Annotated in this window: 54 protein-coding genes (1 of these 54 cut by a window edge); 20 read left to right on the top strand and 34 right to left on the bottom strand. The window is 64.9% G+C overall.

Annotated elements, in window-relative coordinates; genetic code table 11:
• Positions 1-409: the start of an alpha/beta hydrolase gene (locus tag L632_RS0117240; RefSeq protein WP_028717243.1), read on the bottom strand. The gene continues 527 nt to the left of window position 1, outside the view; the window shows 409 of its 936 coding nt (coding positions 1-409); its start codon is at positions 407-409; its stop codon lies off the left edge, out of view.
• Positions 410-519: 110 nt separating this feature from the next.
• On the opposite strand from L632_RS0117240, the gene L632_RS0117235 reads away from it, so the two are divergent.
• Positions 520-1434, top strand: coding sequence for a LysR family transcriptional regulator (locus L632_RS0117235; RefSeq protein WP_028717242.1), 915 nt, complete (start codon positions 520-522; stop codon positions 1432-1434).
• Here the strand turns inward: L632_RS0117235 and L632_RS0117230 are convergent.
• Positions 1422-2429, bottom strand: coding sequence for a LysR family transcriptional regulator (locus tag L632_RS0117230; RefSeq protein WP_028717241.1), 1008 nt, complete (start codon positions 2427-2429; stop codon positions 1422-1424). The two genes, L632_RS0117235 and L632_RS0117230, sit on opposite strands and share 13 nt — an antisense overlap.
• A 290-nt stretch (positions 2430-2719) precedes the next feature.
• Between L632_RS0117230 and L632_RS0117225 the strand changes: the two genes are divergently transcribed.
• Positions 2720-3790, top strand: coding sequence for a zinc-binding dehydrogenase (locus tag L632_RS0117225; protein WP_028717240.1), 1071 nt, complete (start codon positions 2720-2722; stop codon positions 3788-3790).
• 63 nt (positions 3791-3853) lie between these two features.
• Here the strand turns inward: L632_RS0117225 and L632_RS0117220 are convergent, their stop codons facing one another.
• The 3 genes from L632_RS0117220 to L632_RS0117210 all read right to left on the bottom strand — a co-directional run bounded on the left by L632_RS0117220 (position 3854) and on the right by L632_RS0117210 (position 6584).
• Positions 3854-4696, bottom strand: a complete 843-nt coding sequence (locus L632_RS0117220; protein ID WP_156933686.1) for a thioesterase family protein — start codon at positions 4694-4696, stop codon at positions 3854-3856.
• Between the two features lie 74 nt (positions 4697-4770).
• Positions 4771-6054, bottom strand: coding sequence for a TRAP transporter large permease (locus L632_RS0117215; RefSeq protein WP_028717238.1), 1284 nt, complete (start codon positions 6052-6054; stop codon positions 4771-4773).
• Positions 6051-6584: a TRAP transporter small permease gene (locus L632_RS0117210; RefSeq protein WP_028717237.1), complete on the bottom strand. Its 534-nt coding sequence runs from the start codon at positions 6582-6584 to the stop codon at positions 6051-6053. The genes L632_RS0117215 and L632_RS0117210 overlap by 4 nt, the downstream gene beginning before the upstream one ends.
• Positions 6585-7039: 455 nt before the next feature.
• Between L632_RS0117210 and L632_RS0117205 the strand changes: the two genes are divergently transcribed.
• From L632_RS0117205 to dctP (L632_RS0117180), 6 genes are all read left to right on the top strand, one after another.
• On the top strand, positions 7040-8206 hold the full coding sequence (locus tag L632_RS0117205; protein ID WP_028717236.1) for an acyl-CoA dehydrogenase family protein: 1167 nt from the start codon (positions 7040-7042) through the stop codon (positions 8204-8206).
• A gap of 9 nt (positions 8207-8215) precedes the next feature.
• A complete protein-coding gene (locus L632_RS0117200; protein WP_028717235.1) occupies positions 8216-9091 on the top strand; it encodes a CoA ester lyase in 876 nt (291 codons plus the stop codon).
• Between the two features lie 25 nt (positions 9092-9116).
• Positions 9117-10355, top strand: coding sequence for a CaiB/BaiF CoA-transferase family protein (locus L632_RS0117195; protein ID WP_028717234.1), 1239 nt, complete (start codon positions 9117-9119; stop codon positions 10353-10355).
• A 23-nt stretch (positions 10356-10378) separates the two neighbouring features.
• Positions 10379-10858, top strand: a complete 480-nt coding sequence (locus tag L632_RS0117190; protein WP_028717233.1) for a MaoC family dehydratase — start codon at positions 10379-10381, stop codon at positions 10856-10858.
• An 88-nt stretch (positions 10859-10946) separates the two neighbouring features.
• Positions 10947-11585 (top strand): TetR/AcrR family transcriptional regulator, encoded by a 639-nt coding sequence (locus L632_RS0117185; RefSeq protein ID WP_028717232.1) that lies wholly within the window; start codon positions 10947-10949, stop codon positions 11583-11585.
• A gap of 93 nt (positions 11586-11678) precedes the next feature.
• Positions 11679-12677 carry a TRAP transporter substrate-binding protein DctP gene (gene dctP, locus L632_RS0117180; RefSeq protein ID WP_028717231.1) on the top strand — a complete coding sequence of 333 codons (999 nt, stop codon included), beginning with the start codon at positions 11679-11681 and terminating at the stop codon, positions 12675-12677.
• A 70-nt stretch (positions 12678-12747) separates the two neighbouring features.
• On the opposite strand, the gene L632_RS0117175 is transcribed toward dctP (L632_RS0117180), so the two are convergent.
• The 20 genes from L632_RS0117175 to L632_RS0117080 form a co-directional block, all read right to left on the bottom strand.
• The gene (locus tag L632_RS0117175; protein WP_028717230.1) at positions 12748-13923 is read right to left on the bottom strand and encodes a CaiB/BaiF CoA-transferase family protein; all 1176 of its coding nucleotides are present in this window, start codon (positions 13921-13923) and stop codon (positions 12748-12750) included.
• 20 nt (positions 13924-13943) lie between these two features.
• Positions 13944-15143 (bottom strand): MFS transporter, encoded by a 1200-nt coding sequence (locus L632_RS0117170; protein WP_028717229.1) that lies wholly within the window; start codon positions 15141-15143, stop codon positions 13944-13946.
• A gap of 16 nt (positions 15144-15159) precedes the next feature.
• Positions 15160-16356: an acetyl-CoA C-acetyltransferase gene (locus tag L632_RS0117165; protein WP_028717228.1), complete on the bottom strand. Its 1197-nt coding sequence runs from the start codon at positions 16354-16356 to the stop codon at positions 15160-15162.
• A gap of 97 nt (positions 16357-16453) precedes the next feature.
• Entirely contained in the window at positions 16454-17368 is a 915-nt protein-coding gene (locus L632_RS0117160) for an SDR family NAD(P)-dependent oxidoreductase (RefSeq protein WP_028717227.1), read from the bottom strand.
• A gap of 16 nt (positions 17369-17384) precedes the next feature.
• Positions 17385-18548, bottom strand: coding sequence for an acyl-CoA dehydrogenase family protein (locus tag L632_RS0117155; protein WP_028717226.1), 1164 nt, complete (start codon positions 18546-18548; stop codon positions 17385-17387).
• Positions 18549-18551: 3 nt separating this feature from the next.
• Positions 18552-19595 (bottom strand): acyl-CoA dehydrogenase family protein, encoded by a 1044-nt coding sequence (locus tag L632_RS0117150; RefSeq protein ID WP_028717225.1) that lies wholly within the window; start codon positions 19593-19595, stop codon positions 18552-18554.
• A 10-nt stretch (positions 19596-19605) separates the two neighbouring features.
• On the bottom strand, positions 19606-20457 hold the full coding sequence (locus L632_RS0117145; protein WP_028717224.1) for a MaoC/PaaZ C-terminal domain-containing protein: 852 nt from the start codon (positions 20455-20457) through the stop codon (positions 19606-19608).
• Positions 20454-21281, bottom strand: coding sequence for a MaoC family dehydratase N-terminal domain-containing protein (locus L632_RS0117140; RefSeq protein WP_036698700.1), 828 nt, complete (start codon positions 21279-21281; stop codon positions 20454-20456). Before L632_RS0117140 ends, L632_RS0117145 begins: the two co-directional genes overlap by 4 nt.
• On the bottom strand, positions 21278-22144 hold the full coding sequence (locus L632_RS0117135; protein WP_036698697.1) for a CoA ester lyase: 867 nt from the start codon (positions 22142-22144) through the stop codon (positions 21278-21280). Before L632_RS0117135 ends, L632_RS0117140 begins: the two co-directional genes overlap by 4 nt.
• 155 nt (positions 22145-22299) lie before the next feature.
• On the bottom strand, positions 22300-22971 hold the full coding sequence (locus tag L632_RS0117130) for a nitroreductase (RefSeq protein WP_028717221.1): 672 nt from the start codon (positions 22969-22971) through the stop codon (positions 22300-22302).
• Positions 22968-23351, bottom strand: a complete 384-nt coding sequence (locus L632_RS22995; RefSeq protein WP_051476480.1) for a cupin domain-containing protein — start codon at positions 23349-23351, stop codon at positions 22968-22970. The genes L632_RS0117130 and L632_RS22995 overlap by 4 nt, the downstream gene beginning before the upstream one ends.
• Positions 23352-23361: 10 nt before the next feature.
• Positions 23362-24753, bottom strand: coding sequence for an MmgE/PrpD family protein (locus tag L632_RS0117120; RefSeq protein ID WP_028717220.1), 1392 nt, complete (start codon positions 24751-24753; stop codon positions 23362-23364).
• A gap of 3 nt (positions 24754-24756) precedes the next feature.
• Positions 24757-25560, bottom strand: coding sequence for an enoyl-CoA hydratase/isomerase family protein (locus L632_RS0117115; RefSeq protein WP_232220998.1), 804 nt, complete (start codon positions 25558-25560; stop codon positions 24757-24759).
• A 7-nt stretch (positions 25561-25567) separates the two neighbouring features.
• Entirely contained in the window at positions 25568-27493 is a 1926-nt protein-coding gene (locus tag L632_RS0117110; RefSeq protein ID WP_036698691.1) for an AMP-binding protein, read from the bottom strand.
• Positions 27494-27700: 207 nt separating this feature from the next.
• The gene (locus tag L632_RS0117105; protein WP_028717217.1) at positions 27701-29347 is read right to left on the bottom strand and encodes an electron transfer flavoprotein-ubiquinone oxidoreductase; all 1647 of its coding nucleotides are present in this window, start codon (positions 29345-29347) and stop codon (positions 27701-27703) included.
• An 87-nt stretch (positions 29348-29434) separates the two neighbouring features.
• Positions 29435-30361, bottom strand: a complete 927-nt coding sequence (locus L632_RS0117100; RefSeq protein WP_028717216.1) for an electron transfer flavoprotein subunit alpha/FixB family protein — start codon at positions 30359-30361, stop codon at positions 29435-29437.
• Positions 30361-31119 carry an electron transfer flavoprotein subunit beta/FixA family protein gene (locus tag L632_RS0117095; protein ID WP_028717215.1) on the bottom strand — a complete coding sequence of 253 codons (759 nt, stop codon included), beginning with the start codon at positions 31117-31119 and terminating at the stop codon, positions 30361-30363. The genes L632_RS0117100 and L632_RS0117095 overlap by 1 nt, the downstream gene beginning before the upstream one ends.
• A 21-nt stretch (positions 31120-31140) precedes the next feature.
• The gene (locus L632_RS0117090) at positions 31141-32259 is read right to left on the bottom strand and encodes a CaiB/BaiF CoA-transferase family protein (protein ID WP_028717214.1); all 1119 of its coding nucleotides are present in this window, start codon (positions 32257-32259) and stop codon (positions 31141-31143) included.
• Positions 32259-33425, bottom strand: coding sequence for an acyl-CoA dehydrogenase family protein (locus L632_RS0117085; protein WP_028717213.1), 1167 nt, complete (start codon positions 33423-33425; stop codon positions 32259-32261). Before L632_RS0117085 ends, L632_RS0117090 begins: the two co-directional genes overlap by 1 nt.
• Positions 33426-33455: 30 nt before the next feature.
• Entirely contained in the window at positions 33456-34157 is a 702-nt protein-coding gene (locus L632_RS0117080) for a nitroreductase (RefSeq protein ID WP_051476479.1), read from the bottom strand.
• Positions 34158-34392: 235 nt separating this feature from the next.
• Here L632_RS0117080 and dctP (L632_RS0117075) point away from each other — a divergent pair, with 235 nt between their 5' ends.
• From dctP (L632_RS0117075) to L632_RS24450, 9 genes are all read left to right on the top strand, one after another.
• Complete coding sequence (gene dctP, locus L632_RS0117075) at positions 34393-35418, top strand: TRAP transporter substrate-binding protein DctP (RefSeq protein WP_232220997.1); 1026 nt, start codon at positions 34393-34395, stop codon at positions 35416-35418.
• 141 nt (positions 35419-35559) lie between these two features.
• Positions 35560-36681 carry an NADH-dependent flavin oxidoreductase gene (locus L632_RS0117070; RefSeq protein WP_028717210.1) on the top strand — a complete coding sequence of 374 codons (1122 nt, stop codon included), beginning with the start codon at positions 35560-35562 and terminating at the stop codon, positions 36679-36681.
• Positions 36682-36700: 19 nt separating this feature from the next.
• Positions 36701-37474, top strand: a complete 774-nt coding sequence (locus L632_RS0117065) for an SDR family NAD(P)-dependent oxidoreductase (RefSeq protein WP_028717209.1) — start codon at positions 36701-36703, stop codon at positions 37472-37474.
• 11 nt (positions 37475-37485) lie between these two features.
• Positions 37486-38115, top strand: coding sequence for an SDR family oxidoreductase (locus L632_RS0117060; protein ID WP_028717208.1), 630 nt, complete (start codon positions 37486-37488; stop codon positions 38113-38115).
• Between the two features lie 196 nt (positions 38116-38311).
• Positions 38312-39343: a TRAP transporter substrate-binding protein DctP gene (dctP, locus tag L632_RS0117055; protein WP_198021843.1), complete on the top strand. Its 1032-nt coding sequence runs from the start codon at positions 38312-38314 to the stop codon at positions 39341-39343.
• The gene (locus tag L632_RS0117050) at positions 39340-39675 is read left to right on the top strand and encodes a carboxymuconolactone decarboxylase family protein (RefSeq protein ID WP_028717206.1); all 336 of its coding nucleotides are present in this window, start codon (positions 39340-39342) and stop codon (positions 39673-39675) included. Before dctP (L632_RS0117055) ends, L632_RS0117050 begins: the two co-directional genes overlap by 4 nt.
• Positions 39672-40433: an enoyl-CoA hydratase/isomerase family protein gene (locus tag L632_RS0117045; RefSeq protein ID WP_028717205.1), complete on the top strand. Its 762-nt coding sequence runs from the start codon at positions 39672-39674 to the stop codon at positions 40431-40433. The genes L632_RS0117050 and L632_RS0117045 overlap by 4 nt, the downstream gene beginning before the upstream one ends.
• Positions 40430-41857, top strand: a complete 1428-nt coding sequence (locus L632_RS0117040; RefSeq protein ID WP_028717204.1) for an MmgE/PrpD family protein — start codon at positions 40430-40432, stop codon at positions 41855-41857. Before L632_RS0117045 ends, L632_RS0117040 begins: the two co-directional genes overlap by 4 nt.
• A 165-nt stretch (positions 41858-42022) precedes the next feature.
• Positions 42023-42208 carry a hypothetical protein gene (locus tag L632_RS24450; protein ID WP_156933685.1) on the top strand — a complete coding sequence of 62 codons (186 nt, stop codon included), beginning with the start codon at positions 42023-42025 and terminating at the stop codon, positions 42206-42208.
• Positions 42209-42487: 279 nt separating this feature from the next.
• Here the strand turns inward: L632_RS24450 and L632_RS0117030 are convergent, their stop codons facing one another.
• The 4 genes from L632_RS0117030 to L632_RS22985 are packed head-to-tail and all read right to left on the bottom strand — an operon-like array spanning position 42488 to position 47926.
• Entirely contained in the window at positions 42488-43369 is an 882-nt protein-coding gene (locus L632_RS0117030; protein ID WP_028717202.1) for a transporter, read from the bottom strand.
• A gap of 26 nt (positions 43370-43395) precedes the next feature.
• Positions 43396-44898 carry a sugar ABC transporter ATP-binding protein gene (locus L632_RS0117025; RefSeq protein WP_028717201.1) on the bottom strand — a complete coding sequence of 501 codons (1503 nt, stop codon included), beginning with the start codon at positions 44896-44898 and terminating at the stop codon, positions 43396-43398.
• Entirely contained in the window at positions 44895-45941 is a 1047-nt protein-coding gene (locus L632_RS0117020) for a hypothetical protein (protein WP_028717200.1), read from the bottom strand. Before L632_RS0117020 ends, L632_RS0117025 begins: the two co-directional genes overlap by 4 nt.
• The gene (locus L632_RS22985) at positions 45938-47926 is read right to left on the bottom strand and encodes an SMP-30/gluconolactonase/LRE family protein (RefSeq protein ID WP_198021842.1); all 1989 of its coding nucleotides are present in this window, start codon (positions 47924-47926) and stop codon (positions 45938-45940) included. The genes L632_RS0117020 and L632_RS22985 overlap by 4 nt, the downstream gene beginning before the upstream one ends.
• Before the next feature lie 96 nt (positions 47927-48022).
• On the opposite strand from L632_RS22985, the gene L632_RS0117010 reads away from it, so the two are divergent.
• On the top strand, positions 48023-49051 hold the full coding sequence (locus L632_RS0117010) for an IS110 family transposase (RefSeq protein WP_028717199.1): 1029 nt from the start codon (positions 48023-48025) through the stop codon (positions 49049-49051).
• A 303-nt stretch (positions 49052-49354) separates the two neighbouring features.
• Here L632_RS0117010 and L632_RS0117000 read toward each other — a convergent pair whose 3' ends face one another.
• From L632_RS0117000 to L632_RS0116985, 4 genes are all read right to left on the bottom strand, one after another.
• Entirely contained in the window at positions 49355-50287 is a 933-nt protein-coding gene (locus L632_RS0117000; protein ID WP_028710025.1) for an IS5-like element ISPko1 family transposase, read from the bottom strand.
• A 314-nt stretch (positions 50288-50601) separates the two neighbouring features.
• Positions 50602-51630, bottom strand: a complete 1029-nt coding sequence (locus tag L632_RS0116995; RefSeq protein WP_028710856.1) for an IS110 family transposase — start codon at positions 51628-51630, stop codon at positions 50602-50604.
• Between the two features lie 63 nt (positions 51631-51693).
• Positions 51694-52017 carry a hypothetical protein gene (locus L632_RS0116990; protein WP_028717197.1) on the bottom strand — a complete coding sequence of 108 codons (324 nt, stop codon included), beginning with the start codon at positions 52015-52017 and terminating at the stop codon, positions 51694-51696.
• 25 nt (positions 52018-52042) lie between these two features.
• Positions 52043-53044: an ABC transporter permease gene (locus L632_RS0116985; protein ID WP_028717196.1), complete on the bottom strand. Its 1002-nt coding sequence runs from the start codon at positions 53042-53044 to the stop codon at positions 52043-52045.
• A gap of 241 nt (positions 53045-53285) precedes the next feature.
• Here L632_RS0116985 and L632_RS0116980 point away from each other — a divergent pair, with 241 nt between their 5' ends.
• Both L632_RS0116980 and L632_RS0116975 read left to right on the top strand, forming a co-directional pair.
• Positions 53286-54116, top strand: a complete 831-nt coding sequence (locus L632_RS0116980; protein ID WP_028717195.1) for an oxidoreductase — start codon at positions 53286-53288, stop codon at positions 54114-54116.
• Positions 54077-55540, top strand: coding sequence for an MmgE/PrpD family protein (locus L632_RS0116975; RefSeq protein ID WP_198021841.1), 1464 nt, complete (start codon positions 54077-54079; stop codon positions 55538-55540). The genes L632_RS0116980 and L632_RS0116975 overlap by 40 nt, the downstream gene beginning before the upstream one ends.
• A 221-nt stretch (positions 55541-55761) precedes the next feature.
• Here L632_RS0116975 and L632_RS22980 read toward each other — a convergent pair.
• A partial coding sequence (locus L632_RS22980) for an IS3 family transposase (RefSeq protein WP_036698686.1) occupies positions 55762-56488 on the bottom strand: 727 nt, incomplete at its 5' end.

Below are 56488 nucleotides of genomic sequence, written 5' to 3'. Positions count from 1 at the left end.
TGACCGTGCCAAGCGCCTTGATGCGCGGATCGTTGATCGCGGCATTGGCGCTGTAGCCTGCGCCGGCGCAGATCCCCATGGCGCCGATGCGGTCGGCATCGACATAGGGCAGGGTGGTCAGGTGGTCGATGACGGCGCTGACGTCTTCGGTGCGGATATGGGGGTTTTCAAGCTGGCGCGGCTGGCCGCCCGACTCGCCCTGATAGCTGGCGTCATAGGCGATGGCGACAAAGCCCCGCTCGGCCAACTTGCGGGCATAGGTGCCGGCGGTCTGTTCCTTGACACCCCCGCCGGGATGCGACACCACCACCGCCGGATATTTGCGGCTTTCGTCAAAGCCTTCGGGAAAGCTGATGACGGCCGACATGTCGAGGCCGCTGTTCGAATTCTTGAAGCTGATCTTGCCCATGGTTTTCTCCATCTTTTGGGGGCCAGCATCCTGACCTGAAGAAAAGATAGCGCGGCCCTACTTATTGAACTATGGCTGATAATTGCATGGACCTATCATCAGGATAATGAATGAAGCGTGAGGATCTGGCCGACCTGGCCGCTTTCGTCACCGTCGCGCGCGAGCGCAACTTCACCAGGGCGGCCAACCGCCTCGGCATGTCGCAATCGGCGCTGAGCCAGATCGTCAGGCGCCTGGAAGAGCGGTTGGGCCTGCGCCTACTTGCGCGCACCACGCGTAGCGTTGCCCCCACCGAGGTCGGCGAGCATCTGCTGGCGAGCCTTGGCCCGATGCTGGATCAGATGGACAGCGAGGTCGCGGCCCTGAGTCAGCTTCGCGACCGGCCTGCGGGCACGATTCGGGTGACAACGGTCGAACATGCGGCCAAGACTTTCCTGACTCCCGCAATTGCGTCGTTGCTGTCGCAATATCCCGACATCAGGGTCGAGATGACCATCGACTATGGTCTGACGGATATCGTTGCCGATCGCTATGACGCGGGGGTGCGGCTGGGCGAGCATGTCGCACGGGACATGATCGCGGTGCGAATCTCGCCCGACATTCCCATGGCCATCGTCGCCGCGCCCGCCTACTTGGCCCGCCATCCCGCGCCTGCGGCGCCGCGCGATCTGGTCGATCATCGCTGCATCAACCTGCGGCTGCCGACCTCGGGTCTGCTGAACAATTGGCGGTTCATGGAAGATGGCCAGGAAACCAGGGTGCAGGTCGAAGGCCCGCTGATCCTGAACACGATTGACCTGATCCTGGATGCCGCGCTGGCCGGGGTAGGATTGGCCTATCTGCCTCTGGACCAAGTCCAGCCCAAGGTCGAGGCGGGGCAGTTGATGTCGGTCCTTTCGGACAAGCTGCCGCCGCTGCCGGGCTATCATTTGTACTATGCGAACCGCCGCAACGCCTCACCCGCGTTCCGGTTGTTTGTCGAGGCGGTTCGCTATCGCTCGCGCGGTGGCCGTCAGGCCGACTGAAGGATCTGGCTGCCCTTGGGGTCGCCCAGATAGCGGGCATGCAGGTCATAGCGCTCGACCATCTCCTGCAAAACCTGGGTCAGCGTACGTTCGACCGTCAGGCTGACCATCGAGACCGGCCGGCTGCGCTTGCGTGTCAGATAGGCGGTACGCTGGAAACCGGGATTGCGGATCTTGACCAGTGCCAGCCGGCCGGTTGCGACCGCATCGGTGACAGGAGCATGCGGCAGGATCGTATAGGCGCTGGCGCGACCGACCATCTCGATGATCTGCGACAGCGAATCGATCTCGACGATGACGTTCAGGTTGATGCCATTGGCGCGGGCAAAGCGTTCGATGGCCAGGCGCGCGCTGTGCGGCAGGCCGGGCATGACCAGCGGCAGCTCGCCCAGCTGCGCTGCGTCGATGGCGTAGCTGCCATCGGGCTGGGGCAGGGCGGGCACGTCGTCGGCCGCTGCGATCAGGAAGATTTCCTCCTCCAGCACCGGTTCGCTCTGGAAGCTGGCACTGGGCGGCGCGCTGTAGACAAAGCCCAGATCAACCTGCTCGGCGTCGATCCATTCCAGGATATGGCCGGTCAAGCCCTCGGACAGGTGCAGCTTGATGCCCGGGGCCTCGACGCGCAGCGTCTCGGCCAGCGGGATACCGACCAGCATGCTGAGCGACGGCGGCAGCGCCACCGAAACGGTGCCTTGCAGGTCCTGCCCCAGCTCACGGACGCTTTCTGTCAGCGCCTTGGCAACCTCGATCAGTTTGTGACCTTCGCGGGTCAGCAGCCGCCCGGCCTCGGTCAGGGTGACGCCGCGCGGGCCGCGGATCGCCAGCTTGGTGTTCAGCCGCGTTTCCAGCCGCGCGATATGTTCGGACAGCGAGGGCTGGGCCAACCCAAGCGCGTGGGCTGCCTTCGAGATTGAGCCGTGCTTGGCCAGCATCAGGAAATAATCGACATGCTTGATGTCGATATCGGCGACAGTGGTGCGAAGAGACTTCGACATGACCGGACCCCCTCCCCAGGGTCGAGATGAGTCAAAGGGCATGGCTATGAGCATAGGCGCTTTTCTTTCTCACTACAATACTAACGTGTGTTAGGTAGAATATTTCCTGCATGCGATTTAGCCGGCCGGCGAAGTGCCCTCATAGGGAAAGCCGATAAGAGCACGAGGCAAGCGCGTCTGGTGGCGTCTGCAATGCCCGTTAGAATTGCGGCCATCGCGTGGCGCCGAGGCTGCCAGTGCGGGGGGATCAGGCGCGCCGGCAGGCAGCCGAACACAGGGAGAAAGCAGCAATGCGCGGCATGGTTTTTCAGGGCAACGATGTGGTCGAGGTGCTGAACTTCGACGATCCGAAACCCGGTCCGGGACAGGTGCTTGTCGAGATGAAGGCGTCCGGCATGTGCGGCAGCGACCTGCATTTCTATCGCCACGGCATGGTCGAGGTCATCAAGCAGCTCGGCTTCAAGGATCTGGCCTCGCGCGGGATCGACCCGAATGCGCCGATCATCGGCGGGCACGAGCCCTGCGGAGTCATCGCCGAGGTGGGGGCCGGTGTAGACCCGAAGCTCTTCAAGGTCGGCGACAGGGTGATGGTCTTTCACTACGAGGGCTGCACCTGCTGCGATCATTGCCGCACCGGCTGGACCCAGCTTTGCGACGAGGGCGCCTTAATTCATGGCGTCATCAAGCATGGGGCTCACGCCGATTACATGGTCGTTCCGATGAGCTGCCTTGTCCACCTGCCCGATGAGCTGAGCTTCAAGGGCGGGGCGGCCGTGACCTGTGGGACGGGCACGGCCTATGGCGCGTTGACGCGCCTTGACATCAGCGCCCGCGATTCTCTGGCGGTATTCGGTCTGGGGCCGGTGGGCCTGTCGGCGGTGCAGCTGGCCGCCGCGATGGGGGTCGAGGTGATTGGCGTGGACATCAACCCCGAACGCGTGGCCAGGGCGAAGGAATTCGGCGCTGCTCATGTCATCGACGGCAGCAAGGCCGATCCGATCGAGGAAATCCGCAAGCTGACCGGCGGGCGCGGCGCCTCTTGCGCGATGGATTGCGCGGGCGGCGAGGTGCCCAAGCAGCAGGCGGTGCGCAGCACCCGGATCTGGGGCAAGATTGCCCTGGTCGCGGTGGGCGGCAACCTGAACGTGGACGGCATGAAGGATCTGATCGGCAAACAGCGCACGGTCATCGGCTCCTATACCTTCTCCGAAGTCGGGATGAAGGACTGCGCCCATTTCATTGCCGATCATGGCGTGGAAGTGGATCGCCTGTTCACCGACGAGTGGCGGCTGGAGCAGGCGTCGGAAGCCTATGCAGATTTCAACAAGCAGGCGGGCGGCAAGGGCGTGTTTCTGCTGTAAGCCGGAGGCATCGCATGGAACCGGCCGGCGCATCCTGCCCCGGCCGGTTTTTTCATGCCTGCGTCAGAACGCGGCCTTGCGCAGGAAGTCCGGCAGGTCCACGGCGCGCCTGCTGTTCAGGTCGACCGTGATCAGGTTGTGGTCGACCAGCGCCACGGCTTGACCGGCATGGCTCTCGACCAGATGCGAGACGGTAAAGGATTTCTGCCCCAGCTGCGAAACCCGCGCCCAGACCCGCAGCGGTGTGCCGACCGGACAGTCGCCCAGCCGGCAGAACCTGCTCTCGACGGCCATGCGGCTGATTCCGGTCTCTTTCAGCAGCGTTTCGTCCAGTCCCAGCGCGGCGACATGGCCATGGGTGGCATAGGCGGTGCGGCGGATGATCTCGTCCATCGGAATGCGGCCCTCGTGGTCCAGATCCGCCTGCCGCAGCGGGCCGGTTTCGCAGGTGCTTACGTTCCCGGAATCCTGCCATGGCGGGCAGGGTCCGGAAAGGCCGCGCGGCAAGGCCAGCGCCAATTCCTGCGCAGCAAGCTGCGGCAGGCCCTCGATCGGACCAGGCCGGATGTCGAGGCAGGTCGCGGACAGCCGCCCGCCGCTGCACAGAAGATGCGCCACACTGCCCATGTGCGGCCCATCCGCGACAAGGGCCGAGCGCAACTCGATCGCGGCACCCACGAACAGTTCGCGGTGAAAGCGGATATGGCGTGTCCGGGGATGATAGCCCGGCGCCGCCACGCCGGGCAAAAAGGGAATGGTGTCGCCGCCAAGCTGGAAGCTGCGCGCATAGAAGCGGGCGTTCCAGTGGCCGTTGAAATCGCATTCCCAGCTTTCGACGCGGCCATGCAGCGTCGGCACACCCGGTGCCGCCAGCCCAGCGGATGTCCTTGCCGCTCTGTCTCGCATTCTCCGCATCCTTTCGTTGCAAAGGCGCCCCGGCCGAGACCGGGGCGCCTGAATACCGTCCTTCAGGGCATGGCTCACATCTGGCTGGGTAGCCAAAGCGACAGTGCCGGGAAAGCCACCATGATGGCGATGGCGATCAGATGCGCGATGCAATGCGGCAGCACGCCCCAGAATACCTCGCCCGAAGGCACCTTGGCATATTTCGCCACCACGAAGCAGTTGAGGCCGAGTGGTGGGTGTACCAGCCCGATCTCGGCGGTGACGATCATTATGACCCCGAACCAGACCAGATCGAAATCCAGCGAGGTCAGCAAGGGCGCAAGAATCGGCACCGTCAGCACCAGGATCGCCATCTGGTCCAGGAAAAAGCCCAGAAGCAGGATGACGATGACCAACACCACCAGGACCACCCAGCGGTTCACCGGCAGGGCACCCACCCAGTCGATGATCACCTGCGTCGTTTGCGTCAGGGCAAAGAAGGTCGTAAAGATATGCGCACCCAGGATGATGATGGCCAGCATGCAAGCCGTCCGGGTCGCGCGGCTGAAGACCTGCGCCATCTCGCGCCAACGGAAACCCTGGCGGGAAATATACAACACGCCGGCGAAGAAAGCGCCGACCGCCGATGCCTCGGTGGGTGTGGCGACGCCGGTATAGATCACCCCCGTCACCGCGCCCATCAGCAGGATCATCGGCAGGATCGGCCGCAGCGAGGCGAATTTCTGGCCCAGCGTCACAGGCTCGGTCAGGGGCGCATGCTCGGGGTTGCGGATTGCAAGATACCAGACGGTCAGGGCGATGGTGAAGGTAACGATGATGCCTGGAATCACCCCTGCGATCAGCATTTTGGCAACACTGACATCAGCCAGAAGGGCATAGATCACCATGGCGATGCTGGGTGGAATCAGCATGGACAGGGTGCCTGAGATGGCGACGACGCCCGAGGCCATACGCATGTCATAGCCGTATTTCAGCATCGCGGGCAGCGAGGTCGAGGAGAGCGTCGCCGCAGCGGCGGTGGACGAGCCACAAATGGCGCCGAAGCCGGCGCCCGCCAGCGCGGTGGCGATACCAAGGCCGCCCCTGACCCTTCCGAACCAGGCGGCGGCCGCCTGGAACAGGTCGTCCGCGATGCCCGAGCGCAGCACGAATTCCGCCATCAGCAGAAACATCGGAATCGCAAGGAACTCGTAGGAGGCGGCGTTGTCCTTCGGCATGCTGGACAGGATGCCCAGCAGCGCAGCGGGGCCCCCTATCCAGAAGATGCCCAAGGCTCCGGCGGCGATCAGCGAGAAGCCGACCGGCATCCCCATCGCCAGCAGCAGAAACATCGACAGAACAATGATGGTGGCGATCATTCGTGATGCTCCTCCAACTCGGATTTCGTGGAATGTTCGGCGACATCCCGGTCGCGGCCGTACAGGATCATCGACACGGCGAATACCACCAGGCGCACGGCCAGCAGCAGAAAACCCGCCACGATAGGCAGGTAGGACAGCCAGGCTGGCCAGGTGATATAGCCGGGCAGGAATTCGTTGCGTTCCAGCGCACCGGCCATTTCCTCCCATGCGCCATAGGCGATGACGCCGAATATGACCGCCGCAAGCAGCGACCAGATCACATCCGAGGCGGCACGAATGCCCGGGGACATGTAGTTCCGAAACAGGTCGATGGCGATGTGGTCGCCTTCGCGAAATGTGGCCGAAACCCCCAGATAGGCTGCGCCGATCATGAGGTAATAGGTGATGAGCTCGAAGGCCCAGGGCAACGGCGCGTGCAGCGCATAGCGCGACACCGCGTCATAGGACACGATGAACATGATCAGCGCGACGCAGATCACGGCCAGCCAAAGCCCCAGGTCCTCGAGCAGGGTGATAGTTCTTCGCATGTCCTCCTCCCGGACTGGTTCCGACGGACCCTCTTCCGGGAGCCGCGGTGCGTGTGGCAATAAACTGTCGGACGTTTGATAGAAAAACTGTTGGCCTTCCGTCCCGACAGCCGGTGCTGGCGCCGATCCTATCCGCCGCAGGGCGTTGGGGCAAAGACTGGCTCGTCTTGCAAGGGCGTGACTTTCGCGGCCATAGGTTGCACCTCTGGCAGCGCACTCCCGGCCATGCTGGCTGCCCGGTAGGTGTCCATAGGGCGGTCCTATGCGGGGGGCCGGCTTTACCGTTTGCTGGCAGTCATCCTGTCGTTATTTCAAGATATTACAAATGGATAATCCGACACACCAGGCCCGCTACGCGATTGTCGAGATGCTTGACTGACCTCTCGCAACGCAGTCTAATGGTTGTTAGAAAAAGATCGGACTTCCTGATCGCGCCATGACTGAGGAGTGAGGGTGTGGGCTATCTACTGACCGAGGATCAGCAGGCCATCGTCGATGCCGCCGAAAAGATCTGCGAGAACTTCCCGCTGGAATACTGGCTGAAGAAAGAGCGGGATCACGAATTCCCCCACGAGTTCTTCCGCGCGGTGGCGGATGGCGGCTGGCTGGGCATCTGCATGCCCGAGGAATTCGGCGGCGCCAATCTGGGCGTGACCGAGGCGGCGCTGTTCCTGCGCACCGTGGCGGAATGCGGCGGGCAGGCCGGGGCATCGACCATCCATATGAACATCTTCGGCCTGCAGCCTGTGGTGCATTTCGGCACCGAAGAGCAGAAGAAGCGCTGGCTGCCGGCCTTTACCCGCGGCGAGAACAAGGCCTGCTTCGCCGTGACCGAGCCAGATACCGGTCTGGACACCACCAAGCTGAAGGTGGTGGCCAAGAAGCAGGCGGATGGCAACTACCTGATCTCGGGCAAAAAGGTCTTCATCTCGACCGCGCAGCAGGCCGATCACATGCTGATCCTGGCCCGCACCACGCCCATCGAGGAAGTCAAGAAGCACTCCGAGGGGCTGAGCCTGTTCTACACCAAGCTCGACCGGAACTACATCGACATCCGCGAGATCGACAAGCTGGGCCGCGCCGCCGTCGATACCAACGAGCTGTTCATCGACGACCTGCCGGTGCCGAAGGACGACCTGATCGGCGAGGAAGGCAAGGGGCTGAAATACATCTTCCACGGCATGAACGCCGAGCGTGTCTTCGTCGCCGCCGAGCAGGTCGGCATCGGCCGCGCGGTGCTGAAGCTGGCAACGCAATATGCCAAGGATCGCCGGGTGTTCGGTCGTCCCATCGGCCAGAACCAGGGCGTGCAGCATCCGCTGGCCCGCAACTGGGCCGAACTCGAGGCCGCGAACCTGATGATCCTGGCCGCGGCCGAGCTTTACGACAAGGGCCTGTCCTGCGGTTCCGAGGCGAATGCGGCCAAGCTGATGGCCTCCGAAGCCTGCATGAACGCCTGCAACACTGCCATACTGACCCATGGCGGATTTGGCTATGCCAAGGAATACCACGTCGAGCGGTTCATGCGCGAAGCTTGGATCGGCTATATCGCCCCGGTCACGCCGCAGCTGATCCTGTCCAACATCGCCGAGCGCAAGCTCGGCCTGCCGAAATCCTATTGAGGTGCCGAAATGAAACCGATCCGTTCCTTCCTGTTCGTGCCCGGCAACAAGGAATCCATGCTGGACAAGGCGGCCAATGCCGGTGCCGATGCGCTGATCCTCGACCTCGAGGACTCGGTTCCGCCGGCCGAGAAACTGGCGGCGCGCGAACTGGTCGCCCGCAAGATCCCCGAGCTGATCGCCCAGGGTCAGCGCGTCTGGGTCCGGGTCAACCGCACGGCGCATATCTATGACCTCGACGATATCCTTGCCGTGGTGCAGCCCGGTGTCGAGGGCATCTATATCTCGAAGCCCTGGGGGCCCGAGGATGTGCATATGGCCTCCTGCATGATCGCCGAGGCCGAGGCGCGGCAAAACATGGAGATCGGCAGCATCGGCCTGATCCCGCTCTTGGAAACCGCGCGTTCGATGCAGCTCTGCTACGAGATCGCGATGATCCCGCGCGTGACCGGCATCGTCGGCGCCACCGCCAAGAACGCCGATGTCGGCCGGGCGCTGAAATATGTCTGGACTCCCGAGGGCCGCGAATCGGAATACATGAAATCGCGTGTCGTCATGGCCGCCCGCGCCGCCGGCAAGATGCCCATCGGTGGCATCTGGCAGCAGATCAAGGATCTGGAGGGGCTGGCAAAATCCTCGGCCTTCGACCGCCAGCTGGGCATGGCCGGCGAGCTGGCGCTGCACCCGATGCAGGTCGAGACGATCAACCGCGCCTATACGCCCACCGCCGAGGATGTGGCCTTCTATCAGGGCATGATCGACGCGCTGGACGCGGCGATGGCGCAGGGCCGGGCCTCGGTCATGTATGACGGCGAGCATATCGACATCGCGCATGTGAAGACCGCGCGCGACATCATCGCGCTGGCCAAGGAATACGCGGCCTGACGCGCCGGAAACAGAGGGGGAGGAAATGGCAGAGACGAGACGCCCGCTCGAGGGCATCCGGGTCCTTGATCTGACCGTGGCGCTGGCCGGGCCTTACTGCACGCTGCTGCTGGCGGGCCTTGGCGCCGAGGTCATCAAGATCGAGGCACCGACGGGCGGCGACATTGCCCGTTTCAACCCGCCCTTCTACGGCAAGGACGGCATCCATCTGGGCGCGCTGGCCGATGGCGACGTGTCGCTGTCGATCCTGGCGCGGGCGCGGGCCAAGAAAAGCCTGTCGCTGGACCTGAAATCGGAACGCGGGCTGGAAATCTTCAAGGACCTGGTCAAGCAGTCCGATCTTGTCGTGGAAAACCTCAGCGATGGCACGGTCGAACGGCTAGGGGTGGATTACGACAGTCTCAAAGGCATCAATCCCCGGCTGATCTATTGTTCGATCACCGGCATGGGTCGGCCCAGCCCTTATCCGGGGCTGAAGGTGATGGACATCGCCGTTCAGGCCCTCTCGGGCGTCATGGACACCACCGGCGACAAGGACGGCCCGCCGACCCGGCTGGGCCTTCCGATGGCCGACCTGCTGGCGCCGCTTTACGGCATGATGGGCATCCAGTCGGCGCTGATCCAGCGCGGCGTGACCGGGCAGGGCCAGCATGTCATGGTTTCGATGATGGATTGCCTGTCATCGCTCCTGCCCTTCGAGCATTTCGACGTGTTGCAGCGCATGGGCTTTCCGGCGCGGACTGGCAACCACCAGACGCGCTTGGCACCCTTTGGCGTGTTCGAAACCGCTGACGGCCATGTCTCGATCGCGGCGGCGAATGACAAATGGGCCGGGCTGATCTTCGAGGCGATGGGCCAGCCTGAACTCATCAGGGACCCGCGCTACGCGACCCGCGGGCCCCGCGCCGTCAACGCCGATGACGTCAACGGACGGATCGAAGCCTGGACCCGGACCCTGACCACCGATGCCGTCATCGAGGCACTGAGCACGCAGCGGGGGGTGCCCTGCGTCAAGGTTCGCACCGCGCTGGAGGCAATGGCGGACCCCGCGCTGCGCGAAAGCGGCGCCATCGTGCCGCTGGTCCATCCCGACGTCGGCGAGATCGACGCCGTCGGCGCCGGCATCCCCATCCGGATGTCGGCCGCGACGGTCGGGCTCGACAAGCCCGCGCCAAAGCTCGGCGCCGACAATGCCGAGGTGCTGGGCCTTTTGGGCCTTGGTGCCGACGAAATCGAGAACCTGAAATCCTCGGGTGTCATCTGACCCCGGCCAAGCGGAGACATTCCATGAGCGTCAACTACACCGAACTGGCGACCGGCAAGTATTACGAAGAGCTGGAAGTCGGCAATGTCTACAAGCACGCGATCACCCGCACCGTCTGCGAGGCGGACAACCTGCTGTTCTCGGCCCTGACCTACAACTCGGCCTGGCTGCACATGGACGAGGTCTATTCCAAGGAGCAGGGCCATCCGGGTCGGCTGGTCAACAGCCTGTTCACCCTGTCCCTGGCCTGCGGCGTCACCGTGGCCGACACCACGCTGGGCACCACCCAGGGGAACTTGGGGTTCTACGACGTGAAGTTCACCAATCCGGTCTATCTGGGCGACACGCTGCGCAGCGAAACCGAGATCGTCTCGAAGCGAGAATCGAAGTCGCGTCCCCATGCCGGCATCGTCGAATTCGAGACCCGCAGCTATAACCAGGACGACAAGATGGTCCTGACCTTCCGCCGCACCGGCATGATGCTGAAGAAAAACCCCGGTTGAGGGGCTGGCCATCCGCTGCCTTGCAAGGCATGGAGTTGACGTGCAGTTTCTAACAGCATCAGACAGCCGGCATCGAAAGGCGAGGCAGATGGCAGCAAAGCCCAGCACGGTCGAAAGACAGGCGACTCGCAAGGCCGAGACGACGCGGCAGGAGATCCTGACCGCGGCGGCCCATCTTTTCTCCGAGAAGGGCTATAGCGACTGCAACCTGCGTGAGCTGGCCGAGCGGGTGGGGATGAAGGCGGGCAGCTTCTATTATCACTTCAAGTCCAAGGAAGAGATTCTGGACGAGTTGCTGGTGGGAGCCATTGCGCTTGTCTCGGAAGCGGTCGAAAGGGCGGTGCGGGACCAAGGGTCGGATGCGCCTTATCTGGACCGGCTGGTTGCCGCGATGCGCGCCCACATCACGCCCTATATCGAGTGGCGTGATGACAGCGCCGCCGCGCTGATGCGGGTCTGGGAGCATACGCCTCCCGCCATGCGGCACCGCAAGCTGGAGAAACGCCGCGAATATGCCCAGATCTGGTATGACCTGATCGAGGAGGGCATTGATCGGGGTGTTATCCGACCCGGCATGAACCTGCGCATCCTGGTGCCCTTCCTGTTGGGGTCGATGAGCCGGGTCCAGGAATGGTTCAGCCCCAAGCATATGACCATCGACGAGGTCTGCGACCACGTCATCCGCCTGCTGCTGGAGGGGGCGCTAGCGCCCGGCTACAGGCTCTAGCCGGCGGGTTTCACGATCACCCTGGGCCTTGTCGCGTCCGTCCCCGATCATTGCATCGGCCGGCGCCTTGCGCCCTCATGACAGGAGGAAACCATGATCCGCATTGCGAAACTGGCGCTTCTGGCGCTGTCCGTGGCCTTGCCCGCGCAGGCCGACGGGCTGAAGCTGCGCTTTGCCCATCAGTTCCCGCAGACCCATTACCTGTGGGAGGAAGGCGGCAAGGTCTTCGTCGAGGCGTTGGCCGAGACCGGCGAGGTCGCGCTCAGCACCTTTCCTGCGGCGCAGCTGGGCAAAGATCCGCTGACGGTCGTCAAGACCGGGCTTGCCGACGTGGTGACGCTGGTGCCGTCCTACAGCCCCGAAAAGCTGCCGCTCACCTCGGTCGCTGAACTGCCGGGTTTTCACGCCACGACATGCGAAGGCGTGCATCGGTTGTGGTCGGTGATCCAGCAGGGCGCGCCGCTGGACAAGGCGGAATACGAACCGCTTGGGTTGCATGTGCTTTTCGTGGCGCATCAGCCGGCCTACAAGATCCTGACCAACAAGAAGCAGATATCGACCTTGGGCGACGTGGCCGGGCTGAAACTGCGCGCCAATGGCGCCGCCATCGGCAACCTGGTGCGCGAGGCGGGGGCCGTGCCGATCAGCATGAGCTCGGGCGAAGTCTATGACGCGATGTCGCGCGGCACCGTGGACGGCACTTTGCTTCCTTATTACAGCCTTCCGATCTACGGGCTCGAGGATGTCGTGGCCCATGCCTATGAAGGGCCGGAACTAGGTGGTGGGCCGGTGGTCTATGCCATGACCACCAAGGCCTGGGACGCGCTGGGAGAGGCTGATCAGGCCCGCTTCACCGCGGCCGCCGCCAAGGCGCAGGACCATCTGTGCCGTTATCAGGATGAACTCGAGGCGAAGGACCGCCAGACTGCGCTTGATGGCGGCAAGGTCAAGATCACCACGGCGAGCGAGGCGGACCTGGCCGAATGGGCGAAGAAATTCGACGAGGATGCCCGGATGTGGGCCGAGGGGATGCAGGCACAGGGTCGCCCCGGTGCCGAGATCCTGGAGGCCTATCGCGCTGCCCCTAGGTAAGCTGAGAAGCAAGCGAAACAGGAATGGCCCCGCGAGGGGCCATTTTTGTGTTATTCGACAGGGCGCCTTGTCAAATGATGCCCTGGGCCTTCAGCCGGGCCTGTTCCTCGGCCGCGATGCCCAGGGCATCCAGCAGGGCGGCGCTGTCCGCGCCCAGCAGGGGCGCAAGCGTGCGGGGTGTCGCCAGGGCGCTTTCTGTGCGGATCGAGCGGGCGACCAGCGGCAGGCCGTCACCCACGGGCAGGATTTCGGTGTAGTCCTCGAAGCCCGGCATCGTCAGCGTCTGCGCGGGCGTCAGGCAGGGGCAGGCGGGGAGGCGAGCGGCGGCCAGATCGGCCAAGCATTCTTCTACCGTGCGGCTGGCGCACCATTCCTGCTGGATGGCGCTCAGTGCCTCGCCATTCTCGCCCCGGTCGGAATCGCTGGCGAAGCGCGGGTCCGACAGTAGATCTTCGCGTCCTATCATCCTTGCCCAGCGGCTGAACATCGGATCGCCGATGATCTGGATCATCACCCAGCCATCCTTGGCCCGGAAAAGGTCAGACGGCCCGGCGATCGGGCTGCGGTTGCCGATCGGGCGGCGGGTGCGAAAGCCCGAGGCTTCCTCCATCAGCATCGCGTTCATCATCGTCAGCGCCGTGCCCATCAGCGAGCACTGCACATGCTGTCCCTTGCCCGACCGCGCCCGGTCCATCAGCGCCGACATGGTGGCGAAGGCGGCCGCCATCGCGGTGGCGTAATCGACATAGGACACCGCCTCGCGCGTGGGGGCCTCGCCGAAGCCGGTCAGATACATCGCCCCGCTCAGCGCCTGGCCGGTGCCGTCGAAGCCCACGCGGTCGCGATCCTTGCCCCCCGCATCGAAGGCCGAGATCGTGGTCAGGATGATGTTGGGTTTGATCGCGGCCAGACTGTCATAGTCCAGCCGCAGCTTCATCAGCGCCTTCTGCGGCAGGTTGACGATCAGCACGTCGGCGGTGGCGATCAGCTTTTCCAGCACGGCGCGGCCTTCTGGTTTCGCATAATCCAGCGACAGCGATTTCTTGTTCGCATTCACCTGAAGATACAGCCCGCCCCGCCCGGGTTGTCCCACGGGCATGACCTCGCGATCGGCACCGCCCTCGGGCGGTTCCACGCGGATCACCTCGGCTCCTTCGTTGGCCAGCATGTTGGCGCAGAAGGGCGCGGCGATATAGCGGCCAAGGTCAAGCACCCTGATGCCGGCAAGGGCGGGTTGTCGGGTCATGTCGTCTCCCTCATGCATTCTCATGTCCTGCCGGTCAGCGCGGCGCAGACCAGCATGGCGAAGGCCAGTGCCCAGACCATCGCACCGATCCCCAGACCCGAGGCTACAAGCCCAAGCGTCAATGGCAGGGCAGTTTGCAGCAGATTGGTGATCGCCATGCCCAGCCCGATGGATTCGTTCACGCGGGCGGGGGGCGCGGTGTCGTAGATCAGCGCCAGTACGATGGGAGAGCCCAGCCCGATGGCGAAACCCATCGCCGCGCTCAGCGTCATAAGCGGCAGCAGCGTCTGCATGAACGGCAGCGCGGCATAGGCAAGCCCGCCCCCGATCAGGGCCAGCGTCACCACAAGCGGTCCGCGCAGCCAGCGCGTCACTAGCCCCACTGTCATCCGCGAGACTAGCGAGCCGATGGCGAAGGCGCCAAGCATCATCCCGGCATCTGCGGCGGAAAGCCCCTGCGCCACCACATGTAGCGACAGCACGAAGGGATAGATCGCCTGCACGCCGCCGAAGACGCCAAGGGTCAGCAGCCATTTCCCCAAACCGGGCACGGCCCACAGCTCTCGCGTGCGGCCTGCCGCGGCGGGGCGGTTTTCCGTCGGCCAGCGGCTGAAATTATGCCAGGGTGTCGCCAGCACCAGGAAGGACAACGCCGCGAATCCGCCGAGGCTGAGCACCGCCGCCTCTCCACCGCCCCATTCATAGCTGGATCCCGCGATCACCGGCCCCAGAAACTGGAATACCGAATAGGCCACGACCAGATATCCGATATGGCGCGCCCGTGCCGAGGGCGGGCCGACCTCGCCCACCGCGCGGGTGGCGGCGACATGGCTGAACATCCCTCCCGCGCCGATCAGTGCCGCCATCGCCAGTAGCGTCGATTGCGAGGGGTGGGCCTCGAACAGGACGGCGGCCGCCACGATCAGTCCGGTTGAGAACAGGATCGGGGTCAGCGGCCCGCTGCGGTCCACCCAACGGCCGAAAGCCACGGTCAGAAACATCGGCGCCAGCGTGAACATCGAGGCCATCAGCCCGACCAGCGCCGGTCCGATGCCCATCGACAGCGCGATCATCGGCAGCACCAGCCGCGCCCCGGCCAGGGGCGCGTTGTTCAGCCCTGCGACGATGATCGTGGCGGGCAGCCGTCCCGGTCGCGGCGGAGGCCCGGCGCGGGAGGTGTTCTGCAGGGTGGTGGCGATCTCGGCCTCGGTAATGGTCATCGTCGGGGCTGCCGGATCAGGCGCGCTCGAAGACGGCTGCCATGCCCTGACCGCCGCCGATGCACATGGTTTCCAGCCCGTAGCGGACGCCGCGCCGCTGCATCTCGCGCACCAGCGTCGTCATGATCCGCACCCCGGTGGCGCCGATCGGATGGCCAAGCGAGATGCCCGAGCCGTTCACGTTCAGCTTGTCGCGCTCGTCCCAATCCATGCCTTTCAGGCAGGCCAGGACCTGGGCGGCGAAAGCCTCGTTGATCTCGACCAGGCCCATGTCGGACATCTTCAGCCCGGTCTTCTGCAGCACCTTGGCCACCGCTCCCACCGGGCCGATGCCCATGTGCGAGGGCTCGCAACCGACGGCCGACCAGCCGTTGAGGAAGGCGATGGGCGTCAGGCCCAGTTCCTCCAGCTTGTCCTCGGCTACGATCAGGCAGGCGCTGGCCGCGTCGTTCTGCTGCGCGGCATTGCCGGCGGTGACGGTACCGTCCTTCTGGATCACCCGCAGCTTGGCCAGCGATTCCGGGGTGGTGTCCGGGCGGATGCCCTCGTCGCGCTCGAAGATTAGCGGATCGCCCTTACGCTGCGGCACCGCGACCGGCACCACCTCCTCGGCGAAACGCCCGTCCGCCCAGGCGCTCGCGGCGCGGCGGTGGCTCTCGGCGGCGAAGGCGTCGGCCTCCTCGCGGGTGATGCCGTAATCCTTGGCCAGGTTCTCTGCCGTTTCGATCATCCCCGAGATATGGCCGAAGCGATGCACCGGCTGCGAGCGTTCGCGGCCGCGGTCCAGCCGGTCATAGAACTGCGTCGTGCCCGAGCGGCGGCCCCAGCGCATGTCGGTGGTGTAGAACTCGATATTCGACATCGATTCCACGCCGCCGGCCAGCACCACGTCGCAGGCGCCGGTCTGCACCATCATTGCAGCCGTCACCAGCGCCTGCAGCCCGCCGCCGCAGCGCCGGTCGGTCTGAAGCCCCGGCACCTCGATCGGCAGGCCCGCATCCAGCGCGATCCAGCGCCCGACGCAGGGGGTTTCGGAATTGGCATAGGACTGGGCGAAGACCACGTCCTCGATCAGCGCGGGATCAAGCCCGGTCTGTGCCAGCACCGCCTTGGTGACGGTGCCACCGAGGGTCTCGACCGGGACGGCGCGGAGCGAGCCTCCGAAACCGCCGACGGCGGTGCGGAGCGGATTGACGATGGCGGCGCGGCGCATGGGTTTACCTTTCGATGGGGCAGGGGTGATTTCGCCGGAAGGCAGCGGGGAGCGATGTGGAGGAGGAGGCTCGACCCGACCGCCTTCCGGCCCGTCTTCAACAGGGATCCCAGGTGAAGACGTCCTGGCTGCGGTCCAGCGGGAAGAACGAGGAGCGCAGGGCAGGAATGGCGTGGTCGCGGACGGTTTCCGGCGTCCAATCCTCGGCGGTATGGACGGAACGGATCGGGCGGTTCTGGCTGAGCAGGAAGATTTCGTTCTTGCGGGTCGAGAAGATCTGGCCGGTCACGTCCTTCGCCGCGTCCGAGCCGAGGAAGACCGCCAGCGGTGCGTTCTTCTCGGGCGTCATCTTCTTGAGGTTCTCGACCCGGGCGATCTGGTCGGGCGTTTCCGCCGGGATATTGCTGGTCATCCGCCCCCAGGCGAAGGGCGCGATGCAGTTCGACCGCACGTTGTAACGTTTCATGTCCAGCGCGATGGATTTCGACAGGCCGACCATGCCCAGCTTGGCGGCGGAATAGTTCGCCTGGCCCAGATTGCCGATCAGCCCCGAGGTCGAGACCATGTGGATGAACGACCCGGTTTCCTGTTCGCGGAAGATCTCGGCGGCGGCGCGGCTGACGAAGAAGCTGCCGTTCAAATGGACGCCCACCACCGACAGCCATTGTTCCGGCGTCATCTTGTGGAACATCGCGTCGCGCAGGATGCCCGCATTGTTCACCACGATATCCAGCCGCCCGAAGCTGTCCTTCGCCAGCGCCACCATGCGCTGCGCGGCCTCCCATTCCGACACGGATTCGGTGCTGATGACGGCCTTGCCGCCGAAGCCCTCGATCTCGGCCTTGACCTCCTCGGCGGGGCTGGCCGAGCCACCTTCGCCCGACAGTGACACGCCGATGTCATTGATGACCACCGAGGCGCCGGCGCGGGCCATGGCGATGACGATGGCGCGGCCGATCCCCCCGCCTGCGCCGGTGACCAGTGCGACCTTGCCGTCCAATATCTGCGTCATTTCCGTTGTCCTTTCGTTAAGGTAGGTCGAGCACGGCTTTGGCCAGAATGTTCTTCTGCACCTGCGTCGTGCCGCCATAGATCGTCGCCGCGCGGGCGTTCAGGAACTGCATCGGCATGGCTAGGTCGTTCGACCCCTCCAGCGGCGCAAGCCAGCCGCCGTCCTCGGCCATCAGTTCCAGCCCGTATTCGGTGATGCGCTGGTAAAGGCTGGTCTGGTTCAGCTTCAGGAAGCTGACCTCGGGCCCCAGCCTTTCGCCCCGGCGCAGCTTGTCAGCGATGCGCGAGAAGATCGCCTGATGGTCCTCGAGCTCCATCTGGAAACCGGCATAGCGGTCGATGAAGCCGGGATCGTCCAGCAGCCCGTAATGCTGGCCAAGGCGGCGCAGCTTGGCCAGCGCGCTGGAGGATTGGCGGGGGCCGCCCAAGAAGATCCGCTCGAACCCCAAGAGGTTCTTGGCCATGGTCCAGCCCTGATTGACCTCGCCCACGATATTACCCTTGGGCACCCGCACATTGTCGAAGAAAACTTCCGAGAATTCGTCGTCGAGTTCCAGGTTGATGACCGGCCGGATGGTGATGCCGGGCGTATCCAGCGGGATCAGCAGGAAGCTGATGCCTTCCTGCTTCTTACCCCCCTTGTCGGTCCTGACCAGGCAGAAGATCCAGTCGGCATCGCCCGCCAGCGTGGTCCAGATCTTCTGGCCGTTCACCACCCATTCATCGCCGTCCAGCACCGCTTCGGTGCGCAGATTGGCAAGGTCGGAGCCGGCATTGGGCTCGGAATAGCCCTGGCACCAGATATGCTCGCCCGAGAGGATCTTCGGCAGGAAATGCGCCTTCTGTTCCTCGGACCCGTAGTTGATTAGCAGCGGGCCCAGCAGCATCATGCCGTGATCGGGAGTGCGGGCGGCGCCGAACTTCTCGAATTCCTCGACGTAGATCAGTTGCTTGCCGGGGTTCAGGCCCATGCCGCCGTATTGGCGCGGCCAGTTCGGCGCCAGCCAGCCCGCCGCCGACAGGATCATGTACCAGGGTTCGGCATCCTCCCAATGCAGGCGCTTGGCCGGATGGCGGATCTCAGGCGGGTGGTTCTCGGCCAGGAAGCGGCGGACGAGGGCGCGGAAATCATCGTCGGAGAGCGCGTTGTAGTCCTCGTGGCGGAAACTGTCATAGGCCATGGCTCATGCCTCCTCTGTCACGGGTTTCAGCCGGGCGAAATTGGCGCGATGCTGTCTGGCGCCCCCGAAGGCCGGGGCCATCACCATCGCCTTGCGCAGGAAAAGGCCGATGTCGTGTTCGTCGGTAAAGCCGATGCCGCCATGCAGCTGCACGCAGTCGCGCGTGACCTTCATCGCCGCCGAGGATGCCCGCGCCTTGGCGCGCGAGATCGCGGCATGTGCGGCAGGCGTCGGGCCTTCGACATCCCATTGCAGCGCCGCCTGTTCGATGCTGGCGCGAGTGACCTCGATTTCCTGCCGCGCGTCCACGGCCATGTGCTGCAGGATCTGGAACTGGCTGATCGTCTTGCCGAATTGCACCCGCTGCTTCAGGTAGGCGACGGTCATGTCCAGCGCGTCCTCCATCAGCCCCAGAAGATAGGCGGCGGTGGCCAGCGCCGCCTCGGCCAGCGCCGGGCCGGGATCCGCCTCGATCACCGTGCAGGGGGCATTCTCGAAACGGATCGTTGCCAGCTCGCCACCGTCCTGCGTGGCGGCGGGGGTGAGCGTGACGCCGGGGGCGCCGGCCGCGACCAGCGCCGATTGCGTGGCGCCGACCACCAGCCAGGCATCGGCGCCGGTCGGCACATAAAGCCGCGTCGCCGTCACCTTGCCGTCGCGGATCTGCAACGTGCCGGGGGCGATGCTGCCGCGTGCATCCTGCCAGGCCGGGATCACCAGTGTCGCGCCCTCGATCTGCGCCTCCAGCGCCTCGCCATCGAGCAGGGTCGAGGCCAGGACGGCCGGAATCAGCGGCTCGGGCAGCAGGGCGCGCCCGGCCTCCTCGGCCAGCGCGGTATAGGGCAGCACCCCCAGCCCGACCCCGCCCTGGTCTTCGGGAATGCGCAGGGCCGGCCAGCCCAAGGCGCACATTTCGGACCATGTGGCGCGGTCGAAGCCGGGTGAGCTATAGCGCAGCTTGCGGATGCGGCTCAGGTCCGCGCCGGCGATGCCGCGCGCGCTGTCGCGGATCATGTCCATCGACGAAAGGACGTCCTCGGGGATCATGGGCAACTCCTCAGGTAAAGCGGGCAAGGCCGCCGTCGATCACCACGGCATCACGGGCGGGGACCAAGGCGCGGAAGCGGCCGTCGGCCCAGATTTCGGTGCGGATCGTTTCGCCCGGATAGACGGGCTTGGCAAAGCGCAGACGGACGGCGCGCAGACTGTCGGGGCGGTAGTCGCCCAAGGCGCGCAGCAGCGCATGGCAGACGACGCCCATGGTGCAGAGCCCATGCAGGATCGGGCGCTGAAAGCCCAGCTTGCGCGCCAGTTCCGGGTCGCTGTGCAGCGGGTTCAGATCGCCGTTGAGGCGATAGAGCAGCGCCTGCGCGTCGGCGGTTTCCAGGTCGACTACATGATCCGGCGCGGTCTCGGGTTCAGGCAGGCGCGGCACGGGGTTCTTTGGCTCGGACAGCCCGCCGAAACCGCCGCCGCCGCGGATGAAGGTGGTGCGGTTCAGCCGGGCGAAGGTGCGGCCTTCGGCGGAAAGCTCGGTTTCGGCCAGGATCAGCGCCGGCTTGCCCGCACCCTTGTCGATGACCTCGGTGATGCGGGTGCGGCTTTCGACCTCGCCTTTGGCCGGGATCGGGCCTGTGATCTCGATGGCTTGATCGGCATGGAGCACGCCCTTGGGGTCCACGCCGGATTCAGGGTGGCCGAGGTAAAAGCCGGGATGGGCCATGACCAGCACCATCGCGGGCATCACTGCCGGACCTTGCAGCGGATCGACATAGGGCAGTTGCCGGGCGTCCAGCGCATCGCGGCCCATGCCGATCGACAGCGCGTAAAGCGCGATGTCGCGCGCGGTCAGTTCCTGCCGGACCTGCGGAATCTCCAGCCTCATCAGCTTGTCGATATCGATGCTCATGCCGTCACCTGCGCGCTCATCCCGGTATAGCCGCCGGGCCCCTCGGCCCAGAGATCGTGGCCCTGGTCGGTGGCCCGCCCGCAGATCGCCATCCGCCCGCCGGAAAACAGCGGTGCCTGCCCCCGAAAGCTGAAGCTTTTCGGCAGATTGCCGCTGCGGCGGGTGTAGGCGTCCATCAGCAGCGTGGCGGTCAGTGGTCCCTGCACGACCAGGTCGGGATAGCCTTCCTCGGCGGTCGCATAGGGCAGGTCGTAGTGAATGCGATGCGCGTTGAAGGTCAGCGCCGAAAACCGGAACAGCAGCACCGGATCGGGCAGCATCGGATCGCGCCAGTCCGCGGGGGCGACCTCGGCCACGGGGGCAGGCAGCTTGGTGGTCGAGGGCTCGCGATAGACGATGTCCTGCCGTTCCTCGATGGCGAGGCCGGATTGCGTCGCGAGCTTATGCCCGACGCTGACGAAGACCAGCGCGCCCTGACGGCCGGATTTTTCGGCGACGGACAGGATTTCGCTGGTCCGGGTGACCTCTTCGCCGACATGGATCGGGTTATGGAACTGCAGCTTGCCGCCCGCCCACATCCGGCGCGGCAGCGGCACCGGCGGCAGGAAGCCGCCCAGCCGGGGATGGCCGTCGGGGCCAAGCTGCGACTGCGGCACTTGCGGCGCAAAGAAGGTCCAGTGCCACAGTGGCGGCAACGGATCGCCCAAGGCCGGGGCAGGGCGATCCAGCAGCGCAGCCATCCGCGCGGTATGGCCGGCGGTTATGGTGTCGCGGCTTTCCTCGGTCCGGCCGGTCCAGCTTTGAAGATGTGCGATGTCGATCATGCCGAGGCCTCCCCCATCTGGACATAGCGCCGGGCCAGCCGAAGGTGGGCGATGTCCACCATCTTGCCGTCAACCACCGCGACACCGCTGGCCGCGCCTTCCAGCGCGGCGATCACCGCGCGGCCCCAAGCCACCCGTTCCGGTGCCGGGCGCAGCGTGGCATGGACGGTGGCGACCTGTGCGGGATGAATACAAAGCTTGCCGGAAAAACCCAGCGACATGGCCTCGCGCGTTTCCAGTTCCAACCCCTGTTCCGAGCGCGGATCGGGAAAGGGCGTGTCGATGGCGCGCACACCCGCAGCGGCGGCGGCGATGGCGACCTGACGACGGGCATGGGACAGCAGGGCGTTCATTTGCCCGTTCGCGCGCGCCATCACGCCCAGATCCGAGGCCAGATCCTCGCCCGCGAAGCACAGCGCTGCCAGACGCGGCGTCACCCCGCGATAATCCATGTCCAGCAGTGCCATGGCCGATTCCGTGACCAGCGGCAGAATGGCGCTGTGGCCCTGCGGCAGGTCGAAGGCGGCCTCCAGCGCATCCATGCGCTGCGACAGCCGCAGCAGATCGGCCGGGCCGTTGCATTTCGGCAGCATCACAGCATCCGCACCCGCCCGCAGCGCCATGGCCAGGTCGGACAGGTGATGCGGGCTGTCCTCGGCATTGATGCGAACCACGGTGAGCAGGCTGCGCGGCCCCGCCAGCGCTTCGGCCACCATCGCGCGGGCCTCTGCCTTGGCCGAGGGATCGACCGAGTCCTCAAGGTCCAGAATCACCGCATCGGCGCCGGCGGCCATCGCCTTGCGCATGCGGCCGGGATTCGAGCCAGGGCAGAACAGCAGGCTGCGCAGTGGCAGATCGGTCATGGAAGTGGATCGCGACATCATTGTCATGCCTTGTTAGGATGCCGCGCCCGGCGGCATTTTCTAATGCTTGTTATAATTTTTGCACGATGGTGGGGGCGTTTCCAGCCCGACGAGCGGCGGTCAAGCCGGGGGGTGCCATCGGCTTTCCCTTGAGCTCAGGTCAGCCTGAAAAACGCCTCGGGCTCGATCCGGGAAGAGCGAAAGCGGTTCGCTGCATGCTCGGCCGGGTGGCCGAACGAGATGCCGCAGACGAAATCGCGATCCTCGGGCAGGTCGAAAAAGCGCCGCACCACGCCAGCATGCTGCGCCAGAGCGGCCTGAGCCACGCTGCCGATGCCGCGCGCCTGGGCCGCCAGCATGAAAGTCCCCACGAAGGCGCCGATGTCCAGCAGCGCATAGGGGCCGATGGCGCGTGGCACCGACAGAAGCGCCACATACGGCGCGCCGAAGAAGCGGAAGTTCTTCAAGTGATGCTCGTGACGGGCGGCGCGATCCTCTCGCGCGATGCCAAGCGCGGCGTAAAGGCCGAAGCCCACCTCGCGCCGTCGCGCCATGTAGGGTTCGGGATAGCTTTCGGGGTAGGGTATGTCCGAGGCGATCTCGGGACGCGCCTCGGCTTCGGCCAGCAGCGCCTTTGACAGCCGCGCGGTGGTCTCCGGCCTGGTCACGATCATCTGGTCCCAGGGCTGGATGTTCGACCACGACGCTGCCCAACGGGCGCTGTCCACGATCTCGGTGATTGTGGCATCCGACAGCGGATCGGGCCGGAAGGCGCGGCAGCTTTGCCGCGCCCGCATCAGCCGGGCCAGAACCTCGGCATCACTCATCGCCCCTCCGGCGCATTGGCGTCGAGGTAATCCGCCAGACCCAGGGCACGTTCTGCGAAATATTGCGTCTCGACCATCAGGCAGCCCGTGGCCGAGATCAGAGGCCCGTGCGGCGTGCCCGGCGGGCGGATGACATAGGCCGGGGCCTTCAGCGTGACGCCGGTGGCCTTCTGCGTGACCTCGCCCTCGATCAGCACGGCTTCCTCCCAATAGGGATGGGTCAGGGCGGCAAAGGTCTCGCCGCCCGGCAGGATGCGGACATAGCGGCTGCGGAAGCCGGTGCCTGCGCTCTCGTCCAGGGCGCCGCTCAGCGGCTTCACCTCGATCCCCGAGGTATCGGGGACCGGCTGCCAGCCCGTGTTCAGATCGACCGGAAACATCGGCGGCGCCTCAGCGGATCAGCAGGGCGACCAGATCGGCCGCCGGCAGTTTCGCGTCGCCCGACTTGATCGCCGCCAGCAGCCGCGCCGACTGTTCCGCGCCTAGGGTCGAGCACGTCAGGTCGTCGAACTTGGCGTCCAGATCGGCCTGCGAGACCGGGTTCTCCGTGGTGCCCAGCGGGTCGAGGATGAACAGCTTCTCCTCCTCGCCATCGGCCATGCGGGCGGTGATGTCGGCGACCCATTTGCCGGCATAGGCGGTGTCGAGTTCCGGCTTCACCGTGATCTTCACCCGCCGCGCCAGTTGCGCCACGTCGCTGTCCTCGGAAATATCCAGCTCGCCGCGCATATAGGCGGAATGGGTCTCATAGCCGTTGCCCTTGCCCAGCACCGAAAGCGCGAACTGGAAGGGTAGGGAATATTGCAGATGCTCGATGGTCTTGGGCGCGAAGGCATTGGCGTTGCGGTTGCCGATCACCACGTCGCCGCCCGACTGGATGCCCAGCTCGATCGCCTCGATCTGGCCGGCGCGGTTGGCCAATTGGCGGGCACCGTCGATATAGGCGTGGTTGATGCCGCAGCAGCAATAGGGCTTGATCCAGACGCGGGTGATCTCGAAGCTTTCGCCAGCGCCGAAACGGGCGGCCTCGCTGGCGGGAATGTCCTTCTGGACGAAGGTGCGGAAGAAGCCTTTCGAGCCCGACAGGAAGGTGGTTGGCCCGGTCAGCCCTGCCTCGGCCATCTCGGCGGCGCGGATGCCGTTACGGGTGCCGATCCCGGCATGGACGCGCTTGATCGAGCCGCCCGAGGATGTGTATTCCGTCGTCCCCGAGGCATGGGATAGCGCGATGGACAGCGCGTGCGCCGTGCGTTCCCGATTGAAGCCGCGCATCTTCGCCACCACGGCGGCGGCGCCAAAATTCGACAGGATCGCGTGGGGATGCCAGCCCTTTTCCAGAAGCTGCGGCGCGGCCAAGTTGCCGATGCGGGTATAGACCTCGTATCCGGCGATGATGCCCTCGATCACCTGCCCCATGGTCGCGCCCATCTCCTCGCCCAAGGCCAGCGCGGCGGGGACGACGCAGCTGCCGGGATGGCTGGAACTGGCGCGATGGGCGTCGTCATACTCGAAGCCGTGGCCGAAGCTGCCATTGACGAAGGCGGCGTCCCCGGCGCTCATCCGCTCGCCCGAGGCGGCGACGCGGGCCTTGCCCGGCACATGGCTGCGCTTGGCCAGCGCCAGCAGCGCCTGGCTCCAGGGCAGGCTGGCGCTGCCGACCTGCAAGGCAAGCTGATCCTGCATCAGCTGGCGCGCACCGGCAATGGCCTCGGGCGGCAGGGCGTCGTAACGCAGATCGGTCACCAGCCGGGCGACGGCTTCCTCGAGCGGGGGCAGGTTCATGGTCTAGTCCTTGCGGTTGCCGAAATCGGGCCTGCGTTTTTCCAGATGCGAGTTCAGCCCCTCCTTCACCTCGGGACCGCCGAAGCCCAGCAGTTCCAGCGCCAGCGAGGCGTCGAAGGCGGGACCGGCGGCGCGCATCCAGTTGTTCAACGAATGCTTGGTCCAGCGGATCGCGGTCGGGGCGCCATCGGCCAGCCGGATCGCGGCGTTCATCGCCCGCTCGGCCAGTTCCTCGGGCTCGACGGCGAGCGAGATCAGGCCGATGCGCTCGGCCTCTTCGCCGGTCATCGGCTCGCAGAGCATCAGGTAGTATTTCGCCTTTGCGATGCCGCAGAGCAGCGGCCAGATGATCGCGGCATGATCGCCCGCCGCCACGCCCAGCCGGGTGTGGCCATCGACGATCTTGGCCTTTTTCGAAGCGATGGAAATATCGGCCAGCAGCGCAGCCACCAGCCCGGCCCCGACCGCCGGCCCCTGGATGGCCGAGACGATGGGCTTTTCGCAATCGAGGATGTTGTGGACCAGTTCCCGCGCCTCGTGCCACATGCGCACCCGGGCGCCGAAATCGTCAATCAACTCCTGCACCAGGGTGAAGTCGCCGCCGGCGGAAAACGCCCGCCCCTCGGCGCAAAGCAGGACCGAGCGCACGGCATCGTCCTTGTGGATCTGTTTCCAGACATCGGCCATCTCGACATGGCCCAGCTTGTCCAGCGTGTTCAGCGTGTCGGGCCGGTTCAGCGTCAGCCGCAGCACGCCCGGATGCGGCATGTCGGCGGCAAAGGCGGTGTAATGCGAATAGGCGTCCATCATTCCCTCATTTTCCAAGTGCCGCGATCTCATCCAGCGCCGCCGGGTTGTCGAGCGAGGATAGGTCGCCCAGCTTTTCCCCGGCATAGGCCTGCCGGATCAGGCGGCGCATGATCTTGCCGGATCGGGTCTTGGGCAGTTGCGTGACCACATGCACCTTGCTGGGCTTGAAGGGCTTGCCCAGGCGATCGCCCACGGCCGCCGCCACGCGCTTGGCCAGGTCGTCCCTGTTGCCATCGAAACCCGGCATGGGCAGCACGAAGACGATCAGCTTCTGACCCTTCAGTGCATCGGCAAGGCCGACCGCGGCCGCCTCGCTGATCTCGGGCAGTTCCAGCACGACTTCCTCAACCTCGGCAGGACCGAGGCGCTTGCCCGCGACCTTCAGCGTATCGTCTGACCGGCCCATGACCACGAAGGCCCCGTCCTCGGATTTTACCGCCAGATCGCCATGCACCCAACAGCCGGGGATGGTGGACCAGTAGCTGTCGATATAGCGTGCGTCATCCTGCCAGAAGCTGGCGGTCATGCCGATGAAGGGGGCGCGGATCACCACCTCGCCGACCTCGCCGATCACCGGCTTGCCCTCGGGATCGGTCACGGTCACGTCGATGCCGGGGGATGATGTGTTGAACCCGCCCGGCGCGATCGGTTTGACCTGCACGCTGGAGAGCAGCGCCCCCGACACTTCGGTGCCGCCGGTATAGTTGATGACCGGGCTGCCATTGGCCGCGAAGCGGTTCTGATACCAGGCGAAATGCTCGGCATCGATGACCTCGCCCGCGGTAATCAGCAGTTGCAGGCTGGAGCGGTCATGCTTCAGCGCCAGTTCCTCATTGGCGGCAAAGCCGCGGATCAGCGTCGGGGCGGACCCGTAATGGGTGATCCGGTGATCCTCGATCAGCTTGCCCATGCGCGACCAGTCAGGAAAGTCCGGCGCGCCGGCGTAAAGCACCAGCGTCGCGCCGCGCAGCAGCGCCGTAGACAGCACCAGTGTGCCGGCGATCCAGCCCATGTCGGCCGGCCAGCAAAAGACATCGCCCGGCCCGACGTTGAAATGCACCGCCGAGTCATGCGCGATGCGCAGCGGAAAGCCGCCATGGGTATGCACCGGTCCCTTGGGCTTGCCCGTGGTGCCCGAGGTATAGATCACCATGAACGGGTCCATCGGCCCCATGCTTTCTGCGGGGCGGTGGTCGTCTTCGGCTTGCGCCACCTGGTTCCAGGTCGGGTCGCCTTGGGGGATCGCCACGCCGGGCGCGTCCTTCCAGATGATCGTTTCGACCGAGGGCAGGTGCTTGCGCGCCTCCTGCATCACCGCCTGCATGTCGACATACTTGCCGCGCCGGCCGAAGCCGGTGGTGGCGATCACCGCCTTGGCCGCGCTGGGTTCCAGCCGCGAGACCACCGCCTCGTGTCCGAAACCCGAGAACAGCGGCACGATCATCGCGCCGATATAGGGGATCGCCAGCGCGGAAACCGTCGCCTCGATGCCGTTGTCGATCAGCAGGCCGATGCGGTCGCCGCGCCGGATACCCCGCTGGCGCAGCCCGTGCGCGAAGCGGCGCACCATGACGGCCAGTTCGGCATAGGTGACGCGGCGGACCTCGCCGGTCTCGGTCTCGTCGATGATGGCGATGCGGTCGGGCGCGGTCCCTGCATATTGCAGCACCGTGTTGACCCAGTTCAGTCTCGCGCCCGGCCACCATTGCGGGAATGCCTTGCCACGCGAAAGGTCCACATAGGCATCGGGTGCCTTGTCCCACCTGATACCCAGGAAGTCGCTGGCGGTCTGCCAATAAACCTCGGGCTTTTCCACCGACAGCGCCAGCAGTGCGTCATAGTCGGCGACCCCCAGCCTTTCGGCCAGTTTCAGCACATGGGCGCTGTCGAAATGGCGCTTTTCGGGGGTCCAGGCTTTGGTGGAAGTCATAGGCATGTCTCCGCTGGCTCGGTGCCGTAATGGGAATAGGGGGCGCAGAGGAATGTCCGGCGGCACGCGGTGCGGATTGTTTCTGGCATTTCCCCTCCTGAAACCTTTGTCGCTGCAGCAGCGACCTCCTCGGGTGTATTCTAACGGATGGTAGATTTTAGGGCCATCGCTGGTTTTCGCGACCGCCCAAAGGTTTTTGCGATGGGATCACATATTCGGGTAATTCGGCCCGTCGGCGCCCTGCGGGGTTGTCCAGTCGATGTTCTGGCTGGGATCCTTGATGTCGCAGGTCTTGCAATGCACGCAGTTCTGGAAGTTGATCTGGAAGCGCGGGCCGTCGCTACCCTCGATCACCTCATAGACCCCGGCCGGGCAGTAACGCTGCGCGGGTTCGGCATATTCCCGCAGGTTCACCGCGATCGGGACCTGCGGGTCGCGCAGCCGCAGGTGGCAGGGCTGGCTTTCCTCGTGATTGGTGAAGCTGAAGGCCACGTTGGTCAGCCGGTCGAAGCTGAGCTTGCCATCCGGTTTCGGATAGTCGATCGGCTTGAAATCCGCCGCCTTGCCGGTCGCCTGCGCATCCGTCTTGCCGTGTTTCCAGGTCCCCAGCGGGTTCCAGCCGGTCAGGTTCGCCACCCACATATCAAACCCGCCAAGCGCCAGCGAGGGCCACAGTCCCAGCCGCGACCAGATCGGCTTGACGTTCCTGACCCGCTTGAGGTCCTTCGCGATCTCGCCGGTCCGCACCGCCGCGTCATAGGCCTCCAGCCGGTCGCCCTCGCGGCCCGCGGCGATGGCCGATGCCGCCGCCTCGGCCGCCGCGATCCCCGAGAGCATCGCATTGTGGTTGCCCTTGATCCGCGGCACGTTCACCAGACCCGCCGAGCAGCCCAAGAGCACGCCGCCATCGAAGCTCAGCTCCGGGATCGACTGCCAGCCGCCCTCGGAGATCGCGCGGGCGCCGTAGGAGATGCGCTTGCCGCCCTCCAAGAGTTCCGCGACCATCGGGTGATGCTTGAAGCGCTGGAACTCCATATAGGGATAAAGGTAGGGGTTTTCGTAGTTCAGATGCACCACGAAGCCGACCAGAACCTGGTTGTCCTCGAAGTGATAGATGAAGGACCCGCCGCCCGCATTCCTGCCGAGCGGCCAGCCCATCGTGTGCACGACCCGGCCCTTCTGGAATTTTTCCGGCGAGACCTCCCAGATCTCCTTCATGCCCAAGCCGAACTTTTGCGGCTCGTGGCCCTCGGACAGGTTCAGCTTCGCCATGATCTCCTTGGCGAGGCTGCCGCGCACGCCCTCGGCGATGAAGACGTATTTGCCGTGCAGCTCCATGCCGGGCTCATACATCGGCCCCGGCGTGCCGTCGGCCTCCAGCCCCATCTCGCCGGCCACGACGCCACGCACGCGGTCGCCCTCCCAGACGATGGCGCTGGCGGCCATGCCGGGGAAGATCTCGACGCCCAGCTCCTCGGCCTGTCCGGCCAGCCAGCGGCAGACATTGCCCATGGAAACGATGTAATTGCCGTGGTTGTTCATCAGCGGCGGCATCGGCCAGTTCGGCACCCGCACCTGGCCCGCCGCGCCGAGGACGTAGAAATTGTCGTCGGTGACTTCGGTGGTCACGGGCGCGCCCCGCTCGCGCCAGTCCGGGATCAGCCGGTCCAGCCCGACCGGGTCCAGCACCGCGCCCGACAGGATATGCGCCCCGATCTCGGAGCCCTTCTCCAGCACCACCACCTGCAGTTCCGGGTCGATCTGCTTCAGCCGGATCGCCGCAGACAGGCCAGATGGTCCACCGCCGACGATCACAACGTCGTATTCCATCGACTCGCGGGTGGAGGTGGTCATGGCTGGGAAGCTCCACTGGCTGGGGGTCGGATCGGGCGCCCCCGACCGCGCGGGGGCACCATTGGGTATTTGAGCAACGAAGAAGCCTCAGAGCTTTTCGGTGAGTTCGGGGACGGTTGTGAACAGGTCTCCGACGAGGCCGTAGTCGGCGATCTGGAAGATCGGGGCTTCCTCGTCCTTGTTGATCGCGACGATCACTTTCGAGTCCTTCATCCCCGCAAGGTGCTGGATGGCGCCGGAGATGCCGACGGCGACGTAGAGCTCGGGGGCGACCACCTTGCCGGTCTGGCCGACCTGCCAGTCGTTCGGGGCATAGCCCGAATCCACCGCCGCGCGCGAGGCGCCAACGGCCGCGCCGAGCTTGTCGGCAAGCGCCTCGATGATCGCGAAGTCCTCTTTCGAGCCCACGCCGCGGCCGCCCGAGACCACCCGGCCCGCCGAGGTCAGCTCGGGGCGGTCGCTCTCGGCCACCTCGTCGGCGACCCAGAACGACAGGCCCGGATCCTCGGCCAGCGCGGCCTCGGTGACCGGGGCACTGCCGCCGTCGGGGGCCGCGTCGAAACTGGCGGTGCGGATGGTCAGCACCTTCTTCGCGTCGCGCGATTTCACCACCTGGATGGCGTTGCCGGCATAGACCGGGCGCTCGAAGGTCTCGGCATCGACGACCTTCGAGACATCCGGGATCACCATCACGTCCAGAAGCGCCGCGACGCGCGGCATCACGTTCTTCGCATCCGTGGTCGAGGGCGCGACGATGTGGTCGTAATCCCCCGCCAGCGACACGATCAGCGCCGCGGTCGGCTCGGCCAGGCGGTGGCCGTAGCGCGCGTCCTCGGCGACCAGCACCTTCGCGACGCCGGCGATGGTGGCGGCCTGCGCCGCGGCGTCCTTCGCATGGGCGCCGGCGCAGAGCAGCGTCACTTCGCCCAGGGTCTTGACCGCATTGACGGATTTCGCCGTGGCGTCGCGGTTCAGCTCGCCATTGGTGACTTCACCCAACAGAAGAACGGCCATCAGAGCACCCCCGCTTCTTTCAGTTTCCCCACCAGTTCGTCGACCGAGCCGACCTTGGTCCCGGCCTTGCGGCCCTCGGGTTCGCGGGTGGTCACGATCTCCAGCCGCGGGGCGGTATCGACGCCGTAATCGGCGGCCGTCTTCTCCTCCAGCGGCTTCTTCTTCGCCTTCATGATGTTCGGAAGGCTCGCATAGCGCGGCTCGTTCAGGCGCAGGTCCGCGGTGACGATCGCCGGCAGCCTGACCTCGATGGTCTGGAGCCCGCCATCGACCTCGCGGGTGACTTTCGCCGCCTCGCCCTCGATCTCGATCTTCGAGGCAAAGGCCGCCTGGCCCCAGCCCAGCAGAGCCGCCAGCATCTGCCCGGTCGCGTTCATGTCGTTGTCGATGGCCTGCTTGCCGGCGATGACCAGCTTCGGCTGTTCCTCGTCGATCACCGCCTTGAGGATCTTCGCCACCGCCAAGGGCTCGATGTCCTGGTGCACGTCATCGGCCGCGACCACCAGGATCGCCCGGTCCGCGCCCATCGCCAGGGCCGTGCGCAGCGTCTCGGCCGCCTGCTTGACGCCAATGCTGACCGCCACCACCTCCGAGGCCGCGCCCTTCTCCTTCAGACGGATCGCCTCCTCCACCGCGATCTCGTCGAACGGGTTCATGCTCATCTTCACATTCGCAAGATCGACACCAGACCCATCCGCTCGAACCCGGGCCTTGACGTTGTAGTCGATAACCCGCTTCACGGGGACAAGGATCTTCATCGAGTTACTCCTGTTGTTTCGTCAACCTGTCACCCGGGCGGCGGCATCGAGGGGGTTCAGCGCGGGCACCGCGCCATAATTGCGGGCCTCGTCGGCGAAGACTGCGCCCGGCGCTGGATAGGATACAGGACCATTTGGCGTCTCGACGGTGATGCGGCGCAGGTGGGGGTGATTAGATAGCTTCTGCATGTCGCTGACCGAGGCCAGGGCGACATCGGCCTCAAGCAGCACGGCGATGGCTTCGTCTGCATTCAGCCCGGCGAAGCCCTCGGCCACCACGGCGTCGGTCTCGGCGCGATTCGTCACGCGGGCGACATTGGTGGCGAAGCGCGGGTCGGTGCCCAGATCCGGGCGGCCGAGGAATACGTCTGCCAGTTTGCGCCATTCCCGGTCGCTCTGGACCGAGATCAGCAGCGGCTGGCCGTCTTTCGTGGTGAACACGCCATAGGGTGCGATCGAGGGATGGGCCATGCCGATGCGCTTGGGCGACTTGCCGCCCTCGTAATTCAGCAGCGGCACGGTCAGCCAGTCGGCCATCACGTCGAACATCGAGACCGAGATCTGTGCGCCCTTGCCGGTCACGCCGCGCGCGATCAGCGCCTCGAGGATTGCGGAATGCGCCGTTGCGCCGGTGGCGATGTCAACGATCGAGATGCCGACGCGAGCCGGTTCATCGGGCCCGCCGGTGATCGAGCAGAGGCCGGATTCCGCCTGGATCAGTAGATCATAGGCCTTGCGGTTGGCCATGGGGCCGTCCTCGCCATAGCCGGTGATCGAGCAGGTGATCAGCCGCGGCCAGTCCCGCGCCAGACGCTCGAAGGAAAAGCCAAGCTTTGCCAGCGCGCCGCGCTTGAGGTTCTGGACCAGCACATCGGCGCTGTCCAGCAGCCGGGCGAGTTCGGCCTTGCCGGCCTCGGATCCAAGATCCAGCGTGACCGAGTCCTTGCCCCGGTTCAGCCAGACGAAATAGCTCGACTGGCCTTTGGCGACATCATCATAGCCCCGGGCGAAATCGCCCTCGGGCCGTTCGATCTTGATCACCTTTGCGCCCGCATCGGCCAGGCGCGAGGTGGTGAAGGGGGCGGCGACGGCCTGCTCGATGGCGACGACCGTAAGGCCCGCAAGGGGAAGCGCGCGCATCAGTAGCTCTTCGGCATGCCGAGGACATGCTGCCCGATATAGCCCAGGATCATGTTGGTCGAGATCGGCGCCACCTGGTAAAGCCGCGTCTCGCGGAACTTGCGTTCCACGTCGTATTCATTGGCGAAGCCGAAGCCGCCGTGGAACTGGATGCAGGCATTCGCCGCCTCCCAGCTGGATTTGGCGGCCAGGTATTTCGCCATGTTCGCCTCGGCGCCGCAGGGCTGGTCGGCGTCGTAGAGCGCGGCGGCCTTGAAGCGCATCAGGTTCGCTGCCTCGACCTCGATGAAGGCCTCAGCGATGGGGAACTGCACGCCTTGGTTCTGGCCGATGGGGCGGCCGAAGACCACGCGCTCGTTGACATATTTCACCACCCGGTCGGTGAACCAGTAGCCGTCGCCGATACATTCCGCCGCGATCAGCACGCGTTCCGCGTTCAGGCCCGACAGCAGGTGCTTGAAGCCCTGACCCTCGGTGCCGATCAGGTTTTCCTCGGGCACTTCCAGGTTGTCGAAGAACAGTTCGTTGGTTTCGTGATTGACCATGTTGGGGATCGGCTTCACGACGAGCTGGCCGTTCGCCTGCGCCTCTTTCGCATCGACGATGAAGATCGACATGCCGTCTGAGGCTTTCTTCACCTGCTCGACCGGCGTGGTGCGTGCCAGCACGATGATCAGTTCGGAATGCTGCACCCGGCTGATCCAGACCTTCTGGCCGTTGATGATCCAGCGGTCGCCCTTCTTCACCGCGTTGGTCTTGATCTTGGTGGTGTCCGAGCCGGTGGTCGGTTCCGTCACCGCCATGGATTGCAGGCGCCATTCGCCGGTCGCGATCCGGGGCAGGTATTTCTGCTTCTGCGTCTCGGAGCCGTGCTTGATCAGCGTGTTGATCACATACATCTGGCCGTGACAGGCGCCGGAATTTCCGCCCGAGCGGTTGATCTCTTCCATGATGACGCTGGCCTCGGTCAGGCCGAGGCCCGAGCCGCCATAGGCTTCGGGGATCAGCGCCGCCATCCAGCCCGCCTTGGTCAGGGCATCGACGAATTCCTCGGGATAGGCGCGGGACTCGTCGATCTTGCGGTGATATTCGTCGGGAAATTCGGAGCAAAGTGCGCGAACCGCGTCGCGGATGTCCTGGTAATCGTCGGTGCGCTGGTCAAACATGGCAAGGTCCGGTCTGAATCTCTGGATGGGTCATGCGTCGGCGAAGCGGAAGATCTCTTCCGCCGCCCGGCGTTCGGTGCGGAAACTGTTTGCGGGATGGTCGGGATCGGCATAGCCGAACGAGACGCCGCAGACGACCTGGCGCCCCTCGGGGATCGCGAAATAGTCGCGGATGAAGGCAGACTGCTGTGCCAGCGCGGCCTGCGGGATCGTGTCCACGCCATGCGCGCGCGCCGCCAGCAGGAAGTTAGCCAGGAAGCCGCCGCAGTCGACCAGCCCATAGGGGCCCAGTTCCTCGGCCGTGGTCATGATGGCGACATGCGGGGCGCCGAAGAAGCGGAAGTTTTCCATCGTCTGGCGAACCCGGCCCTCGTCATCGCCGCGGACGATGCCGACGGCACCGTAAAGCGCGAAGCCGGCAGCCCGACGGCGCGCCAGGAAGTCGCCGCGATATTCCGGGGGAAAAGGCAGGTCCGACTGGATGCCGCCGCCCTTCAGGACTTCCTGGGTCAAAGCCTCGGCGAAAGGTTCGGTCGTGCCCGGGCGGGTCACGATCATGTCCCAGGGTTGGGTATTGCACCACGAGGCGGCGTGACGCGCCATCTCGAAGATGGTGCCGATCACCTCGTCGGGCACGGGATCTGGGCGAAAGCCGCGACAACTGAAGCGGTCGGTCATCAGCCTTTCCAGTACCTCGGTCGCGTTGTCGCCGATCGTGGATGTCTTGAGCATGGCTTCCCCGTCCTTGCCGTTTACGGGGAAAACATAATCTAACACCTGTTTGAACCGCAAGCCTGCCGGTGCCGGTGTCGGGGATTTCTGGTCCAGCCATAGATCTGTCCTATAGCTGGCCGTCAGCCCGTGCGGAAAAGGCGACGTGGGCGAAATTGGGGCCTATGACTGGTGCATGTTCCGCGCTTTCCGGACAGACAGAGAGGACGCGGCCACCGACACAGGGAGGATAAGGATGAAAGAGTTTCGCGGGATCGTTTCGGTGCTGGGGCTTGGTGCCGCCATGGCCGTGCCGATGCAGGCTGTTGCGCAGGACACGCACAGCTTCAAGTTCGCGCATGTGTTTCCGGCAGATCACTATTTCTGGGAACATGGCGCCAAACCCTTTGTCGAGCAGGTCAAGGAAAAGACCGGCGGCCGGATCAGTTTCGAGGTGTTCCCGGCCGCGCAGCTGGGCAAGGATACCGTCAGCCTGCTGAAATCGGGCATCGCGGAATCAGCGATGCTGGTGCCCTCCTATACTCCGCAAAGCCTGCCGCTGACCTCGGTCACAGAACTTCCGGGGTTCTATTCGGAATCCTGCGAGGCGACTCGCATGATGTGGGAGATCAGCAAGCCCGGCGGCGCACTGAACGAATCCGAGTACAAGCCGCAGGGCATCCATGTCTTGTTCACCATCGTGCTGCCCCCCTTCAAGGTCATGACCGTCGGCAAGCAGGTGAAGGAACTGGACGACATGAAGGGGCTCAAGATCCGGGCAAACGGCGCAGCCATGGACAAGACGGTCAGCAGCCTGGGCGCGACCCCGATCCGCGTCACGGCGGGTGAACTTTACGACAGCCTGAGCCGGGGCACGGTGGATGGCGGCTTCTGGCCCTATCACTCGGTTCGGACCTATCAACTGGATGATGTGTTCAAATATGCCGTCGATGGGCTGCAACTGGGCTCGGGGAGCACGGTGTTCGCGATCAGCGACAAGGCGTGGAACACGCTCAGCCCCGAGGACCAGGCGATCCTGACCGAGGCGGGCGCGGCCGCGCAGCAAAACCTGTGCCAGTGGCTGGATACCGAGGAAAAGGCTGTTCATGACGATCTGGTGGCGAATCACGGGCTGAGCGTGACGACGCTGGAGGGTGCGGCCGCGAAGGACTGGCAGGACCGCGTGAGCCACGTCGCCGAGGAGTGGGCGGCTGAACTCGACAAGCTGAACCGCCCCGGCACCGCCATGCTGGAGGCCTTCGCCGCCACCAAAAGCCAGTGACCAAACGAAGGATCGGGTCGCCGCGTGACGGCGGCCCGATCTATCATCCAGCTTATAGGCTCAATCAATTCCAAGCGTCTAATCTCTGAAACGGGTAGGGCCTATTTAGCGTCCACCACCCCGAGACAGATTGGACAGATCATGACCGACAGCGCCTTCGCCCCGCTTGAGTTCGCCCAGGGCTTTACCCTACGCAACCGCATCGCCATGGCGCCGATGACCACCTGGTCGGGCAATCCCGACGGCACCGTGTCGCAGGCGGAACTGGACTGGTATCGGCCGCGGGTAAACGGGGTAGGGCTGGTCATCACCGGCTGCACCCATGTGCAGGCCAACGGTATCGGCTTTACCGACGAGTTCGCGGCTTTCGACGACCGCTTCGTCCCCAGCCTGACTCGACTGGCCCAGGTCAGCAAATCCGGCGGCGCGACGGCGGTGCTGCAGATCTTTCACGCCGGCAACAAGGCCGTGCCCATGCTTGCGGGCGACGTGGTCAGCGCCAGCGCCGTTGCGACCGAGGCTTCGCCCTTTGCGCCTTCGATCACGCCGCGCGCGCTGGGTGAGGCCGAGATCGAGGTGCTGATCGCCGATTTCGGCGCCGCCACCCGCCGCGCCATCGCGGCCGGTTTCGACGGGGTAGAACTGCACGGTGCGCATGGGTTCCTGTTGCAGAACTTCCTGTCGCCGCGTGCCAATCGGCGCAACGACGGTTGGGGCGGATCGCTGGAAAACCGGATGCGTTTGCCGCTGGCGGTGCTGGCCGAGGTCCGGCGGGTCGCGGCGACGGCGGGGCGGCCTTTCCTTGTCGGCTATCGCGTCTCGCCCGAGGAACCGGGCGAGGGCGGGTTGCGGATCGGCGATGTGCTTGCGCTGACCGAAGCGCTGATCGCGGGCGGCGTCGACTACCTGCATGTCTCGCTTGCCGACCTTTTGACCGCGCGACCGCTGGACGGGCAGGACAAGGCGCTGACCGCCGAGCTTTTCGCCCGCCAGGTCGCGGGCCGGGTGCCGCTGATTGCAGCCGGGCAGGTCCGCACCCCCGATCAGGCGCGGCAGGCGCTGGCTTTGGGTCTGTCGCTAGTCGCCATCGGCAAGGGGCTGGTGATGAACCCGGACTGGGTCGAGGACGCCCGTTCGGACCGCGCGGACCGGATCGTGACCGAGCTGGATCTGAAACGCGCCGGCAAGCTGGCCATCCCGGCCAAGCTGCAAACCGTGATCTCTGCCACGGCGGGCTGGTTCCCGCTGCGGCAAGCGGCGTGACATCCATAGGAGAAGCACAATGGAACAGATCCTGAAGGGCAAGACCGCCATCGTCACCGGCGCCAGCAAGGGCATCGGCCTTGCCACCGCCCGGCTTTTCGCCGCCCAAGGCGCCAATGTGGTGCTGACCGCGCGCGGGCAGGCCGATCTGGACGCCGCCGTGGCTGAAATAACGGCCGAGGGCGGCAAGGCGCTTGGCGTGCTGGCCGATTCCGCCGATCCCAAGGCGCCAAAGGCAGTGTTCGAACGGGCCGTGGCAGCCTATGGCCAGGTGGATATCCTGGTGAACAACGCGGGCTATGGTGACATGTCCTCGATCGAGGAAACCTCGGACGCACATTTCGACGAGGTGGTGCAGGTGAATTTCGCCGGTGTCTTTCGTTTCTGCCGCGAAGCCGTGCGGCATTTCATCCCGCGCGGCGAAGGTGCCATCGTCAATGTCACCTCGGTCAATGGCAGCCTTCCGGTCTGCGGCGTGGCCTATACCTCGACCAAGGGGGCGGTGAACACGATGACCAAGAACATCGCCATCCGTTTCTCTGGCACGGGTATCCGCTGCAATGCGGTCGCGCCGGGCGAAACCGACACCCCTATGGCGCGCGCATGGGCCGCGGGCGCGCTGCCAGGCGGCGACAAGATGCTGAAATATGCCCGTGCCTATACCAATACCGAGGTGCCGGGCACGCAGCCCGAGGATCAGGCGAATGCGATCCTGTTTCTGGCCAGCGACATGGCCCGCGCCATCACCGGCCGGGTTCTGACCGTCGATAACGGCGCCTATATGAGCGCCTGAGGAGAATGAAAATGACGAAAGTTCTTGTACTTGGTGCCAATGGGCAGATCGCCCGCCATGTCATCCGGATGGTTCAGGGCGATGTCGATATGACCCTGTTCCTGCGCAATGCCGCCAAACTGGGCGATGTGCCCGCCGGGGCTCGCGTGGTCCAGGGCGATGTGCTGGACGGCGCGCAACTGGCCGAGGCGGTCAAGGGACAAGACGTGGTCTATGCCAACCTGACCGGCGAGGATCTGGACGTTCAGGCCCACGCGGTGATCGCGGCCATGCAGGCACAGTCTGTGCGCCGCCTGATCTTCGTGCTGTCGCTGGGCATCTACGACGAGGTGCCGGGCAAGTTCGGCGAGTGGAACAACGGCATCATTGGCGAGGATCTGAAGCCGTTCCGCCGCGCGGCCGATGCCATCGAGGCATCGGGTCTGGATTACACCATCCTGCGCCCGGCCTGGCTGATGGACGAGGACGAGGTGGATTACGAGACCACCACGCGCGACCAGCCCTTCAAGGGCAGCGTCGTGTCGCGCAAGAGCGTGGCGGACCTGATCGCCCGCATCCTGCGCGAGCCGGCCCTGCATGTCGGAGAAAACCTGGGCGTGGACAAACCCGGCTCCGAGGCCGACAAGCCCTATTTCATGTGACGGATTCCGCCTGATCCCGACAAAGGCCCGCATGCGCGTCCTGTGCGCTGCGGGCCGCTCCTTTTGGTCATAGGTCCAGTCTATGGCCTTGCCAGCGCAGGCTTGGCACTGCCTCGCCTCACGCCGTTTTTCCTGTTCCTGCTCTCATCAAAGGCGGAAAGTCCGTGGCGAAATGGAATGATTGAGGAGAGACGTGGTGGGAAAAAGATCATCGACATTGACCGTGCTGGCCGTGGCTCTGACATTGGCCGGAGGAGTGGCACGGGCCGAGACGCTTCGCTTTGCTTCGGTCTTTCCCGCGACGCATTGGGTCTGGGCCGAGGGTGGCGCGAAATTCGCCGAGCGCGTGACGGAAAAGACCAAGGGCGCCATCACCTTCGACAGCTTCCCCGCGGGTCAGCTCGGCAAGGAGGGGGTGGGCATCCTGCAAAGCGGGCTGGCCGACATGTCGGTCGTCGTACCCTCTTATGAGCCCGCCAAGCTGCCGCTGACCTCTGTGGCCGAACTGCCCAGCTATTACGAGACGTCGTGCGAGGGGACAGCCAAGCTGTGGGCGGTGCTGAAGGAGGGCGGTCCGCTCGACCAGGCCGAATATGCGGCGCAGGGCATGGTGCCGATCTATGCCAACGTGCTGCCCGCCTTCCAGCTCGTGACGGCCACGAAGCCGGTCGAGACGCTTGAGGACGTGGCGGGCCTGAAGCTGCGCGGCAATGGCACGGCGATGATGAAGACCGTCAGTGCGCTTGGCGCGATCCCAGTCAATGTGACGACGACGGAATTCTACGACTCGCTGTCGCGCGGCACGGTGGACGGCGGGGTCTATTACATGGGCTCGCTGGTCTCGACCGGGCTTGACGCCATTGTGCGCCATTCGCTGAAGGGCACGCGCCTGGGTGGCGGCGCCACGGTCTATGCCATCAGCAAGCGCCGCTGGGACAAGCTTGCCCCCGAGGCCCAGCAGGCGATCCGGGAGGCGGGGCTTGAGACTCAGGCAGAGCTGTGTGCCCGCCTCGACAGCTTGCAGGACGAGATCGTGGACAAGCTGGAAGCCGAGGGCAAGCTGACCACCGTCACAGCCTCGCCGCAAGAGCGCGGGCGTTGGGAGGAGCGGCTCGCCCCCGTCGCCGAGGCCTGGGCGCAGGAGATGGAAAAGACCGGTCGTCCCGGACAGGCCATCCTGGATGCCTTCGCCGCCGCGCCCGCAGATTTCAAAGGAGACCCCAAATGAGCAAACCGAAAAGCGGGGCCCGCGCCCTGATCGGAGAGTTTTCTCCCGATTTCGTGGATCTGACCGAGAACTTCCTGTTCGGCCAGATCTGGGAACGCCCGCATCTGTCCAAGCGCGACCGCAGTCTGATCACCTGTGCGGCCCTGGTCGTCAGCGGCAAGACCGAGCAGATGACCGGCCATTTTCCCCGCGCGCTGGAAAACGGCGTCACGCTGGACGAGTTGCGCGAGATGATCATCCACTTGGCGTTCTATGCCGGCTGGCCGAGCGCCGTCTCGGCTCTGACGCGGCTGAAGGACATGGCCGAGACTGGGGCGGAGGACAAGGCATGACCGTTCTGGTCGAGGATTCCGAGGGTATCCGCACCATCACCCTGAACCGTCCCGAGCGGCTGAATGCGCTGGACGGCGACACGCTGGCGGCGCTTGCCAACGGAATCGAAACGGCGGGCGAGGCCCGGGTCATCATCATCCGCGGCACCGGGCGGGCGTTCTGCGCCGGCAACGATCTGAAATGGCTGGCCAGCGGCGTGCTGGACGAGTTGGGCGCGCATATGCGCCATCAGGACCTGATGCAGCGCACCTATGAGATGATCGGCGCCGCGCCGCAGGCGGTGATCGCCTCGGTCAACGGGTTGGCCTTCGCCGGCGGGTTCGAACTGGCCCTGGCCTGCGACATCATCGTCGCCGACGAGGCGGTCGAGATGGGTGACGAGCATATGCGCAAGAACCTGCTGCCCTCGGGCGGGTCGTCCCAGCGGCTGCCGCGCAAGATCGGGCTGGCGCGGGGCATGTATTACCTGCTGACCGGACGGCGCATGACCGGGCGCGAGGCGGCCGAGATCGGGCTGGTCTCTCTGGCCGTTCCGGGCGACACGCTTGAGGCGGAGACGCGCGCGCTGGCCCTTGAGATCGCCAGCCGCGATGCGCGCGCCATCGCCAACATGAAGATCATGGTGCGGCGCGGCATCGAACTGCCGTTGAGCGATGCGTTGTCGCACGAGCGCTGGATACAATACCGCTATCGCAACGAATCCGCCGCCATGATCGCCTCGGTCAAGGCCTTTGCGGCGAAGGGGGCCTCCAAATGACGACCATGGTTCAGAAATTCGCCGATCTTGCGGCCAATACCCGGATCGACGCCCTGCCGCCCGAAGCGGTCGAGGAAAGCGCACGTATCCTGCTGGATTCCATCGGCGTCGCCATTGGCGGCATCCATGAGCTGAAGGGCAAGGCGGGCATCGAGTATGGCAAGCTGATCGGCGGCACCCAGGGCGATGCGACGATCATGGGGACGGGCGACAAGGTCTCGGTCTTCGGCGCGGCCTTCGCCAATGGCGAGCTGATCAACACGCTGGACATGGACGCGATCATGCCGCCTGGCCATGTCACCCCCTATGTGCTGCCCGGCATCATGGCGGTGGGCGAATCGCTGGCCAAGGATGGCAGGTCGGTCATCGAGGCCATCGCCGTCAGCCACGAGATTTCCTGCCGCATCGGCATGGGCATGGATTATCTGCGCGACACCAAGGACGGCAAGGTCGACCCGCCCCCGGTCTTCGGCTATGCCGAGACGGTCTTCGGCGCCACCGCCGCGATTTCCATGCTGCGCGGCCATTCGGCCGAGGTGACGGCGAACGGACTGGGCGTTGCGGGCTCGATCTCTCCGGTCAACTCGCAGACGGCCTGGTTCCAGCATGCGCCAAGCTCGACGATCAAGTATCTGCACGCCGGCATCCTGACGCAATCGGCCTTTACCGCCGCCTATGCCGCCGAACTGGGGCATCGCGGCGACATCCAGATCCTCGACGACGAGGAGTTCGGCTATCGCCGCTTCATCGGCACGCGTCGCTGGTTCGCCGACAGGATGGTCGCCGACCTGGGCCAAGAATGGCGGTTCGTCGAGCTGTCGGCCTTCAAGCCCTATCCGCATTGCCGCATCCTGCACGCCCTGATCGACGAGATGCAGGACATGATGCAGCGCCATGACATCGCGGTCGCGGACATCGACGGCATCAAGGTCTATGTCGAGGGCATGGTCGAGCAGCCCGTTTGGCTGAACCGCGAGATTCTGCTGCCGCATGACGCGCAATTCTCGATCGCGCATGGCATCGCCGTCGGCGCCCATCGCGTGCCGCCAGGACGGCAATGGATGGACCCGGACCTGATCTTCGGCGATTCGGTGATGGGGCTGATGGACAAGGTGACGCATGAGGTCCATCCCGATTACGTCAAGCTGCTGACCAGCAACGCCGCCAGTCGTCCGGCCAAGCTGGAAATCAAGGCCCGTGGCCAGACCTTCGAGGGCGAACGGCGCTATCCCAAGGGCTCGAAGTCGCCTGACCCGGCCAGCTATATGACCAATGAGGAATTGATCGCCAAGTTCATGGGCAACGTGGACGGCATCCTACCCCGCGCCAATGCCGAGGCGATCGTCGATCTGGTCATGGACCTGCGGAAACTGGATGATCTGGGCCGGGTGATGCGACTGACTTCGCCCGACGCCACCGCGTAAGACCGTATGTCTTTTTGGGGCGCATCGACAGACGGGTGGTCCGCCCTGCACTGGCAGCGTTTGAACGATGGTTGCTCCAGGAGCCGATCCTTATGCCAGGAGGACAAACCGAACGAGCATGGCATCGTCTTTGTCGGTTCGGATGTTTCAAAGGACCGGCACGCCGTGGCGGTCGCCGGGGGGCGGTATCTTGGCGAGATCGGCTCGGATGACGCATCAGTCCGGCGGGTGGTGAAGAAGCTGGCCCGCCCGGGCGTTGAGCTGCGGTCCTGCTCTGAGGCGGGGCCGTCCGGCGACGGCCTGAAACGCCTGATCGAGTCGCTCGGGCGCAGCTGCGCGGTGATCGCGTGAAGATCAGCCGCGGGGATGCCGAGTGGTTGGCGCGGTTGCTGCGGGCGGGCGAACCCACGGAGATATAGATCCCGGATCCGGCTCATGAGGCCATGCGAGGTCCGGTGCGCCTGCGGGAATCCGCCATGCGCGACCGGATCCGCTAGCGGTAGGAGATCCGCTCCCTTCTCCGGCGTCACGGGTGGAGCTGTCCCGGCAGCAAGGCTTACCTTGAAAAAAGGACTTCAGTGCGCTTCAACGTTACACCGCCCGGATCTCGATCCGGGCGGTGTGTTCGTGTCAGAAGAACTTCGCCACACGGACCATCAGGCCGGTATCCTGCCTGAAGCCGCCCTTCACGTCGAAATCATGCGTGAACTCGCCGAACAGTGTGGTGGTTTCGTTCAGGAAGGTGGTCACGCCCAGCCGCACCTGCTGGCGGTCGGATTTGAAGCCGGTTTCGACTCCGCCTATCGATTGGTCGCCGCCTTTATAGGCCGCATAGCCCGCCGAGACGAAGGTGGTGGGAGATACGGCATAGGTCAGGTAGGACTGGAAGGAGTAGAGCGTGTCGGTCTTGCCCGTCTCGCCGGCGCCATCGGCGTTGTCGTTATTGGCGAAGAACTCGGCGTCGATGGTGCCCTCCAGCGTCAGCTTTTCGCTGACCGCCGTCTGGCCGCCGATCTGCAAGGCGACGGAATGGCGGTCGCTGCCAATGTTCAGCGCCCGGCTCGAATCGTATCTCCCGGTCGGCAGCTTCAGGTAGCCCGCCAGCACGACAGATTGCCGTTGCTCGGGATTGTTCACCAGCCAGGTCCCGCCCGAGATGATCATGTCCCCCAGGCCCGAGGGCGCATTCAGCCCGGCGCCGTCGATCTCGCCATCCGAGAGCTTGCCGAAGGGCAGGATCATGCTGACGGCCGCCGGACGCCCCCCAAGTTCGAAATAATGCGCAAGGCGCGGCAGGACAAAGGTGGTGGTCAGCTTGCCGTCGATTTCGCTGCCATTCAGGGTGACGCCGTCATTGCGGCCGTGCAGGACGTAAAGCGCGGCGATGCTGGTCCCTGCTGGCAGGGGTGTCCAGTCCATCGGCTGAATGTCGATGGCCTGTGCAGTGCCTGCCGCCAGCGCAAGCGCCGTCGTTGCCGCCCCGCAAAGCGCGGCGATCCGTCTGGTTTTCATTGGTTTTCCTCCCAGTTGTTGCCTTTTTAATGGACCGCCGCGTACATGATGCGTTTCTCCGTGGCCTCCCCGGCCCGCATCTCCTCGACGATCTGGCCCTGACGCGCGATCAGGATGCGATCCGACAGCGCCAGGATTTCGGGCAGGTAGGACGAGATCACGACGACCGCGATGCCCTCGTCCGCCAGCTTGTTGATGAACTGGTGGATCTCGACGATCGAGCCGACATCGACGCCGCGCGTCGGCTCGTCGAAGATCACCAGCTTGGGTTTCTGGATCAGGCCCTTGGCGATGACCACCTTCTGCTGGTTGCCGCCGGACAGTTCCAGCACCTTGGAATCCTTGTTGATGGCGCGGATGCTGAGTTCGCTCCACCAGCTTTGTGCCAGCTTGCGCGCCTGTCCCATCGAGACGACGCTGAGCGGGTTCGAGCTCATCGCCAGATCACCCATCTGGATGTTGCGGTCGATGGTCATGGTCTCGAAGAAGCCGTCCAGCTTGCGGTCCTCGGTGATGTAGACGATACCGTCGCGCACCGCCTGCCGGGGCACGCGGTAGCGCACCGGCCTGCCTTCGAAGCTGATCTCGCCGCCGTGGAAGAAGTCGCGCTTGAAGGCGCCCGAGACGACCTTCATCATCTCGGTCCGGCCCGCGCCGACCAGCCCGAACATGCCGGTGATCTGGCCGGAATAGATCGAGAAGGACGTGTTTCGCACGATCTTGCCCATGGACAGGTTGTCCACGCTGAGAACCCTTGTCCCGGCGGGCCGCACCGGCAGTTCGTGCCCCTTGCGCGCGCCGTAGAGATCGGCCGACAGGCTGCGCCCGACCATGGCCTGCACCACCTTGTCACGGTCGAATTCCGCGACCGGGCCGCCCGCCACCCGCTCGCCGTCGCGCAGGATGGTCAGGGTGTCGGAATATTGCAGCGATTCCTCCAGCGCGTGGCTGATGAACAAGATCGAGGTGCCGCGCGCCTTCAACCGCTGCAACAGGCTGAAGAAATGATGCTTCTCCTCGGGTGTCAGCGTGGCGGTGGGTTCGTCGAAGATGATGATGCGGGCGGCGTGATGCGCCGCGCGGGCGACCTCGACCATCTGGCGCTGTGCGGCGCCTAGCGAACTGACCAGCGCCGTCGGGTCCACGTCGAAATTCATCGAGGCCAGGAACTGCTGCGCGCGGATGTAGAGTCCGCGCAGGCGGTTCAGGAAATGCTCCTCGCCCAGATAGATGTTCTGCGCCACTGTCATCGACCCGACAAGGTTGGTTTCCTGGAACACCATGGCGATCCCCGCCTTCAGCGCCGCCGAGGGCGACGACAGGTCCACGGGCTTGCCATCCATCAGGATTTCGCCCGCGGTCAGTTGATGCACGCCCGCCAGCGCCTTCATCAGCGTGGACTTGCCCGCGCCGTTCTCGCCCAGCACGGAATGAACCTCGCCTTGCTTCAGCACCAGGTCGATGTTCCTGATGGCGGGGACGCCGCGGAATTCCTTGGTCGCGCCGCGGATTTCAAGGATCGTGGTCATGCTGCCTCCTCAAGGATCAGCGCCTCGCCGGTGCCATGCGACCCGGCGATCACGCGGCCCTCCCAGACCGCCAGCGAGGTGATGCCGTGCCGGCGTCCATCCGCGCGGCTGTGCCAGCTTTCGACGGGCAGGAAATTCCGGTCCAGCCGCACCACTAGCCCGTAGGATCGCGTCGGCGCCCATGGCTTCAACTCGCCCATCTGCCGCACCGCGCCGCCTTGCAGCGGCTCCAGAAAGCTGACCGCGGCTTGCAGCGAGGGCGCGATCCAGTGGTCGGGATGGATCTCCCGCACCATGTCCTCGCGATAGTCGCGTTCGCGCAGCACGAATTCGACCAGCTGGTTGCGCGGGGCAAAGATCGCCAGCAGATACCCCTCGCCATGGGGGATCAGGCGGCCGGGATAGCCGGGCAGGCGGTCGATCAGCGGCTTGTCGCCCGGCCGCACCAGCCGGTGCCGCCATGCTTCGGAGACGACGAAGCCGTCGCCTGCCTTGACCACGCCGCAGGGCCAGGCCAGCCCGTCCGCCAGCTTCTCCTCGGCGCCCGAGCGCAGGTCCACCGCCCAGACCGAACCGCTGCGGCCGTGGCTCATCAGGTCGTGCTTCCATTGCGCGGGCAGGCGGTCGCTTGCCCCCAGTGCCACGATCAGCCGGTCCGGCCCGTCGAACAGCAGCGCGGTCGGGCAGGCGGCGGGCTGGCCGCCCAGCCGCTCGATCCGCCGGGCGTCGTGCGGCCCGCCGCGCAAGGTGACGCCCTTGCCCTCGACGCCCACGGCCAGCGCCTGGCCATGCGCGGCAAGGGCCGAGACGGATGCGTCGAACCGCGCGAGTTCCTCACCCTCATGCCGCATCAGCATGGGTCCCGCGCTGTAGAACAGTCCGTCGCCGGCGGTCAGGTTGTCCAGCCCCTCAGCCCGCAGCAGGACCGGCGCGGTCTCGATGCGCTGGTTCGGTTGCAGCGGCCCGTCCATCACCGGGACCGAGGTGCTGTGCTGGCCGCGCCCCAGCCAGGCGTCCATGCGGTCGCGCAGGAAAGCGATCATGGCTTTGCCCCCCAATAGCTCTCGGGACCGGACCAGTTCGGGTCGGCGCCGGGGATTTTCCACTTGCCGATGCGGTTGTTCGACAGCCCGCCGATATAAAGATAGCCCTTGTGTTCCTTGACCGAGGTGACCATCGGGTGGTTCTCGCCGCCCGCGTCCCAGATGGATTCAAGGATCTCGCCCGTCTCGGTGAAGCGGATGATGCAGCCGGTGTTGATATTGGCGTAAAGCCAGTTCGCCGGGGACACCTGCCGGGTCATGCGGCGGCGAAAGCCGGGCTTCTTCATCGCCAGGTCCAGCGCCGGCCCGCGCATGCCCACCAGCGAGACCCAGTAGTTCCCGTCCGAGGCGCGGTTGATGTTGTCGGGGTTGCCGGGCAGGTTCGATAGCACCGGCTCGACCGTGCCCTTCTTCGGGCCGTCGAACCAGAAGCGGCTGATGCGGCAGGCCCAGGTTTCCGCGAACAGCAGCGACTCGCCGTCCGGCAGGCAGGTGATGCCGTTCGGGAAGATGCGGTTGCGCAGCACGGTGCGGGTGGTTTTCGTTTTCGGATCGTAGCAGATCAGCCGCCCGTTGCCCCGGCACTCGATGGCGTCCAGCGGCCAGTCATGCGCGCCATAGCGCACCGTCGCCTCGGAGAAGAATATCCGCCCGTCCGGCGCGATGTCCAGGTCGTCGGCCAGCCGCAGCTGGCTGTCGTCGATGATGGAAAACGGACTGCGGTTGGTCTCGTCCGTCAGCTTGACCACCTCGCGCTGGGGCGTGACCATGTAGAGGCCCATGCCGCCGACGCAGACCACCAGGTTGTCGTCGCAGTCGAAGTTCATGCCTAGCGGCAGGCCACCGATATGGGCGAAGATCTCCATCTTCTTGTGGTCGGGGGCGAGGAAGCGGACGATGTCGCCCTGGCGGCTGCCGGAATAGACATTGCCCTCGCGGTCGATCAGCACGTCCTCGGGACCCTCGATCTGGCCCAGACCGATCACCTCGACATCATGCAGCCGGTCGTTCACCGCGAAGATCGAACCCGAGCCGGGATCGGTCGTGGGCAGCGGGTCCTGCGCATAATAGCCGGGTGAGACATAGGTGCTGTTCAGCAGCTTCTGCCGGTTCTTCAGCCAGCGCACGTCCAGATACACCGCCAGCAGCAGGATGACGCCCAGCACCATCGAGGCGATGGGGCCGGACACACCCATCTGCAACAGCCCGTTCTGGACCAGCAGCACGATGACCGCGCCCATCAGCGCCTTGGCGACCGAGCCGCGCCCGCCCCCCAGGGTGACGCCGCCAAGCACGGTCGCGGTCAGGATCGCGATCTCCAGCCCCATGCCGGTGTCCGAGCCGATGCTGCCCAGCCGCGCGCCGTAAAGCGTGGCGGCCAGCGCCGTCAGCAGGCCGCCGAACACATAGGTCAGGAACACCACGCGGCGGACGGGGATGCCCGCGTTATAGGCCGAGCGCCGCGCGCCGCCCACCGCCGCGATATGCCAGCCGGCGCGCGACCGCGACAGCATGACATGGATCACCGCCGCGACCACCGCCGCGATCACTACCGCCCATGGCAGGCCCAGGAAAGAGCCCGTGCCGATCACCTGCCACAGCGCCGAATCCGACATGCCCATGATGATCCGGGTGCCGAATTGCGGGAAGATCAGCTCATAGACGGAACGGAAGATGATCAGCGTGACCAGCGTGGTCAGGAAGGCCCTGAGCCGCATATAGCCGATCAGGAAGCCGTTGATCGCCCCGCAGAACCCGCCCACCGCCAGCGTGACCAGCAGCGCCACGCCCAGCGGCAGCTGCCAGACGTTCAGGCAGGTCAGGATCGTCAGCACGCAGAGCGCGAAGATCGAGCCCACTGACAGGTCGATCCCGCCCGAGATCATCACCACCGTCAGCGCGATGGCCAGCAGGCCGAACTCGGCCATCTGTCCGGTCAGGTCGAATAGCCCGAAGGCCGAGAACATGCCAGGCGTCAGCGCCATGAAGATCGCAAGCGCGGCGGCTCTGATGATGTAACCGCCCCCCGACGGCATCGATGTGCCATGGTGGGATCATCACAATCCATTAGGGAGGCGGTCATGTCGGAGATTACTACAATCGGCCTGGATCTGGCAAAGAATGTGTTCCAGCTTCATGGTGCCGATCAATCTGGAAAGGCTGTTCTGCGCAAGAAGCTGCGGCGCGATCAGGTTCTGGCCTTTTTCTCAACGCTCCCATCTTGTGTTGTCGCCATGGAAGCTTGCGGTGGCGCGCACTTCTGGGGGCGTGAGATAGGCAAGCTGGGCCATGACGTGCGGCTGATCCCGCCGGCCTATGTGAAGCCCTTCGTGAAGCGGCAAAAAAATGATGCCGCCGATGCCGAAGCGATTTGCGAAGCGGCCCAAAGGCCGACGATGCGCTTCGTGCCGGTGAAGAGCGAAAAGACCCAGGGCTCAGCCATGGTCTTTCGGGTCCGCGAAGTGCTGATCCGTCAGCGCACCCAGCTCATCAACGCGTTTCGTGGTCACCTAACGGAATTCGGTCAGGTCGTGCCGCAGGGCCCATCCAACGTCCAGAAGCTGATCAGGATCGTCGAGGATCAGACTTGCGGGCTGCCTTCCGAGGCAATGGCGACCCTGCAGGTTCTGATCCTCTCACTTCGCCATCTGGAGGCAGAGATCACAAAGCTTGATGCAGAGACCGCGCGCCGTGCCAAAGAAGATGATCTGGCCAGGCGGCTGATGACGATCCCTGGCATCGGGCCACTGATCGCCACGGCCTTTGCAACACTGGCGCCAGCAGCCGAGACCTTCCACAAAGGCCGGGATTTTGCCGCATGGTTAGGCCTCGTGCCCCGACAACACTCGACAGGTGGTAAGCAGCGGCTGGGGGCTACAACGAAGATGGGTGAGAGATCGCTGCGACGCTTGCTGATCATCGGCGCCAACAGCGTAATCATCAAACGGAATGTGCATGCTGGCGCAAAGCACGGAACATGGCTGAGCGACATGGTCGGCCGTAAGCCAACTATGCTGGTGCGGGTCGCACTGGCAAACAAGATGGCGCGGATCGTATGGGCCCTGATGGCCCGCGGTGGTGTTTACAAGGCTCCGGCACCGACGATGTAAGTCGTCAAAAGCCGCGAGACGTCGGAGCGGAAGAGGGCAAGGAGACCTTTGGCGAAACGGTCGTGAGACAGGATCAGGAAAACCAGTTGTGCAACACGTGCCATCGAGCACGCGGCTTTGATTTGGACCTGATCTGCGAACACCATAGTGGCCCGCGGCATGAGATGGCCGCATCAAAGGCCGGATACATGTCAGCACCCGACAACGCGCCAAAAAGATCCCAAATACCCTCTTGCGCAAGGGGCGGTTATACATGTTGCACAAATCGGCTGATGGCCGGGGTTCCCCTTTCCCCGGACAGACTTATCCCACGGGCTCTGTGACAGGGATGCCGAGCGCGGTGTAGCCGTTCAGAACGGCGATACGGACCTGAAGCTCCGCGACCTGTCGGTCGAAGTCCCGCGCCATGAGGCGCTGCCCCAGCAGTTTCACACAGTGCATCTTCGTTTCGACGCGGCTTCGGCGGTGGTATCCGCTCCATCGTCGCCAGAGAGCACGACCGAGGTATTTCGATGCCCGCAGCGCTTCGTTTCGTGCGACCGCGCCGGCGGTGACGGTCTTCCACGGCTTGGCATTCTTGCGAGGCGGAATGACAGCGCGGGCGCCGCGGTCAGCGATTGCATCGTGGCATTTGCGGGTGTCGTAGGCACCGTCGGCAGTGACGCTGCTGATCTGCTCGTACGCTGGGATCTGGTTGAGCAGGTCGGGTAAGACCGGTGCATCGCCGATATGGCTCCCTGTGACCTCGACTGCGCGAACCTCCAGTGTTTCCTCGTCGATCCCGAGATGGATCTTGCGCCAGACGCGCCGTTTGGGTCCACCATGCTTGCGGGCGTGCCACTCGCCTTCGCCCTCGACTTTGATACCCGTGCTGTCGATCAGCAGGTGCAGCGGCCCCTTGGAGCCGCGATACGGGATGTTCACGGCCAGGGTCTTCTGGCGGCGGGACAGGGTGCTGAAGTCGGGCACCGCCCAGTCGAGGCCGACCAGCCGCAGTAGGCTTTCGACGAAGCCTGTCGTCTGCCGAAGCGCCATGCCGAACAGCACCTTCATCGAAAGGCATGTCTGGATGGCGGCATCGCTGTAGGTCTGCTGGCGGCCACGCCTACCTGTCGGCGCGGCATCCCAGCTCATCTCGGGATCGAACCAGATCGTCAGCGAGCCGCGGCGCTTGAGCGCTTCATTGTAGGCTGGCCAGTTCCTGGTCCTGTAGGTCGGGGGTGTAGGTCTGCTCATACATCACAGCTACCACCCTGGATTCACGATCTGAATCCCACACGGGATTTGTGCAACATGTATAACCGCCCCTTGCGCAAGAGGGTTTTGGAGCAATTTGGCGCGGTGTCGGGTGCTGACATGTATCCGGCCTCGTGATGCGGCCATAGTCATGCCGCGGGCCCGCATGGTGTTCGCGGGTCGGAACCAAATCAAAGCCGCGTGCTCGATGGCACTCTGTTGCGCTCTGGTTTTCCGACCTTGTCTTGCGACCGTTGCGCCAAGTTGCTCTCAGCCCTCCTCCGCTCCGACGACCTCGCGACCGCTGACGGACTTTACGCCGCCATGGCCGGAGCCCGGTAGACCTCTCCGCTCTTCATCAACGCCCAGACGATCCGCGCCATCTTGTTGGCCAAGGCCACGCGCACCAGCATCGGCGGCTTGCGCTCCAGCATCCTTGCCAGCCAGGTGCCGGCGCGCGCTGACGCATGACTATGGCGCTTGATGATGACACTGTTGGCGCCGATGATCAGCAACCGGCGTAGGGAACGCTCACCCATCTTCGTCGTGGCTCCCAGCCGTTGCTTTCCGCCCGTCGAATGCTGCCTGGGCGTGAGCCCAAGCCATGCCGCGAAGTCTCGGCCCTTCCGGAACGCTTCCAGCGGCGGAGCCAGTGTGGCGATGGCCGTGGCGATCAACGGGCCGATGCCCGGGATCGTCATTAGGCGCCGGGCGACTTCATCGGTCTTGGCGCGCCGGTCGATCTCGGCATCCAAGGTCTCGATCTGACCGTCGAGCTGGACAAGCGTTTCAGTCAGGACCGTCAGGGATGCCCGCGCCGTGGCGGGCAGGCCCGATTCTTCATCCGCGACGAGGGCAACCAGGCGCCGGGCATTCGTCGCACCCTGTGGCACCACCCAGCCATACTCGGTGAGATGTCCGCGGAGCGCGTTGATGGCCTGGGTACGCTGCCGGATGAGCAACTCCCGGACGCGGAAGACGCTGGCCGCTCCTTGCGTTTCCTCGCTCTTCACGGGAACAAAGCGCATGTTCGGTCTTTGCGCCGCCTCGCAGATCGCCTCGGCATCCGCCGCATCATTTTTTTGCCGCTTGATGAAGGGCTTCACATAGGCGGGCGGGATGAGCTTGATGTCGTGGCCGAGCTTGGCCAGCTCCCGACCCCAGAAATGCGCGCCACCGCAGGCCTCCATCGCCACCAGGCAGGGCGGCAACTTGGCGAAGAACTCAAACACCTGAGCCCGTCTGAGCTTCTTGCGTAAGACAGCACTGCCTTTGCTGTCAGCACCGTGGACCTGGAACACATTCTTCGCCAGATCCAGTCCGACCGTGATAATCTCCGACATGACCGCCTCCCAATACGGATTGTTGCGATCCCACCTTGGCACGTCGATGCCGTCGGGGGGCGGTTACAGCATCAGAGCCAGCACCACCAGGTCGGGCTTTTCGGAAATCGCGGCGGTCAGCGCGCGAGAACCTGCCTCGGTGCTCCAGTTCGCGTCGCGCACATCGACCGTATATCCGTATTCCCTGGCCTGCCTCTGCATGATCTCGTTCCAGCCGATGGTCAGGTCCACGCTCATGTTCATCGGGATATAGACGACGCGCTTGCCTTGCAGTTTTTTTAGAACGGCGTTGCGGGTGGGGTTGTCCACGCCGCTTTCCTGCGCGGCAAGGGGCAGGGCGGACAGGGCCAGCGCAACGGCGCCCGCCAGGATGGTCTTGGCTTTCATGGTTTCCTCCCGGAAGTGACGGCGATCAGATGTCGCCTTGTTGTGCTGTTTGTTCGTCGCGCGGATTGATCAGGGTCTCGGCGATCAGCGCGGCCAGCAGAACCAGGCTCTTGACCAGGTTCTGCGTGGTGTAGGACAGGTTCATGATGGTCATCCCGCTGAACAGCGTGCCGACCAGAAGGGTGCCGACGATGACGTTGCGCACATTGCCGCGCCCGCCCGACAGGCCGATGCCGCCCAGCACCACCACCAGCAGCACGTCATAGACCAGCGTTGAATTGTAGACCCGCGTGTTCAGCCCGGAATTCGAGGCGACGATGACCAGCCCGACCAGAAAGGCGATCAGGCTGCTGATGACATATTGCGCCACGATGACCGGTCGCACCGGCATCCCGGTCTGGCGCGCGGCGGCAGGGTTGTCGCCCATGGCGTAGATCATCTGGCCGAAGCGGGTGAAGCGCAGCAACAGATGCACCGCCAGCGCCAGCGCAGCAAAGGCATAGATTACCAGCGGCACCCCGAGGAACGCACCATAGCCGAGCGCGGACAGCCATTCCACGTTGGCCGGCGCGTTGTGCACGTCGTTGCGGAAGAACACCGCGTTGCCGAAGCCGAAGATCACCGAGGCCATGGCCAGCGAGGTGAAGACCGCCGGGATCTCGGCGAAGGCCACGATCATGCCGATCGCGGCCCCGGCAAGGATGGCGAAGCCCGCCCCCAGCAGTAGCGAGGTGCCGAAGCCGTGGCCTCCCGCCGTCAGCGTCAGCGCCCAGCCCATGCCCACGACCAGCGTCGCCACCATGGCCAGGTCGAGGCCGCGCCCGATGACCACGATGCTCATTCCCAATGCCAGCATGCCCAGAACAGAGACCCCGCGCAGCAGGTTCACCAGATTCGCACCACTGAGAAAGCCGGGCAATGTGACCGAAAAGATCGCCAGCAGCGCGACCGTCAGCGCGATGACGATGCCTTCCTGTGTGATCGTGAATGATGTGCGCGCGGTTTTTGCTGCAGTTTCCGTCGTCATGAGGACCTCCCTGTTCCCGGATCGACGCCTGTTGGCGGCATTGGGGGGAAACTCGATGCGTTGAGAATTGGCCGCTTTCGATTGCTGCCAACGGAATGACCTATGGCTCGCCGCGCCGATGGCGATCGGCGAAAGGATTTTCCTATGGGGAGCGATGGGGCGGCCTTTGGATGCGGTGCGGGACTCCACCGCCGCCCCGCGCCGCCGTTAAGCTGCGCGCGAGCAGAGCGGAGGGCTGACGATGAAAACCTGGCTGATCACCGGCGCCGACAAGGGCCTTGGGTATGAGACCGCCAAGACGGCGCTGGAGCGGGGCGACAACGTGATCGTCACCGTTCTGAACAAGGACGGCCGCAGCGCGCTGGTCGAACGGTTCCCGGACCACGCCCGCGCCTATCACCTGAACGCCGCCGACCATGCCCGCTTCCCCGAGGTGGTGGCGCAGGCCGAGGCCGATTTCGGCGGCATCGACGTGCTGGTGAACAATGCGGGCTACGGCCTGACCTCGGTGGCCGAGGAAACCCCGCCCGAGAAATACCGCCCGCTGTTCGAGGTCAATTTCTTCGGCACGACCGAGATGATCCGCGCCGTCCTGCCCGGCATGCGCAAGCGCAGCAGCGGTCACATCCTGAACTTTTCCTCGACTGCGGGCTTCGGCGCGGCGCCCGGCTTTTCCTTCTACAGCGCCGCGAAATTCGCCGTCGAAGGCTATTCCGAGTCGCTTGCGCGCGAGGTCGGTCCGCTTGGCATCAAGGTGACCATCGTCGAGCCCGGCCCCTTCCGCAGCGATTTCGCGGGCGGTTCGCTCGACAGCAAGCTGTCGGATATCCCCGATTACAAGGATCTGGGGGACTGGATCAGCAGCTACAGCAGTTCGCGCCATGGAACGCAGCCGAACGACCCGGCCAGGATCGGCCCGGCGCTGTGCCGCATCGTCGATGCCGAGGACCCGCCGCTGCGCCTGCCTCTGGGCGTCGATGCGCTGGCCCATCTGCGGGCGGAATGCGCGCAGGTGCTGGAGGAGATCGCGAAATGGGAAGACGTGTCCCGCTCGACCACGGTGTCGGTATGAGCGCGGCTTGGCCCACGGGCGCCGAGGCCTGCCCGCCCGTGGAAGCGGCTCTGGTCCGCCTGGTCCATGGCCTGCGCTACGAAGATCTGTCCCCCGAGACGCTTGCCGGGGTCAGCACCTTGATGCGCGATCAGATCGCGCTGGAGATCGGCTGCTCGCAATTGCCCTGGTCGGGGCAGGTCCTGGACTATGCCCGCGCGCTTGGCCGGCCGGGGCGTGCGGTGATCACCGGGACGTCCGAGACCATGGCGCCCATCGACGCGGCCTTCGTCAACGCCACTTTCGGCCATGCTTTCGAATATGATGACGCGCATCGCGAAAGCGCCAGCCATCCGGGCTCTTGCGTGGTCGCTGCCGCGCTGGCTCTGGGAACGGAACGCGGGTTGCCGATGCGCGATGTGATCACCGCCATCGTCGCGGGCTACGAGGCCTATACCCGCATCGGCAATCTCGCCGCGCCCGACCTGCTGACCCGCGGTTTCCAGCCGCATGCAGTGCTGTCGGTGTTCGGTGCGGCGGCGGTGGTCGCCAAGTTGCAGGGCTTCGATCAGGAGACCACGCTCAACGCGCTGTCCATCGCCATGAGTCACGCCTCGGGCGCGGCGGAGTTCACCTCGACCGGCGGCTCGGTCAAGCGGGTCCATGCCGGCATCGGCACGACGAACGGGATGCGCGCCGCCTATATGGCGGCGGCGGGCATCACCGGGCCGCGCGCCTTCCTGACCGGCAACAAGGGCTTTTACCGCACCTATCTGCAGCGCGGTTCCGGCGCGGGCGCCGAGGCGGTCTTTGCCCCCGATGCGCCGTTCCAGATCGAGAGGGTCTGGCTGAAGCCCTACTGCTGCTGCGGTTGCAACCACGCCTATATTGACGCCATGCGCCCCTATGCCGGTCAGCATGCGCAGATCGCCCGCATCGATGCCCGGATCCAGCCAAGCGCCGACGTCGTGGTCGGCACCGTTAACGTGAACGCCTGGAATCCGCAGAATATCGTGCATGTGCAATACAGCGCGCCGGTCCAGATGGCGCTGACGCTGCACGGGTTGGGCAACGGCTATGCTGCGCATTTCGATTATCTGCGGGGCGATCTGAACCTCGCCTCGGTGGTCGATACCGCGCGCCGCATCCATCTGGAGGTGGTTCCGGAAATGGACCGGCAATACCCCGGCAAATTCGTGGCCGATCTGAACATCACCTTTGCCGACGGGACTGCGCAGCATGTCTTCGTCGAGGATCCCATCGGCACTGCCCATAATCCGATGCCTCGCTCCGATCAGGACCAGAAATTCGCTGAACTGACCAATCGTGTCATCGGCGAGGTGCAGGCCGCCGACCTGATGGCGGCTCTGGATCGGCTGGATCCCGACCTGCCGGCGGCGGAGCTAGCCGCTTTGACCCAGCCGGGTCACTCCGGTGGGATCTGAGGCAGATTGGCGCGGAATCTGATGCTTACCGTCGCAAGAGACTGATTATAACAGCAACGCGTGAGCAAATATCTGCCTGTTACCAAGCGCTCGACGCTGCCGATCCCTTCGGCCGTAAACCGGCCAGCCGGGAATATAGGCTGCATCAGTATCGCGTGTTCGGAGCAATCATTGGCATGGTTTGAGCTGCTCCCCGATCCTTGGACAGTTTTCGGGGATATTTAAGCTACTGCCTGCGCCTGCTGATCGATTTCGATACTGTTGAAGTAAACCACGGCGGGTGGTCGTCCGCCATGGGCGGTGTGGGGCCTCTGGTGGTTGTAGAAGGTGATCCATCGGCCAATGGCAGCCTTGGCCTGTGACCCCGTTTGCCAGGCATGCAGGTAGACGCATTCATACTTCAGGGACCGCCACAGGCGTTCAATGAAGACGTTGTCGATGCAGCGCCCCTTGCCGTCCATCGAGATCCGAGTGCCAGCGCGCTTCAGCCTGTCCGTCCAGGCAAAAGACGTGAACTGTGAACCTTGGTCCGTATTCATGATCCCCGGCGCGCCGAAGCGGTGGATGGCCTCGTTCAGCGCTTCGACGCAAAAGTCCGCCTCCAGCGTGTTCGATATCCGCCACGCCAGCACCTTTCGGGTGAACCAGTCCATGATGGCGACGAGATACAGGAAGCCGCGCCGCATCGGCAGGTAGGTAATGTCGGCGCACCAGACCTGACCGNGGCGATCGACCCGTAGCCCGCCCAGCAGATAGGGATAGGTCTTGTGCCCTTTCCTCGGCTTGCTGGTGTTGGGCTTCTGGTAGATCGGCATCAGGCGCATGAGCCGCATCAGCCGTCGGATGCGCTTCTGGTTCACGCCGTGCCCCTCGTTCTGCAGATGCCAGGTCATCTGCCGGACCCCGTAGAAGGGGGTGTCGAGGAACTGCTTGTCGATGAGCTGCATC

The sequence above is a fragment of the Paracoccus sp. J39 genome (assembly GCF_000518925.1).
In the GTDB taxonomy this organism is placed as follows: domain Bacteria; phylum Pseudomonadota; class Alphaproteobacteria; order Rhodobacterales; family Rhodobacteraceae; genus Paracoccus.
Note: the sequence above shows the minus strand (reverse complement) of the source record. Positions and strands in the feature narration are given on the sequence as shown.

Coding starts and splice junctions, on each gene's coding strand:
- L632_RS0117235 (WP_028717242.1), top strand. CDS start 520: ATGAAGCGTGAGGATCTGGCCGACCTGGCCGCTTTCGTCACCGTCGCG.
- L632_RS0117230 (WP_028717241.1), bottom strand. CDS start 2,429: ATGTCGAAGTCTCTTCGCACCACTGTCGCCGATATCGACATCAAGCAT.
- L632_RS0117225 (WP_028717240.1), top strand. CDS start 2,720: ATGCGCGGCATGGTTTTTCAGGGCAACGATGTGGTCGAGGTGCTGAAC.
- L632_RS0117220 (WP_156933686.1), bottom strand. CDS start 4,696: ATGCGAGACAGAGCGGCAAGGACATCCGCTGGGCTGGCGGCACCGGGT.
- L632_RS0117215 (WP_028717238.1), bottom strand. CDS start 6,054: ATGATCGCCACCATCATTGTTCTGTCGATGTTTCTGCTGCTGGCGATG.
- L632_RS0117210 (WP_028717237.1), bottom strand. CDS start 6,584: ATGCGAAGAACTATCACCCTGCTCGAGGACCTGGGGCTTTGGCTGGCC.
- L632_RS0117200 (WP_028717235.1), top strand. CDS start 8,216: ATGAAACCGATCCGTTCCTTCCTGTTCGTGCCCGGCAACAAGGAATCC.
- L632_RS0117195 (WP_028717234.1), top strand. CDS start 9,117: ATGGCAGAGACGAGACGCCCGCTCGAGGGCATCCGGGTCCTTGATCTG.
- L632_RS0117190 (WP_028717233.1), top strand. CDS start 10,379: ATGAGCGTCAACTACACCGAACTGGCGACCGGCAAGTATTACGAAGAG.
- L632_RS0117185 (WP_028717232.1), top strand. CDS start 10,947: ATGGCAGCAAAGCCCAGCACGGTCGAAAGACAGGCGACTCGCAAGGCC.
- dctP (WP_028717231.1), top strand. CDS start 11,679: ATGATCCGCATTGCGAAACTGGCGCTTCTGGCGCTGTCCGTGGCCTTG.
- L632_RS0117175 (WP_028717230.1), bottom strand. CDS start 13,923: ATGACCCGACAACCCGCCCTTGCCGGCATCAGGGTGCTTGACCTTGGC.
- L632_RS0117170 (WP_028717229.1), bottom strand. CDS start 15,143: ATGACCATTACCGAGGCCGAGATCGCCACCACCCTGCAGAACACCTCC.
- L632_RS0117165 (WP_028717228.1), bottom strand. CDS start 16,356: ATGCGCCGCGCCGCCATCGTCAATCCGCTCCGCACCGCCGTCGGCGGT.
- L632_RS0117160 (WP_028717227.1), bottom strand. CDS start 17,368: ATGACGCAGATATTGGACGGCAAGGTCGCACTGGTCACCGGCGCAGGC.
- L632_RS0117155 (WP_028717226.1), bottom strand. CDS start 18,548: ATGGCCTATGACAGTTTCCGCCACGAGGACTACAACGCGCTCTCCGAC.
- L632_RS0117150 (WP_028717225.1), bottom strand. CDS start 19,595: ATGATCCCCGAGGACGTCCTTTCGTCGATGGACATGATCCGCGACAGC.
- L632_RS0117145 (WP_028717224.1), bottom strand. CDS start 20,457: ATGAGCATCGATATCGACAAGCTGATGAGGCTGGAGATTCCGCAGGTC.
- L632_RS0117140 (WP_036698700.1), bottom strand. CDS start 21,281: ATGATCGACATCGCACATCTTCAAAGCTGGACCGGCCGGACCGAGGAA.
- L632_RS0117135 (WP_036698697.1), bottom strand. CDS start 22,144: ATGACCGATCTGCCACTGCGCAGCCTGCTGTTCTGCCCTGGCTCGAAT.
- L632_RS0117130 (WP_028717221.1), bottom strand. CDS start 22,971: ATGAGTGATGCCGAGGTTCTGGCCCGGCTGATGCGGGCGCGGCAAAGC.
- L632_RS22995 (WP_051476480.1), bottom strand. CDS start 23,351: ATGTTTCCGGTCGATCTGAACACGGGCTGGCAGCCGGTCCCCGATACC.
- L632_RS0117120 (WP_028717220.1), bottom strand. CDS start 24,753: ATGAACCTGCCCCCGCTCGAGGAAGCCGTCGCCCGGCTGGTGACCGAT.
- L632_RS0117115 (WP_232220998.1), bottom strand. CDS start 25,560: ATGGACGCCTATTCGCATTACACCGCCTTTGCCGCCGACATGCCGCAT.
- L632_RS0117110 (WP_036698691.1), bottom strand. CDS start 27,493: ATGACTTCCACCAAAGCCTGGACCCCCGAAAAGCGCCATTTCGACAGC.
- L632_RS0117105 (WP_028717217.1), bottom strand. CDS start 29,347: ATGACCACCTCCACCCGCGAGTCGATGGAATACGACGTTGTGATCGTC.
- L632_RS0117100 (WP_028717216.1), bottom strand. CDS start 30,361: ATGGCCGTTCTTCTGTTGGGTGAAGTCACCAATGGCGAGCTGAACCGC.
- L632_RS0117095 (WP_028717215.1), bottom strand. CDS start 31,119: ATGAAGATCCTTGTCCCCGTGAAGCGGGTTATCGACTACAACGTCAAG.
- L632_RS0117090 (WP_028717214.1), bottom strand. CDS start 32,259: ATGCGCGCGCTTCCCCTTGCGGGCCTTACGGTCGTCGCCATCGAGCAG.
- L632_RS0117085 (WP_028717213.1), bottom strand. CDS start 33,425: ATGTTTGACCAGCGCACCGACGATTACCAGGACATCCGCGACGCGGTT.
- L632_RS0117080 (WP_051476479.1), bottom strand. CDS start 34,157: ATGCTCAAGACATCCACGATCGGCGACAACGCGACCGAGGTACTGGAA.
- dctP (WP_232220997.1), top strand. CDS start 34,393: ATGAAAGAGTTTCGCGGGATCGTTTCGGTGCTGGGGCTTGGTGCCGCC.
- L632_RS0117070 (WP_028717210.1), top strand. CDS start 35,560: ATGACCGACAGCGCCTTCGCCCCGCTTGAGTTCGCCCAGGGCTTTACC.
- L632_RS0117065 (WP_028717209.1), top strand. CDS start 36,701: ATGGAACAGATCCTGAAGGGCAAGACCGCCATCGTCACCGGCGCCAGC.
- L632_RS0117060 (WP_028717208.1), top strand. CDS start 37,486: ATGACGAAAGTTCTTGTACTTGGTGCCAATGGGCAGATCGCCCGCCAT.
- L632_RS0117050 (WP_028717206.1), top strand. CDS start 39,340: ATGAGCAAACCGAAAAGCGGGGCCCGCGCCCTGATCGGAGAGTTTTCT.
- L632_RS0117045 (WP_028717205.1), top strand. CDS start 39,672: ATGACCGTTCTGGTCGAGGATTCCGAGGGTATCCGCACCATCACCCTG.
- L632_RS0117040 (WP_028717204.1), top strand. CDS start 40,430: ATGACGACCATGGTTCAGAAATTCGCCGATCTTGCGGCCAATACCCGG.
- L632_RS0117030 (WP_028717202.1), bottom strand. CDS start 43,369: ATGAAAACCAGACGGATCGCCGCGCTTTGCGGGGCGGCAACGACGGCG.
- L632_RS0117025 (WP_028717201.1), bottom strand. CDS start 44,898: ATGACCACGATCCTTGAAATCCGCGGCGCGACCAAGGAATTCCGCGGC.
- L632_RS0117020 (WP_028717200.1), bottom strand. CDS start 45,941: ATGATCGCTTTCCTGCGCGACCGCATGGACGCCTGGCTGGGGCGCGGC.
- L632_RS22985 (WP_198021842.1), bottom strand. CDS start 47,926: ATGGCGCTGACGCCTGGCATGTTCTCGGCCTTCGGGCTATTCGACCTG.
- L632_RS0117010 (WP_028717199.1), top strand. CDS start 48,023: ATGTCGGAGATTACTACAATCGGCCTGGATCTGGCAAAGAATGTGTTC.
- L632_RS0117000 (WP_028710025.1), bottom strand. CDS start 50,287: ATGAGCAGACCTACACCCCCGACCTACAGGACCAGGAACTGGCCAGCC.
- L632_RS0116995 (WP_028710856.1), bottom strand. CDS start 51,630: ATGTCGGAGATTATCACGGTCGGACTGGATCTGGCGAAGAATGTGTTC.
- L632_RS0116990 (WP_028717197.1), bottom strand. CDS start 52,017: ATGAAAGCCAAGACCATCCTGGCGGGCGCCGTTGCGCTGGCCCTGTCC.
- L632_RS0116985 (WP_028717196.1), bottom strand. CDS start 53,044: ATGACGACGGAAACTGCAGCAAAAACCGCGCGCACATCATTCACGATC.
- L632_RS0116980 (WP_028717195.1), top strand. CDS start 53,286: ATGAAAACCTGGCTGATCACCGGCGCCGACAAGGGCCTTGGGTATGAG.
- L632_RS0116975 (WP_198021841.1), top strand. CDS start 54,077: ATGGGAAGACGTGTCCCGCTCGACCACGGTGTCGGTATGAGCGCGGCT.